Raw genomic sequence first — 47,163 nt, forward strand, 5'->3', positions numbered from 1 at the left:
ACCAGGTGAATATCTGGGTATGGTATTGCCGGAAGACTTGCTGAAATTCGGTCTGATTCCGGAATTTGTAGGCCGTTTGCCAGTTATCTCCACTTTGGAGCCTCTGGACGAAGATACATTGGTACGGATTCTGTCCGAGCCAAAAAATGCGCTTACGAAACAATACCAAAAATTGCTTGAACTGGATAATGTAAATCTGGTGTTTGAACCAGGAGCATTACTGGCGATTGCGAAGGAAGCCATTAAACGTAACACGGGTGCACGTGGTCTGCGCGCAATCATCGAGGGCATTATGCTTGAGATTATGTACGAAGTACCTTCCCGTGATGATGTTACGAACTGTGTCATTACCGAAGAAGTCGTTGAGAAGAGAGTCGTTCCTGAACTAAGCCAATCCAAGGACGACAAGCAGGAAGAAAGTGCCTAACTAAAGGTTAATATTCCGTTTCAACACTGAAATATAGACTTGTCAGTTCTCCACTCCTGGCAGAAGGCGAATTCATGTCTCTGTCAGGGTGGAGCTTTGACGTTGTGGGGAGAGAAATCACTCATGTTTTTAAGACAAGATACACGACCCGTAAAAGTGGGTAACTTAACGATTGGTGGCAGCAACGAAGTCATCATCCAGAGCATGTGTACAACGAAAACGGCAGACGTTGAGGCGACCGTGGCAGAGATTTTGCGTTTGGAAGAAGCAGGATGTCAAGTGGTGCGTGTAACAGTGAACAATGAGGAAGCTGCAGCAGCCATCAAGGAAATCAAAAAACGGATTAATATTCCGCTCGTAGCGGACATCCATTTTAATTATAAACTGGCGCTCCTTGCGATTGAGAACGGCATCGATAAAGTACGGATTAATCCCGGCAATATCGGTAAACGTGCAAAAGTAGAGGAAGTCGTCAAAGCTTGTAAAGAGAAGGGTATTCCGATTCGAATCGGGGTAAACGCAGGATCTCTGGAAAACCATTTGCTTGAGAAATATGGTTACCCAACAGCTGATGCTATGGTAGAAAGTGCACTTTATCACATTGGTATTTTGGAAGAATTGGATTTCCATGATATCATCGTGTCTCTCAAAGCATCGGATGTGCCGATGGCGATTGAGGCGTATACCAAAGCAGCTCAAATCATTCCGTATCCGTTGCATCTGGGGATTACCGAGGCGGGTACATTGTTCTCGGGTACAATTAAAAGTTCTGCCGGTATGGGTGCTTTGTTATCGATGGGTATTGGTTCGACGATGCGGATATCGCTTAGTGCAGACCCGGTTGAGGAAATCAAGGTCGCTCGTGACCTGCTCAAAACCTTTGGTCTAATTTCCAATGCAGCTACGCTGATTTCCTGTCCTACCTGTGGGCGTTTGGATATCGATCTGTTCTCCATTGCGAATGAAGTGGAAGAGTATATCTCCAAACTCAAGGTGCCGATCAAAGTATCGGTGTTGGGTTGTGCCGTTAACGGTCCGGGTGAAGCCAAGGAAGCGGATATCGGTATTGCCGGTGCACGTGGAGAAGGCTTGTTGTTCCGTCATGGTAAAATGATCCGTAAAGTTCCGGAAGAAATCATGGTTGAGGAATTGAAAAAAGAGATCGACAAAATCGTGGAGTCCTATGAAACGACAGGCGTTATTCCTGGTCGCTCGCACTGATTGATTTATATATCGTTATGTAACAGTCCGTCATCATTTGACGGGCTGTTTTTTGTTCTCAAACATACAATTTCCTGATCACCCGTTTACGTCTCGGTGAAAAGGCTATACTACCAAGTATTAGCATGATCTCATATGAGAATAGGGATAGAACAGGAGGATGTTGAGACATGGAATTTGGTATGGTCATAATGATGATTCAGTTATTTTTTGGTGTGGTGATCGGTTTGTATTTCTGGAATTTGCTTCGTGGGCAGAAAACGAATCGCGGTGCGGTTGAGCGTGAATCCCGCAAGGAACTGGAGAAGCTGCGGAAGTTACGCTCCATTTCACTCACCAAGCCCCTGTCAGAGAAGACACGTCCGGCAACCATTAATGACATTGTAGGGCAAAAAGACGGACTTCGCGCCCTTAAAGCCGCACTATGCAGTGCTAATCCTCAGCATGTCATTATATATGGACCTCCAGGGGTAGGTAAAACAGCTGCGGCAAGGGTGGTTTTGGAAGAAGCCAAAAAGAATCCGTCATCTCCCTTCAAGGCCGATGCCAAATTCACGGAACTCGACGCCACGACGGCGCGTTTTGATGAACGGGGTATTGCTGACCCATTGATTGGTTCAGTGCATGATCCGATCTATCAGGGAGCAGGAGCGATGGGCGTAGCTGGTATTCCTCAGCCGAAACCCGGTGCCGTTACCAAAGCGCACGGAGGGATGCTTTTTATTGATGAGATTGGTGAATTGCATTCCATCCAGATGAATAAACTGCTGAAAGTGTTGGAGGACCGCAAGGTCTTTTTGGAAAGTGCGTACTATAACTCGGAAGACACGCATACTCCTGCTTATATCCACGATATTTTTCAAAATGGCCTGCCAGCCGATTTTCGTCTGGTCGGAGCGACGACTCGTTCGCCCCATGAACTGCCTCCAGCCTTGCGCTCCCGGTGCATGGAGGTCTATTTCCGTCCATTGCTGCCCGAAGAGATTGGGCAAATCGCGGAAGATGCTGTTCAGAAAATCGGATTCAGTCCGTGTCCAGAAGCAGTGGATGTGGTTAAGCGCTATGCAACCAATGGTCGTGAAGCGGTGAATATCATTCAGCTCGCTGCGGGGCTGGCTTTGACTGAAAAACGTGAAACGTTGCAGGCTTCGGATGTGGAATGGGTCGCTGGCAGCAGCCAGATTCAGCCCCGACCAGATCGCAAGGTGCCTTTGCGGCCGCAGATCGGTTTTGTGAATGGCTTGGCCGTATATGGACCGAATATGGGCACCATTCTGGAGATCGAAGTATCCGCTGTTCCGGCTCTTCGAGATCAGGGACGAATTAACATCACGGGAGTTGTGGATGAAGAAGAGATTGGAGGCGGTTCGCGCACACTCCGGCGAAAAAGCATGGCTAAAGGCTCGGTTGAAAATGTGTTAACCGTATTAAAGGCCATGGGTATTCGTCCTAACGATTATGATTTACACGTCAACTTTCCAGGTGGAACGCCAATTGATGGCCCTTCTGCCGGGATTGCTATGGCGACAGCCATTACATCAGCCATCCAGGGGCGTCCGATTGACCATGAGACAGCGATGACTGGCGAGATCAGTATTCATGGCCGGGTAAAACCGATCGGCGGTGTACTCGCCAAAGTGGAGGCTGCATTCCAGGCGGGTGCGAAGACGGTCATTATTCCGGCAGAGAACTGGCAGTCCATCTTTGAAAATCTGGATGGCTTACGTGTTATCCCGGTCGATACTGTTGAAGACGTATTCCGAGAAGTATTTGACTGGGTGCCCAATGAGGAGCAAGTCAAACAAATCAACCTTGCGGAGGAGACAGCGACACCTGCACCGGAGATCTTCCCACCGGCATCCGCATCCTATTTACGTGCTGACTTACCCCGTCCAGGACAGGTTACAGATTCGGGAAGCTGCTAAGCGCTTCCCTTCATTGGTTTTTTATGTGAACATTTGATAGAATAATGAATGACTACAACCTGAGAGCCATTGGAGGTGCGAAAGCGATGGGACCGAGCAAAGCGAAAGGTCGTCGTTTTCCTTTACTGCCTTTAAGAGGACTTCTCGTCTACCCGAGTATGGTACTGCATCTCGATGTGGGCCGGGAGAAATCGGTCAAGGCTTTAGAAAAAGCGATGGTAGAAGAACATTTGATTCTCCTATGTTCCCAAGCCGAGGTAAATATTGAAGAACCAACACAAGAGGACATTTTCAGAATCGGAACCGTTGCCAAGGTCAGACAGATGCTGAAACTTCCAAACGGGACGATTCGTGTACTTGTGGAAGGCTTGGAACGGGCTGAAATCATTGAATATACGGACAACGAGGAATACTATGAGGTTCTGGCTCAAGAGCTTCCTGAAGAGGAGAACAGTCATCCAGAAACGGATGCGCTGATGCGTACAGTTCTGAACCAGTTCGAAAATTATATTAATCTGTCCAAAAAAGTTACACCTGAGACACTTGCGGCTGTGTCCGATATTGAAGAACCAGGTCGCTTGGCCGATGTTATCACCAGTCACCTGTCTTTGAAGATCAAGGACAAACAGGAGATTTTGGAGACCATCGACGTTCGTGAACGGCTGGAGAAGCTGCTGGACATCCTGAACAATGAGCGGGAAGTGCTGGAGCTTGAACGTAAGATCAGTCAGCGCGTGAAGAAACAGATGGAGAAAACCCAGAAAGAATATTATCTGCGTGAGCAGATGAAGGCGATTCAAAAAGAGCTGGGTGAGAAAGAAGGCCGTGCCGGGGAAGTTGAGGAACTCCGAAATCAAATGGAGGCTCTTGACTTGCCGGACAAGGTGAAGGAAAAGGTTGAGAAAGAAATTGATCGTCTGGAGAAAATGCCATCAAGTTCTGCCGAAGGCGGCGTTATACGCAACTATGTGGATTGGCTGCTCGGACTGCCTTGGACGCAGATGACAGCCGACGATCTGGATATTCAAAAGGCTGAAGATGTGCTAAATGCAGATCACTACGGTTTGGAAAAACCGAAAGAACGTGTACTTGAATATCTGGCTGTTCAGAAGCTGGTGAAAAAGCTAAAAGGACCGATCCTCTGTCTGGTTGGACCTCCAGGGGTCGGAAAAACGTCACTTGCCCGCTCTATCGCCAGATCCCTTGGACGCGAATTCGTCAGAATATCGCTGGGGGGCGTGCGAGATGAAGCAGAAATTCGCGGTCATCGTCGCACCTATGTGGGTGCAATGCCAGGACGTATCATTCAGGGCATGAAGACGGCGGGTTCACTCAATCCGGTGTTCCTGCTGGATGAGATCGATAAAATGGCTTCGGACTTCCGCGGAGACCCTTCCGCAGCGTTGCTCGAAGTTCTTGATCCCGAACAGAACAACACGTTCAGTGATCACTTTGTAGAGTTGCCGTTTGACTTATCTAACGTTATGTTTATTACAACTGCCAACACAGTGCATAACATTCCGCGTCCGCTTCTGGACCGGATGGAGATGCTCAATATTCCGGGATATACCGAACTGGAGAAACTGCAAATCGCCAAAAACTATTTGCTGCCGAAACAGAAACAGGACCATGGCCTGGAAGAAGATCAGCTGAATATCGGGGATGACAGCTTGCTGCGTGTCATTCGTGAATATACACGAGAGTCCGGCGTACGGAATCTGGAACAGCAGATGGCTTCGTTGTGTCGAAAAGCGGCCAAAAACATCGTGTCTGGTGTAGAAGGTCAGATTAACATTACACCAGATGAAGTGAAGAATTACCTTGGTCCGGGTAAATTCCGCTATGGTATGGCCGAACTGGAAGATCAGATTGGTACGGTGACGGGACTAGCGTGGACTGAAGTGGGTGGAGATACCCTCGTGATCGAGGTTACCGTTGTACCTGGTACAGGCAAGCTGACGTTGACGGGTAAACTGGGCGATGTCATGAAGGAATCGGCTCAGGCGGCATTCAGCTACACCCGATCCAAAGCTGCACAGCTTGGCATTCCGTCCGACTTCCACGAGAAGAACGATATCCATATCCACGTTCCGGAAGGAGCCATTCCGAAGGATGGACCATCTGCCGGAATTACGATGGCGACTGCGTTGATCTCTGCTCTAACAAACAAACATGTCTCCAAGGACATTGCCATGACTGGCGAAATAACGCTTCGTGGTCGTGTGTTGCCGATTGGCGGACTTAAGGAAAAATCACTGGCGGCTCACCGTGCCGGTTACAAAAAAATATTATTGCCCAAGGATAACGAACGGGACCTGCGGGATATTCCAGACAGCATCAAAGAAGATGTGGAATTTGTTCCTGTAGCTCATATGGATCAGGTGCTGCAACATGCGCTTGTGGAACAGGCAGGAATTCACCTGTAGTCCGTTAAACGAGGGATCGTATGAAGAGTAAACCGTTCTGCGGAAGCTTTGGCGTCCGCTGGAACGGTTTTTTTGGTATGATAGAACAATCCATGGCATAATACCAACAGCAGCTCTAAGTAAGAGCACAGGAGTTAAAGAGAGGACAGATACATTATGAAAGTAAATCAATCCGAATTTATTATCAGTGCCGTTCGGCCTGAACAATACCCCGAGGACGGCTTGCCCGAGATTGCCTTGGCGGGGCGGTCCAATGTAGGGAAATCATCTTTGATCAACCGTTTGATTAATCGCAAAAACTTGGCACGGACAAGTTCTACTCCTGGTAAGACACAGCAACTGAACTATTATAAGATCAATCAGGATCTCTACTTCGTCGATTTCCCGGGATATGGCTACGCTAAAGTTTCCAAAGAGCAACGCTTTGCCTGGGGCAAAATGATGGAGAAGTACTTGTTGGGACGCGAGGAATTGAAACTGGTCATGCAGATGGTGGATATGAGACATGAGCCGTCCAAGGATGACAAGATGATGAATGAGTGGCTCCGCCATCATGGCTTGCCTCTGGTAGTGGTTGCGACGAAGATGGACAAGATTCCAAAAACGCGTAGAGCCAAACATATTAAAGTCATCAAAGAAGCTTTGGATCTTCGTCCTGGCGATCTGTTTGTACCGTTTTCATCGGAAGAAGGTTTAGGTAAAGAAGAGTTATGGGAGATCATCACTCGCTTTGCCGGAATCGGTCAAGAAACAGTGGAAGAAGAGTCACAGGCTGAGAAAAATCACGAAGACAACGAAATTAACGGATAACCGGGGATTACGCCATTTTGATGCAGGAAAGCGAGCAACTGGGGTGGATCTTTGATGCGATCAAGGATTAATCCATATTTTATGGATTTTAGTGAACATTCATTGTTTTATTTTGGGGCGAAATAGCTATACGGTAGTGTATAATGAGTATAGGTGCATTTGTGCCAACAGTACCAAAGTAGCGGCCTTGCCGACCTGAAGAATTTTGAGATCACTGCCACAAGTGCAGGAAGACAAAACAATCGGGAAAGAATTGAGGAGATTTTATGGCTCAGCGATTAGCCACAGAGTATGTTAAAGCCACTTTGAAATTGTCAGAACCCCAGATGCATCAGTTTTTACGCATGACAGAAGATGGCCGGATTCATCAACGAGTGAAGGTGATGGAGAATGGCTGCCAGGAAATTGTGCTCGTGGATGTGAGTGGAGAAGAAGTTCATTTCCCTTTTGACCGTAGGGAAGGGTTTTACATCTGTGAGTTATCTTGCCGCCTGGTAAACCATTATCTGACGAACGTAGTTCGAAAGCTCTTTATGACCTTTAAGGGTGATGGCGTTGTTCATCGCATTTATGAGGAGTTCACCATGACGTATGTTTATACTCAGGGCGTTGTCCGTAAAATTGTGGAGCAGACCGGCGAGAATACCCGTGTCATCTACGAATACAAAAATACGTTGCTTGAATTGCAACGTGTGTTCCAGGCTCGAGATATTGAACGCGAGATAAACAGGTTATACGCCGAAGTTGATTCGTTACTCGATTCAAGATTGGATGCATCTACTTCTGATCAAGTTCAGCAGATTGATGAAAAGCTTGCGCGCCACCAGAAACGGCTGTTTGAGCTTGAAGCCTACTGACTCAAAAGAGTGAATTATACAAGTATCTAACTAACCATCCCCTAATGCTCTGATCTGGCATATTCCAGGCAGAAGCGAAAGGGGATTTCTTGATTTTGGGAGCTTGATGGACACGAATCTTTTATTTTTTGATCTTCCTAAAAGGGGTTGCATTCCCTTTGGATAGATGTTATTTTTAATCTCGAATTGCAAATGGAATTACCAGAAATGAAACCAAATGAAATGTTATACATGATTTAATTCGACAGCATGAATAATGTTCACATATCGGGATGGAACGAAGATCATCCCAAACCTGAATAGTCATGGAGCCATCCATGGCTATTTGTTTTATATGGGATTTTCCTGAATTTTTATCATTAAAACAAGTATTTAACGCATAACGGTGAAGATTGGTGAGACACTACAATAAATGACAATGCATAAGATGATTTACATGGGGATTTCATAAACATTTCATAAAAATGGCCCAGTCATACTATGGATGTGTGATATAATTAACCATGTCAATCATAAATGGATGAACATATGTAGAAAACACTTTGATTGGAAATTTATTAGGCAGGTGAACTTGCAATGCACATCGTTGTCGTTGGTTTGAATTATCGCACGGCGCCTGTAGAGGTTAGGGAACGATTCACATTTGCAGAAAAGGACTTGTCTGAAGCGCTGCAGCAGCTCAAGCTGACCAAGAGTGTATTGGAAGGTGTAATCGTAGCCACATGTAACCGTACCGAGTTGTATGTTGTGGTAGACCGTCTTCACATGTGTGGTTATTTTATTCGGACGTTCATGGAACAATGGTTTAATGTTCCGCGGGAAGAATTTACGCAACACTTATATATATATGAAGATGATCAAGCCATGCGCCATTTGTTCCGTGTCATTTGTGGGCTGGACTCAATGGTTATTGGCGAGACTCAGATTCTTGGACAGGTGAAACAGGCTTTTTTCAAAGCACAGGAAGAGAAAGCTACGGGGACCTGGTTTAACATGCTGTTCAAACAGGCTGTTACATTGGGCAAACGGGCACATTCGGAGACTTCGATCGGAGAGAGTGCGGTATCTGTAAGTTATGCTGCTGTAGAACTAGGCAAGCGTATCTTTGGTATGTTCACGGATAAGAAGGTGCTGATTCTTGGTGCCGGCAAAATGAGTGAACTTACAGTAAAACACCTGTATACCAACGGAGCCTCCGAAGTCATTGTGGCGAATCGGACACTTGCGCGTGCTGAGGAATTGGCAGCGAAGTTTCGGGGGACCCCTTGTACGATGGAACAGGCACTAGAACGACTGAACGAGGTTGATATTGTCATCAGTTCGACGGGGGCCGAAAGATATGTACTGGATGCCACTGTTGTTCGGGAGAGCATGAAGCGTCGTCAATCGCGTCCACTGTTCCTCATTGATATTGCTGTTCCACGGGATATTGATCCGGCAATCGGCGAGTTATCCAATGTATTCCTTTATGATATTGATGATTTGGAAGGAATCGTGGAGAGCAATCTGGAGATGCGTAAGGTAGAAGCTGCTAAGATCGAGAAAATGATTGAACTTGAGATGGAAGATTATTATCAATGGCTCAAAACCTTGGGCGTTCGTCCTGTCATTCGGGCATTGCAGGAAAAAGGTGCTTCCATTCATGAAGAGACGATGGATAGTCTGTTTAATAAATTGCCTGAACTGGATGAACATCAACGTAAAGTTATCCGCCGTCTGACGAAAAGCATCGTCAATCAAATGACGACAGATCCGATTAACCGGATTAAGGAAATGGCGGGTACCAAGCACGGTGATGAAGCGCTGCGCATGTTTACTCAGATCTTTGCTCTGGAGGATGCAGTAGAGGTGGCCGCTGAGAAAGTAAGTCAGAGTGATGCGACGGCTCTGCGCAAACCGGATGCCGTTCATCTTAACGATTCCCGGCAAGACCCCGTGCCGGCTTATGCTCCGGCAGGCGTATAAGGCGGGTGGGCAGCTTGACCCTAGCTGAACAAATCTATGAAGCTTTAATCTATATGTATGCCCTGAGCCTACTGTTCTATTTCTCGGACTGCATTCGACGCAATGCGGGGGCGAAGCGGACAGGCACAGGGTTTCTTGTTGTTGTGTGGGCACTTCAGGTGTTCCATGTCATTTTACGTATGTTAACTGAAGGGCATTTTCCAATCTACACCACGTTTGATTTTTTGTTTATCTTTTCATTTAGTATTGTGTTGATGTCTCTGGTAATGACTCGTATTCAGCGTTCCGAATTTGTCATTTTATTGCTGAACGTGGTAGGTTTCTCCGTTACGGTGTTGAACCGATTGTGGTTTACAGCAGGTGAGATATCTCTGCATAACTGGCAGACTGTGCATGGATTGCTTATTATGCATATTACGTTGGCCAATCTTGGTTTTGCGGCTCTGACGGTGGGTGCTGTATTTGCAATGTTATATCTGTTCTTGCACCGTAAGCTGAAGAATAAGAAATGGAATGATACCGTACGCCGTCTGCCGAGCCTCGAAGTGATCGGCAAATATATGGATGGGGCTACACTGATAGGCACACCACTTCTTGGTGTTTCTATCATGCTCGCGGTATTGTCCATTGTAGCTGAAACGCGCTGGAGCCTGCTCTTGGATCTCAAGGTTATTGCAACGGGACTGGCCATAGCGATCTATGTGGGATATTTCGTCTTTAAGAGAAGAAAACAGTTTTCCACAGTTATTATGGCGAGATGGACGCTGATCGGATACGGCTTTGTCATTATCAGTTTTTTATCCAATGCGTATTCAGCGTTTCATCGTTGGACGGGAGAGTGAAGGGGATGGAACGGTACACGCCAATATTTGTGGATATATCAGGGAAATCCTGCTGCGTGGTTGGAGGCGGACGTGTTGCTGAACGGAAAATAAAAGGTTTGCTTCATGCGGAAGCGCAAATCAAGGTGATTAGTCCGGAAGTTACGCCAACGTTACAACAATTGCATCATGATTCCCGAATTCAATGGCTGGCCCGGTCCTACCGCAATGGAGATTTGCGGGGGGCCTTTCTCGTATATGCAGCAACGGACCATATTGAAGTGAACACAGCTGTTGTCCAAGAAGCTGAAGATGCGGGTATACTGGTTAATGACGCCATATCTTCTGAGCGTAGCACCTTTATTACACCAAGTGTGGTCAGGCGTGGAAGACTGAGCATTGCGATATCAACCGCTGGGGCAGGACCCGTGGCCGCAGCAGAAATTCGTGACACCTTGGAGCAGCAATTCGGAGATGAGTACGAGACATATATTGAATTTTTGTATCAGATGAGGATGGAAGTAAAGGCACGTGTATCTTCTTCAGGTGTCAGAGCTAAATTACTTCGTCGTTTAACCGAAATGGATGTGCTGGAAGAGATCCGTACAGGTCAGTTTGAGTGGTGGACCGAAGAACAAATTGGGGACTGGATATCCCATAATCAGGAGGACGTGTAGACATGCGGACAATTAAAGTGGGAAGCAGACAAAGCGCACTTGCTTTGACCCAGACAGGCCATGTAATTCAAGATTTACGTGATATTTGTGAACGGGAAGGATTAGCTTTTGATTTTGAAGTACATAAAATTGTTACAAAAGGAGATTTGATTCTCGACGTAACCCTGTCCAAAGTCGGAGGCAAAGGACTATTTGTCAAAGAGATTGAACAGGCGATGATGGATCGCACGATTGATATGGCTGTTCATAGCATGAAGGATATGCCTTCTGAGCTGCCCGAAGGGTTGACGAACGGGGCTGTTCCGCGTCGTGCGGATCCTCGTGATGCACTGATTTCGAATGGTGGACTCACATTGGATCAATTGCCAGAAGGTGCAAGAGTGGGGACGAGCAGTCTGCGTCGATCTAGTCAACTGAAAGCATACCGTCCGGATTTGCAACTCGAATCGCTTCGTGGCAATATTGATTCCCGTCTGCGCAAGCTGGAGACAGAAGGTTTGGACGCTATTATTTTGGCTGCCGCTGGTTTGTATCGAATGGGCTGGCAGGATCGGATTACGGAGTATCTGTCAGAGGAAGCTTGTCTTCCCGCAGTTGGTCAGGGTGCGCTCGGCATTGAATGCCGTGAAGATGATGCCGAACTGCTCCATCTGTTGCAGTTGTATAACGATCCGGAAACCGCATTTCCTGTGTTGGCTGAACGTCGCTTCCTTAGTGTGTTGAATGGGGGCTGTCAGGTTCCGATTGGAGCTCATGCCGTATGGGTGCCACAGCAAGATGCAGATTCCCCGAATGGACAAAACACGTTACAATTAACAGGTATGGTCGGTACGCCAGACGGTGGACTGATTCTTAAAGAAGCGATGACGGGCAAAGATCCGGTTCGTCTTGGAGAAGAAGTGGCTTGGAGATTGATTGAACGGGGAGCAGAGCAGATACTGGCAGAAGTTAGGGGATGAAGACATGGTGGGGAAGGTCTTTTTGGTTGGTGCAGGTCCAGGTGACGCCAAGCTGATTACGGTAAAAGGCTGGGAATCGATCGGTCGAGCGGATGCTGTTGTTTACGATCGGTTGGCTAGTCCAAGATTACTCAAACAAATGAAGCCCGGCGCGGTTAAGATATATGTGGGTAAACGGCCGGATCGACATACGATGAAGCAGGAAGAAATCAACCAGCTGCTGGTTGATCTCGCACTGGAAGGCAAAGTTGTGGTCCGGCTTAAAGGGGGAGACCCGACGATATTCGGACGCGTGGGTGAAGAGGCTGATCTGCTGCGCAAAAACGACGTTCCTTTTGAAATCGTACCTGGTGTAACCTCAGCAATAAGTGTACCTGCTTACGCTGGAATACCTGTGACCCACCGCGACTATGCTTCCTCTATTTCCATCATTACGGGGCATGAGAGTCCGGACAAGCTTGACCGCAGTATTCATTGGGATAAAGTGACGAATGCAACAGGTACACTGGTATTTATGATGGGCGTATCCAAAATTGGATATATCAGCGAACAGTTGATTCGTCACGGACGCCCGGCGCAAACACCAGTGGCATTGATTCGCTGGGGCACAAGAGCAGAGCAAGATACGATCACAGGTACGCTTGAAGATATCGAAGCAAAAGTCATCGCTGCGAATTTTCAACCACCCGCTGTCATTGTAGTTGGTGAGGTGGTGAACCAGCGCGAACAGTTGAAATGGGCGGAAGCACTGCCGCTGTTTGGCAAACGCATTTTGGTAACGCGGGCACGCAGTCAGGCTAGTGAATTGGTGAACCGGATCGAGGAACTTGGCGGTGAACCTTACGAGTTTCCGGTAATTGAGACCGTGATGCCATCAGGGGAGTCGGCACAGGAAAGTGTCAAACAGGCCTTTGGTGCGTTAAATACGTTTGACTGGGTATTTTTCACGAGTGTAAACGGGGTGGAATTCTTCTTCCGTCATTTGCAGCAACAGGGGAAAGATATTCGCTCCATTCATCAAGCGAGAGTTGCGGCGGTGGGGCCTTCAACTGGGGATGCTTTGCGTAGATATGGTATCGTTGCGGAAGTCATCCAAGGACCATTTCAGGCCGAAGGTATGCTTGAAGCTTTTGAAAGTGAACTGAAGGAAGGGCAAAGGGTTCTTTTACCGCATGGAGATCTCGCACGCTCCTGGTTGCCTGAACAGTTAAGGGAACGAGGACTTCTGGTTACCGAGGCGATTATCTATGACACCATTCTGGCTGGCGAGGATGACGATGAACTGCTGAAGCTGCTTGAAGAGGGCGGCATTCATGCGATGACCTTCACAAGTTCATCTACCGTCACCAATTTTATGAGCATTCTGAAACGGATGGGATTGCAGGACCCCTTGCCTTTATTGGAAAATGTAGAGGTTGCATGTATCGGGCCTGTTACAGCGAAGACGGCAGAAGCAGCAGGCTTGAAGGTCACAATGATGGCTGAAGAAGCAACCATTGAGAGTCTGATTTCTGTGTTGTCTGAGTGGAAACGAAAGCCTGCCACAGAAGCTGCATTTCCCCGTTAAACATATAAATTGAACCGCAATCGATAGATGAAGCGTGCTGAATTCGTTACGATACCGGCGCGCTTCGCTTTTTGCTCCACATCACTATTCAGGGAGGTTTCACACGTATGAGTTTTCCAATTGTGCGGCATCGCCGTTTACGTCAATCCACAGGTATTCGCAATATGGTAAGAGAGACCCATTTGACTGTGGATGACTTTATCCAACCTATCTATGTTACTTATGGTGAAAATGTAAAATCCGAAATCAAATCCATGCCGGGCGTATTCCGCTTCTCGCTGGATCGTCTGCAGGAAGAAGTGAAGGAGATTGCCGATCTGGGTATTCCAGCTGTGCTCTTATTCGGTATTCCCGAAACCAAAGACAGTGTTGGTTCGTCTGGATTCGCAGAAGATGGCATTGTACAGGAAGCAACGAAGCTGATTAAGTCCTGGTATCCTGAGCTGCTCGTTGTGGCTGATACCTGTCTGTGCGAATTCACGGATCACGGTCATTGTGGTATGGTGCACACCGTGGAAGTGGACGGTCACATTTGCGGAGATGTTCTCAATGACGAATCACTGGAGCTGCTCGTGAAAACAGCGGTATCCCAGGCCAAAGCTGGAGCGGACATCATTGCACCATCCAACATGATGGATGGATTTGTCCAAGCGATCCGTGCCGGACTGGATGAGAATGGTTTTAGTCATATTCCGATTATGTCCTACTCCGTAAAATATGCGTCGGCATTCTATGGTCCATTCCGCGAAGCTGCGGACTCCACGCCACAATTTGGAGATCGCAAGTCGTATCAGATGGACCCGGCGAACGCTCGTGAAGCATTGCGTGAAGCCGAAACCGATGTGCTTGAAGGAGCGGACATGTTGATGGTGAAACCTTCACTGTCCTATCTGGATGTCATGCGTACGATCAAGGACCAATTCGATCTTCCACTGGTTGCTTACAACGTAAGTGGAGAGTATGCCATGGTGAAGGCAGCGGCGATTCAAGGCTGGATTGATGAGAAAAAAGTGGCCATGGAAATTCTGCTGAGTATGAAACGTGCGGGTGCAGATATGATTATTACGTACTACGGAAAAGACGCTTCACGCTGGTTGGCCGAGAAATAATAGCTTGCTCCCATAACAGCAAGGACGAACAAAGCGGATTAAGGTTTATCAAAATTATATAATAGGCTCCTCCAATAGGTTTGGAGGGGCCTCATCACTAAGGAGGATGTTCATGACTGCACAACAAGGAACTCGTCGCAATGATGAGCGCTCACGCAGCGCATTTGAAGAAGCCAAGCAGTACATACCTGGGGGTGTGAACAGTCCCGTTCGGGCGTTCAAATCGGTCGGGCTTACCCCAATCTATGCAGAGCGCGGAGAAGGCTCCAAAATTTATGATATTGATGGCAATGTTTTTATTGATTATGTGGGATCCTGGGGTCCGCTTATTATGGGACATGCGCATCCTGACGTTGTAGAAGCTTTGCGTGAGACAGCCCTTAAAGGAACAAGTTTTGGTGCGCCAACACTGCTGGAGACAGAGATGGCTAAACTCGTCTGTGAGCGTGTGCCTTCGATCGATATTGTACGAATGGTGAATTCCGGTACGGAAGCAACCATGAGTGCGATTCGGTTGGCACGTGGTGTAACCGGACGCAGTAAAATTTTGAAGTTTGAAGGATCATACCATGGGCATGCCGATAGCTTGCTGATCAAAGCAGGTTCTGGTGTAGCGACACTGGGTCTGCCTGACAGCCCTGGTGTTCCTGAAGGTGTGGCTATAAATACGATTACGGTCCCATACAATGACCTGGAGTCGGTGAAGCTTGCTTTTGAACGTTATGGTGAAGAACTGGCTGCTGTCATTGTGGAACCTGTTGCAGGTAATATGGGAGTTGTACCACCCGTTTCGGGTTTCCTTGAAGGCCTGCGCAATTTGACGTCGCAATACGGCAGTTTGCTCATTTTTGACGAAGTCATGACTGGTTTCCGTGTAGGGTTGAACTGTGCACAGGGACGATATGGCGTTACACCTGACCTGACTTGTCTGGGTAAAGTGATCGGTGGCGGGCTTCCGGTGGGCGCTTATGGCGGCAGACGTGATCTGATGGAACAGATTGCTCCGACCGGACCAATCTATCAAGCAGGTACACTGAGCGGTAATCCGCTGGCTATGGCAGCAGGTTATACCACACTCAAATTGTTGACACCGGAGGTCTATGATCGTCTGGAGACATTGTCTGCACGCTTGCAGGCTGGGTTTGAAAAGAATGCAGTGGAGACCGGCGTAGCCATAACAATTAACCGTGTTGGTTCGATGGTATGTCCATTTTTCAGTGCAGTTCCAGTTACGAATTATGATATTGCCAAAGAAAGCAATCTGGATCAATTCCGTCGTTACTTTGCGGCCATGATTGATCAGGGTGTAAGTGTTGCTCCTTCCCAATACGAAGGTATGTTTGTCTCTGGCGTGCATACGGAGCAGGATATTGACGATACGATTGAGGCGAACCGTAAGGCTCTTCAATCACTATGACCATTAAAAGTTGGAAACGCCGTGGGGAATGGCTTGAGCTGATGCCAGGCAAAGCGGTGACAGGCAGTTCAGACAGGCAAACGGCTGCAGAACAATGGCTCTTGTCTGAGCTTCAGTTACCAGAAAAAATGTTGCGTCAGCTAAAGACCAACCAGGGCATACAACTCGCAGGGGACCGGCTTCGGCTGGCCCTTTTTGCGTCTCAGCCGATCGATGTTGAACCGCGTTGGGCGGATATCGATGTTCTGTATGAAGATGACTTCTGTCTGGTTGTGCACAAACCGGCCGGAATGAAGCTTCATCCCGATGGAAGCCGAACGGATCAAGCTATTACGCTGGATCACGCGGTGGCCTCCTATTACGAAATGAATGGGGTTCAGGCGAATGTACGCCATGTTCACCGTCTGGATGAGGACACAACTGGGCCTGTTTTATATGCCAAAAATGCTTTTGCTCTCACCAAACTGGATGAAGCCATGCGGCGTAAAGACATTGGACGGCATTATGTCGCCATTGCAGGCGGTAAGATATCCACGGAGCTGAATAGGATTGATGCTCCGATTGGGAAGGACAGGCATCACAAGCAGCGCAGACGTGTCTCTGAAGGTGGGCAGGACGCTGTAACTCACGTAGAGATCGTAGAGGTATGGGATAGGGCGACCCTTATCAGGCTGACACTGGATACAGGGCGCACACACCAGATTCGGGTGCATTTAAGTTATGTGGGACATCCCCTCGTTGGAGATGAGTTATACGGAGGCAGAAGGGATTCTATTGGTCGGCAGGCGCTCCACGGTGAGACACTGATTTTTAGTCATCCACTGACAGGGGCACGAATTGAAGTGGCAGACCCTTGGCCACAGGATTTCGAACAACTGGCACAACGTAAAGGCAAGGACCAATAAACTGGGAAGGTTTGCATAAAAGGTGGCATGCTCATCTCATTCAAGGCATATAGATGGGGTAACGAAGGATTTGGACCATGGATCAGTCCCATGAGAAGGATCATGGTGAACATATGCCGAAAGGAGGACGCCACCTTTGTTGAATCAACCTTATGGTTTGCGGTTCGATATTTATGAGCGCGTTCATTTGTCAGAGGGAGTCCCTGCAATTGAGGAACTGGAGGAAATTGAGTTATATCCCCGCATTCAGGTGATAGGTCAGGATGATCATGCAACATTGCGAGGCCATCTTTTGCTAACAGGTGCGTATCGGGGAGAGAACGAGATCTCGGAGGAACTCAAACATTTTATTCCGGTGGAGATCACGGTACCCCTGAACCGGGTAAGATCGCTTGAGGATATTTCCATTGAGATCGAAAATTTTGATGTCGATTTGTTATCCAACCGAAGTCTAAACATTACAGGGGTATTGTCACTTCGCGGTATTGAGGGCTTTCCCGTGGAGGAACCGCAGGTCTGGTCAGCAGATGAGTTTACCGTTGTACATTCGCCCGACCCTCAGCAGGGCGACCGTTCCGCTGAAACAGAGCAGACAGGCAGCTATCCCAATGCTTTTGCTCAGGAGTATCTGCTTCAACGGAGCGAAGAGGAGCTGCAGCAGGAACATCTATTTCAAGCTTCTTCCGAACAGTTTCAGTCCTGGCAGCAAGGGGATGGGAACGCGGAGCAAAGCAAAATAGTAGCTGAAAACGAAGAGTCCTCGTCCTTGAGGGACAAGGTGGATGAAGCGCAAGCGAATGTGTTGTCCGATACGCCTTCTCCAGTTTCGTCTTTTTTGGCGGAGACAGCCGACAGGTTGGCTTCTTACCCTGAATCTGAGCCTTTGCTTCCTCTGGCTGAAGAGCAGTCTGTTTGGTCCGAGCCTTCCGTCGAGACCTTACATACGAACTTAAGGAATTCGGAGCAGGCCGATTCCAAACTGGAACTGCAGCATTCGGATGAACTGGCAGCACCGGACGTATGGCATTTTGAATCTGCTCGATCTGAACCAAAGCAGGAGGAGCACGCAGTTGCAGATGTTCCGGCAAGTTCGCAGTCAGAGAACTGGCAGGATGTCTTTGCAGCGTCTGAATCGGAAATTTCGGAGGAAGACAGACCTCCTCTTGAAGCGGTAGAGACGAATGAGCCCGCTGAAAAAGAATCGTTTATCCCTGAACCTGTGGCTGAGACGGAAGACAAGCCGGAGCTTAAGGTTGCTTTTGGCAGCAAGAGAGAATCTGCACCCAAACAGGAAGAGGGCGTAGGCATCTCCTCCTTGTTATCCTCTGGCAGAGTAACACGGGAGGCGGAGGCAGAACGAGAGCAAGAGGCACTTGCTGGAGTCCTGCAGGAAGAAGCATATCAGCCTGAAGATGTCGAGTGGAAGAACCTGTTTCTCGGCACCATTGTCGACCAGACCCCGTTCCGTAAAGTAAAGTTATGCATTGTACAGCGTGAAGAGACGCTCGATACCATTGCAGACCGATATCAGTTAAGTACCCGAGAGCTCCAGTTGTATAATCGTCTTTCCGAACAGGTTGTGGAGGAAGGACAGATTCTATATATCCCTTAACCTGTAGGCAGGTTTAATGACCATTTCGACCCGTGATCCCTTGAGGATGGCGGGTTTTTGCTTTGTCTGCCCTCAACCTGCATTGCAGCGCGCTTTTTCCGCTGTTGTCAGGTTGACTATCGGGCACGGGCAGGGTATGATGTGTTTAGGTTTTTTGAAGAACAACGTGGATCGGGAGTAGTAGACAGTATGACCTTTCAGAGAGCGGAATTGTAGCGCTGGGAAATTCCGTAGGAACCAACTGATCGAAGTCGCCCGGGAGTTGCCTGTTTGAATACAAGGGATGAGTAACTTTAGTATCATTCATTCCTAAGGTAGGATGGGCCGGTCGCAGCCGTTATCTGCTTGAAGTGTCACGTAAGTATAGAAGGGGTAGTCTATCTTTTTATCTGCGTGAAACAAAGGTGGTACCGCGAAAGCTAACCTTTCGTCCTTTGATGGATGAAAGGTTTTTTTGTTTTTTGGCGATGATGAATAAGTAACGGAGGAATGACACATGTCTGAACAAAAAAATTCAGCTGCAACAGAAATGCCAACCACATATGATCCGAAAGCTGCGGAACAAAAATGGTATTCCACTTGGATGGAAAATGGATATTTTAAGGCGGGTCAGCGTAAAGATGCTGAACCTTATACGATTGTAATTCCACCCCCGAACGTAACCGGAATGCTCCATATCGGGCATGCGCTCGATTTTACACTGCAGGATATTCTGATTCGTACCAAGCGGATGCAGGGCTATGATGCACTGTGGCTGCCGGGTTCTGACCATGCAGGTATTGCTACACAAACTAAAGTAGAGCAGAAATTGCGTGAAGAAGGTCAGACTCGTTATGATCTGGGACGCGAAAAGTTCTTGGAGAAGGTATGGGACTGGAAGGATCAATACGCAACAACTATTCGTCAGCAATGGGGCAAAATGGGCTTGTCGCTCGATTACTCGCGTGAACGTTTTACACTGGACGAAGGTCTATCCCAGGCTGTACGTAAAGTGTTTGTTCAACTGTATGAAAAAGGCCTCATTTATCGAGGCAAACGAATTATTAACTGGGACCCGGTGAACCGGACTGCACTGTCCGACATTGAGGTTGAATATAAAGAAGTTCAGGGTCACTTGTACCATCTGCGTTATCCGCTCAAAGACGGAAGTGGGTATGTTACAGTAGCGACAACTCGCCCGGAAACGATGCTGGGAGATACGGCAGTTGCTGTTCATCCGAAGGATGAGCGTTACGCAGATATGATTGGCAAGGTGCTTGTTCTGCCTATTATCGGACGCGAAATTCCGGTTATTGCAGATGAGTATGTTGATAAAGATTTCGGAAGCGGCGCCGTGAAAATTACGCCTGCTCATGATCCGAATGACTTCGAAGTGGGCCTTCGTCATGATCTGCCACAGATTACGGTGATGGATGAGACGGGTACGATGAATGCCGAAGCAGGCAAATATCAGGGACTGGATCGCAGCGACTGCCGTAAGCAGATTGTTGCCGACCTGCAAGAACAGGGCGTATTGATCAACATCGAGGATCATACGCATCAGGTTGGACACAGCGAACGTACAGGAGCTGTCGTTGAGCCGTATTTGTCGACACAGTGGTTTGTTGAGATGAAGCCACTCGCGGAAAAAGCGATTGAGAAGCAACAAAGCGGTGAAGGGGTTCATTTTGTTCCGGATCGTTTTGAGAAAACGTATCTGAACTGGATCGAGAATGTTCGTGACTGGTGTATCTCTCGTCAATTGTGGTGGGGTCATCGTATTCCTGCCTGGTACGACGAGGAGACTGGAGAAGTTATTGTATCTGCTGAAGATCCGACAACATTGCCAGAATACGCTGGACGCAAGCTGAGACAGGATGAAGACGTTCTGGATACATGGTTCAGCTCCGCATTATGGCCATTCTCTACATTAGGCTGGCCGGAAGATACGGAAGATCTGAAACGTTACTACCCGACAAGTGTACTCGTAACAGGGTATGACATTATTTATTTCTGGGTGGCGCGTATGATCTTTACCGCTCTGGAGTTCACGGAAGAGGTTCCGTTCAAGGATGTGCTGATGCACGGTCTTGTTCGTGATGCAGACGGACGGAAGATGTCCAAATCGCTAGGCAATGGTGTTGATCCGCTGGATGTGATTGAGAAATATGGTGCGGATGCAATGCGTTACATGATCTCTACAAGCAGCACTCCGGGTCAGGATCTCCGTTTCCGCTGGGAGCGGGTTGAACAGGCTCGTAACTTTGCCAATAAAATCTGGAATGCATCGCGCTTCGCTTTGATGAATCTGGAAGGGTTCACCTATGAAGATCGTGATATTAGTGGAGACCTCGGAACAGCGGATTACTGGATTTTGCACCGCCTGAACGAAACTTCTCGTGATATTACGCGTCTAATCGAAGCATATGAATTTGGAGAAACAGGCCGTTTGCTGTATAACTTTATTTGGGATGACCTGTGTGACTGGTATATTGAATTTGCGAAGTTGTCCTTCTATGGGGAAGATCCGGTTGCCAAGAAGAAAACACAATCGGTGCTTGCTTATGTGCTGGATCAGACTATGCGCCTGATTCATCCTTTCATGCCGTACATTTCGGAAGAGATCTGGCAGCATCTACCGCATGAAGGCGAGACGATTACGTTGGCTTCCTGGCCGGTGTATGACCCTGCGTTGGAGAACCCAGAAGCGGTTGCCGAGATGAACCTGCTTATGGATACCATTCGTGCAGTGCGAAACATCCGTGCAGAAGTAAACGTACCAATGAGCAAGAAAATTGAATTAATGGTGAAAGCGAACAACGCAGAGACATCCAGCATCATTGAACGCAACAGCCATTACATCAAACGTTTCTGTAATACGTCCGAGTTCGACAGCGGCCTGGATCTGAGCTCACCGGATAAAGCAATGACTGCTATCATTACTGGGGCTGAGCTGTACTTGCCGCTGGCGGGTCTTATTGATATTGATCAGGAAGTGGCTCGTCTGGAGAAAGAGTTGCAGAACCTTGAGGGCGAAGTACTCCGTGTGGAGAAAAAGTTGGCGAACGAAGGCTTTGTTGCCAAGGCTCCTGCCAAAGTTATTGAAGAAGAGCGCGCCAAGCAAGCGGACTATTCCGATAAACGGGATAAGGTGATTGCACGAATCAAGGAACTGAAAGGTTAATATATTCGGGTCGGATGGAGTGCTTCTGCGCCATCCGGCCGCTTTTTTCAACCAAACTCAAACTAAAGGTGAATCATATGACGGAACTTAACGGGACAGAAATAGCATCTCCTTTACTTACCTATGACGAGGCTGTGAACTGGATCAATGGCCTTATTCCTTTTGGCATCCGACCTGGATTGGAACGAATCGAGGGATTGATGTCATTGCTGGGCAATCCTCACCAGCGTCTCAAATTTATTCATGTCGCGGGAACGAACGGCAAAGGTTCGACTTGCGCTTTTTTGACGTCAGTGCTTCTTCAGGCGGGATATGATGTTGGAACGTTTACATCCCCTTATATCACCAAATTCACAAACCGTTTTCAGTACAACGGTGAGGATATCCCGGAAGAAACGTTGCTCAAACTTTCAAACCGGCTTTATCCATTGGTTCAAGAGATGGCTTCAACTCCCCTTGGATCACCTACGATGTTTGAGGTTTCTACAGCAATCGCCCTTCTGTATTATGCGGAAGAGTGCTACCCGGACATTGTGGTATGGGAGACAGGGCTCGGGGGAAGGATGGACGTAACGAATATTGTTACACCCGTGGTATCGGTCATTACTAATATCGGTATGGACCATACGGATGTACTGGGAGATACGATTGAGGCGATTGCTGGAGAGAAGGCAGGTATTATTAAGGCGGGGGTACCCGTTGTTACCTGTGCCACGCAGCCAGAGGCTGTGAAGGTGATCCAGGAGACGGCAGAGCGGCTGCGTTCAACCGTGTATCTGGCGGGAGATCGTTTCTCCTATCATAGACTGGACAGTGATGAGAACGGACAATCTTTTCATTTTACAGGACCGTTCCGTGATCTGGACGCCCGTATTCGCATGCAGGGTGTACATCAATGCGACAATGCAGCGGGCGCACTTATGGTACTGGAGTTGCTTCGCCAATACATGGCATTTATGCTGGATGATGAAGATATTGCGCTTGGACTGGAACATGCCTTCTGGGCAGGACGGTTCGAGAAAGTGGTTGATCAGCCCCGCATTATTCTGGATGGTGCACATAATCCGGAGGGGGCCGAATCGCTGGCCAAGAGCATTATCGACGTATATCCTCACAACAAGTTAATTTTGATGATGGGCATGCTGGCGAATAAGCATCACGAAGCGTATTTGCAGCATATACTGCCACTAGTGGATACGCTGATCCTGACCGAGCCAGATTTCCGACGCAAAATGGATGCAGCCAAATTGCTGCAGCTCGTCGAACGGGTACGTCCCGCCATTGCGAAACCGGAGCTGGAAATCATCGTCGAGCCCGAATGGGCAAAGGCACTTGATCTATTGAAGTCACGGACGGAAGCGGAAGATCTGGGGGTGGTGTCCGGCACATTGTACCTGATTGCAGATGTGCGGGCAGCCCTTTTGCATCAAACCGATTCTGAAAAAGGTTGGTGAAAGTTTTGTTAAATACATCGGAACACGTTCATTTTATAGGGATTGGCGGATATGGCATGAGTGCCATCGCGAGAGTTATGCTTGAGATGGGATACACCGTTACCGGATCGGATGTCGCTTCACAGGAGTTGACCGAGAAGTTGGCAGCCAAGGGAGCGAAAATATATATCGGACATACGGCAGAGCACGTAAATGGGGCAGACCTGGTTGTCTACTCTACGGCAGCTCCAGCTGATAATGTGGAACGGGTGGCAGCTGAAAAGCTGAACATCCCGATTCTGCATCGCGCCCAGATGCTCGCACGTTTGCTGAACGAGCGCAAAGGTGTGGCTGTAGCCGGTGCTCATGGCAAAACAACCACGTCATCCATGATTGCACTTGTTATGGATAAATGTGATACAGACCCGACATACATCATTGGCGGGGAAATCATGAACGTGGGGACCAACGCGAAGGCAGGCCAAGGCGACTGGGTCGTTGCCGAGGCAGACGAGAGCGACGGTTCATTTTTGCAGTATCACCCTTGGCTCGGTATTGTAACGAATATTGAAGCAGATCATCTTGAGAACTACAACAGTGATTTTGAGGAACTCAAAAAGGCTTATGTGCAGTTCCTGAGTCAGATTCGTCCAGAAGGCACGGCCATTGTGTGTGCTGACGACGAGAATGTTCAAGCCATTTTGCCTGAGCTGAAATCACGGGTAACCACATACGGCATTGATTATGCTGCTGATTATACAGCAACAGATATCGTGCTTGGTGACCGCCGAATTTCCTTCACGATGAGCCATCAGGGCAATGTGCTGGGTACGGTGGAGTTGTCAGTCCCAGGTAAACATAACGTTTATAATGCCATGGCTACGGTTATTACCTGTCTCGAAGCAGGTATTCCATTTGAGAAAATTACAGCCGCCATTATCCAGTTCCATGGAGCGAAACGCAGATTCCAGGTGCTGGGTGAAGCACGTGATATGTTGATTATTGATGACTATGCTCATCACCCGACTGAAATTGAGGCTACAATCAGTGCGGCCAAAGCAACGGGAAAACGTATTATTGCGGTATTCCAGCCTCAGCGTTACACACGTACGTTCTTCCTGCTTGATGCGTTCAGTCGTGCCTTTGCAGAAGCGGATGAGGTTCTCATTACCGATATCTATTCCCCTGCGGGTGAAAAACAGATTGAAGGTGTTCACTCGGCTAGACTGGTTGAACTCATTGTTCAAAACAGCAATGCTTCTGCACGTTATCTGCCGACAAAGGAAGAAGTTGTTGCAGATTTGCAGAACCGTCTTCAGCCAGGCGATCTTGTGCTCACGATGGGTGCAGGTGATATCTGGAAAGTTGGCGATACACTTGCCAAAGGGTTGAATTAATTACAATTGTAAAACCGTCTGACTTCATTGCGAAGCAGGCGGTTTTTTGCATGAAATGGAATGTTTCAGATTCTCTCCGCATATAGCTGTTATAAATGGGACAAAGGAGAGGGTACGGGGTGAGCAATGCTAGAATGACGTTTCGCTTTGGGGATAACGAGTCGGACAAGCCTGAAAACAAGGGGATATCCACATCCAGCACATTTGCAGCTTTGAGTGAAGAAATTCCGCACAGTCCAACGCCAACATCGACGCAGTTGAATACAGCGCCTTCATGGACACCAGAGGATATTCCCGGTGACTGGGGAGAGACGATGCTGACAGGCTCCACTGTACCTGAACCTTACCAAAGAACGGACAAAGATTCGAAACTCGATGAGCCTGGATACAGTTATAATCATCTAACTGCGTATCCCGAAGATGAGGACGAGAACAGGTCGGACGAGAATTATGGAGGCCATGATTGGCTTGCAAATAGTGAAAACTACTCTTATAAGCGAAATCGTCCCCCGAGGGGCTGGAAAATGATTGGTTCAGTAACGGGTGCACTTGTAACCGGGGCCCTCTTCGGCATGGTTATTCTTTCTTTTTTTAATCGGGAAGGGGCCGTAGATCCTGGGAGCAAGATCCCCGCCAATCAGGCGGTATCGGCTGTAACAGGTCAGCAGGGAGTGGCAGGTTCGGAACAGCAGATTCAGGCAACAACTACAGGCGGCAGCTACTATGCACTGCAATATGGTGTATTCAGTTCTCCTGAACGCGCAGAACAGGCGAAGGTGGAGCTGTCCCAGGCAGGCATAGCGGCAGGCTCCGATCCGGAGGATGGTAATCGGGTATATGCAGGCATTTCGGCTGACCGTGAGGAGGCCAAGCTGCTCAGCTCAAGGCTTAAGGCCGAAGGTGTGGAGCTGTACGTCAAGGAAATCGTCAATCCTGAAGTGAACCCGGCAGTATTCGGCGGAAAAGCAGAGGATGTACAGCATTTCTTCGCAAGCGGGGCGGCTTTGGTTGAACAACTGTCTACCCTTTCGATCCAGCAACTTGGTCAGTCCGTTCCTGAAGCCGTTTCAACCGAAACGATGACCTCATTACAAAATCAGCATCAGCTCTGGCTGACCGGTTTGAATAGTATTGCACCAGGTCTGAGTGCAGACGTACAACCCTATGTATCCGCGATGGGAAAATCGATGGCGAGTGCGGTAACGGCAATTGCCGAATACAACAAAAATCCGGCTAATGTGCATATGTGGTCTGTACAGTCCGATCTGATGGAATATGTATTACAGCAAAAAAAATGGCTTGAAGCGATAAAACAGTAATTACCACTTTCCCATAACACGGCCTTGAAATACCTATCCGGCAAGGAACTGGAAATAGTTCCCCTTGCCGGATTTGTGTTTGTATTGACGTACAAAACCCCGTATAATAATGTGGGTGTCAAAAAATGGCGAGGGAAGATCACCGATGAAAAAAAACTTCGGCATGTTATTGCTGTTTCTACTGCTCGGCTGGCTGGCCGGTGCGTGGATCGCCAAGGCACTGCAGCCTGTAAAGGCCGTTGCCTTTCTAACGAAAGCCACGACCATTCGTTGGTCGCCGCAGGCTGATCTGGATATTATCAGTTATGATATTTCACTTCAATTTCAAATGAGCCTCCTGAGTCTGATCGGTATTATTGCTGCTGTATGGCTGTATCGCAGGTTATAGGAGAATGACGAATTTTGACGAAGAAACTAAAAAAAATGATATCTACTAGCGTGATCCGACAGGATGTCGCCGTAGCATAAGGGGCCGGTTATTTTGGATAAAACACAACAGCGTCGCATTATTCTGGCTTCCACCTCGCCGCGGCGTAAAGAACTGTTCGCATCACTCCATCTAGCTTTTGAAGTAATACCAAGTCACGCTGATGAAGATACACCCCCGGAATGGACTCCCGAACAGACGGTACAGGAGCTTGCGATGCGTAAGGCGCTTGCCGTTTATCGCGGGCTGGAAGGCCGTGAACAGGATGCTGTTATTGTTGGTAGTGACACTGTTGTCGTTCTGGACGGTGATATTCTTGGTAAACCCGTAGACGAAGCGGACGCTGAACGAATGTTATCTCGTCTACAGGGGCGTGTACACCGTGTTTTCACGGGAGTAGCTTGTATCGATGCAAGTAATGGACAATCCATGGTTCAGTACCGGCAGACCGATGTAACGATGAAGGAACTGTCTGAAGCTACGATTCGTGCGTATGTTCAGACTGGAGAGCCTTCGGACAAGGCAGGATCATATGCCATTCAGGGCATTGGTGCTTCGTTGGTAGAACGTGTTGAAGGATGTTATTTCAATGTGGTAGGCCTACCATTGTCCTTGCTTAGCGATATGCTGGATGGATTCGGCGTACATGTACTGCCACGTACATGAAATTCCGCAATTGACGATCTGAAAAGAGGGAACATATGGAGTCGCCTCAATATATGATGCGCGACATCCCCCAGGAAGAACGCCCGAGAGAACGCATGATGGAATACGGGGCGGGCGCCTTAAGCCATGCTGAATTGCTGGCGATCTTACTTCGAACTGGTACAAGACAGGAATCCGCAGTGCATATGGCACAGCGGATTCTGACCGAAGCGGGTGGAATTCGCTCGTTGATGGATTTGAGCCTGGAAGAATTGACTGCGATGAAGGGAATCGGCATGGCCAAGGCTGTACAGCTGAAAGCCAGCATTGAGCTTGGTCATCGAATTGCGAAGAGCAGACTTACACAGTCAACTTCAATTCGTACCCCTCGTGATGCGGCCGACATCCTTACTGAACAACTGCGTTACTTGCAGAAAGAACACTTTGTGTGTCTTTTCCTAAATAGCAAAAACCACATTATTGCCCAGGAAACACTCTCCATGGGTAGCCTTAACGCTTCGATTGTTCATCCGCGTGAAGTGTTCCGGGCTGCCATCAAATGCAGCAGCGCCTCTATTGTGTGCGCACACAACCATCCCAGTGGTGATCCTACGCCTAGTCCAGAGGACATCCAAATAACCAAAAGACTGATCGAGGCCGGTGCAATTGTTGGCATAGACGTGCTGGATCACATTATTATCGGAGATGGAACGTACGTAAGTTTGAAGGAGAAGGGCTTAGTATAATATAATGGTTGGCGTTGATGTTTTCCTATGAATGTTGACGGCGTTGTCCGTAGAAGATAGGTTCACTTTACTAATGCAAAACAATGCAACACAAAACAAATGCGAATATTAGCTCCACCACTATGGTGGGAATGAAAATGAAACGCTCTTGATTCACTGGGGCGGCTATATGAGGCAGAAAAGGAGATTACGTCATGTTTGGTGGTTTTACGAAAGATTTGGGTATTGATTTGGGGACAGCGAATACGCTGGTTTATGTACGTGGAAAAGGAATTGTGGTGCGCGAACCTTCGGTTGTCGCTATACGGACAGATACAAAAAGCATTGAGGCAGTAGGTGAATCTGCAAAAAAAATGATTGGACGTACTCCAGGTAACATTCGTGCCATTCGTCCAATGAAAGACGGCGTTATTGCCGATTTCGATACAACGGCAACGATGATCAAATATTTCATCCGTGAGGCGCAGAAACAACGCTCCATGTTCCAACGTCATCCTAATGTGATGGTATGTGTACCATCGGGGATTACTGCAGTAGAACAACGCGCGGTTGAAGATGCAACCAAACAGGCTGGAGCACGTGAAGCCTATACGATTGAAGAGCCTTTTGCAGCTGCCATTGGTGCAGATCTGCCTGTATGGGAACCAACGGGTAGTATGGTTGTCGATATTGGTGGTGGTACAACGGAAGTGGCTGTCATCTCTCTTGGCGGTATTGTTACAAGCCGTTCGGTTCGTGTAGCGGGTGACGAGATGGATGAATCCGTGATTCAATACATTAAACGCCAGTATAATCTGATGATCGGTGAACGTACATCGGAGCAGTTGAAAATGGATATCGGATCAGCTATGCCGCTTGAGCAAGTGGAAACAATGGAAATTCGTGGACGCGACCTCGTTACAGGCTTGCCGAAGACGATTACGATTACTTCGGATGAAATCAGCGAAGCTCTGGCGGATACGGTGAATGCCATTGTTGAAGCTGTAAAAGTAACCTTGGAGAAATGTCCTCCTGAGCTGGCAGCAGATATTATGGACCGTGGTATTGTTCTCACAGGTGGCGGCGCATTGCTTCGCAATCTGGACAAACTGCTTGCTGGTGAGACAGGAATGCCTGTTATCGTAGCAGAGAACCCGCTCGATTGCGTTGCAATTGGAACAGGTAAAGCGCTTGAGAATATTCATTTGTTCAAGAGCAGAAGCAGTTCGGCAGTTCGTTCCAAACGTTAATTGATATAGGCTTTGCTTGGTTCGCTTCACGACCAAGGGGCATGATATCAACGAAGAGGACCCGGTTAACCCCGGGAGAGCTATTACCCGCATACCCGGGGAGAATCGGCTGATATTCTCGATGGGACTATAAGTCTGACAGTCTCCCCGCCGGGCAGGGCTCGGAAGAGAATAATGGATGTTAGAGGGTGGTCGAACTGTTTAAACTGCTGGGTAACAAAAGACTTTTTGTTTTGCTGGTGGGCCTTGTTACATTTATCGCGTTAATGGGCTTTACGCTCGGTCCGCGAACCGCTCTATCCTGGCCGGAGAAATTCCTGAAGGATTCAGTCGGATTTGTACAATACGTATTTTACAAGCCCGCTTCTTCTGTAGCGGGCTTTTTCAAAGATTTGGCGAACATGCGTACGGTATATCAAGAAAATGAAGAGCTTCGTATTGCGATGGGTCACTATACCCGGGATCGGCTGAAATACAATGATATGGAGCAGGTGAATGAACAGCTCCAGAAAGCGCTCAATTTTACCGAAGAACAAAAGAATCGGTATAACTACGGTTCACGAATTGCTCAGGTCATCAGTGCTAACTCTGACCCGAACAGCAGAACGATTAATATCGACATTGGTGAAAATGCGGGAATCAAGGCTGGAATGGCTGTCACTTCGCAAGAGGGGCTGGTTGGGGTTGTCAGTCATGTCAGTTCATACACGTCAACCGTTAATCTGTTAACATCCATGGATGCTAATGATCCTACTTCCAATGCCATTGCAGCTACAGCGGTTGGTAAAGAAAAAGTGTTTGGTATGATTGAGAGTTATGATCCAAAGACCGGCATGCTCAAAATGACCAAAATTTCGGAAGATTCAGATATCAAAAAGGGTGATGAAATCATCTCCTCCGGGATTATCAACAATTTTCCAAAGTACATGCGTATCGGAGAAGTGCAGAAGGTTGAAGTTGGGGAATATGGCTTGACACGGACTGCGATTATTAAGCCATATGCAAGCTTTCTGGACTGGAAAGAGCTGATTGTGATTATCCCACCTGAGGTAAAAGAATAATGATAACGCGCAAGCAAGTCTTATTCCTGTTACTGTTCATTTTGTTCATTGTTGAAGGAACGATCCTTCCGCTGCTCATTCCTTCGGCCTGGCAAATGCGTATTTCTGCCAACCTGGTCTATATCGTGATTTTGTTTATTGCTGTATATCATCATCGGCACACGGCGTTGGTGCTTGGCATATTATTCGGACTCTTGCACGATGTCGTATTTTACGGCGAAATGATTGGACCATACGGATTCTCGATGGGATTATCGGCATATATGATGGGACTTATTTTTCAAGCGCCGCGCGCACCACTGCCGGTTATGGTTTCCGTCGTCCTTTTGGGAAGTCTGCTGAATGACACCATGTTATTCTTTCTGTACAAGCTCTTCCAACTCAATCATGTGACATTTGACTGGGCACTGCTTGAATACATGATTCCCAACTTGTTCATTCATTTTGTGTTCGCGCTGATCATTTATGTTCCTCTTCGGAAACAACTGGAGCGAATTGGTAAGAGAAAGAGCAAAGCACAAGAAGCTTCTTGATACATTTATGGAGTGAGAAGCAGGAACTTGGGGACCCGGGCACGAAATGTAATGAGATGGGAGGGACAGGCTTATGACGGTAAAATCGAATCACGTAACGATTAAAGGCATCCGAGACGGCCTGGTTTTCCTGTTGGACGATCAATGTGAATTCGAGGAATTGCTCTACGAGCTCCGCTATAAGCTGGAACACAGCCATCAAAATATTTTGACCGGACCGATAGTTCATGTGGATATCAAACTGGGCAACCGGGAAGTGACGGAGGACCAGAAAGAAGCAATTCTTGATATATTGAAACAAAAAGGGAATTTGCTCATTCGTTCCATAGACTCACCGGCCCTTAAACCAGAGGTTAAAGGGCCGCCGCCGATTGTAACTATGTGTGGTATGGTACGTTCGGGTCAGGTGCTTCATCATGAAGGGAATCTACTGTTTCTTGGTGATATCAATCCGGGGGGCACAGTAACGTGTACCGGAGATATATATGTTTTGGGTTCACTCAGAGGCATGGCTCACGCTGGAATTGGTGGGGACGAAGACTCAATCATTGCTGCTTCGGTGTTTGCACCAACGCAGCTGCGGATCGCTGACATCATCAGCCGTCCTCCCGATGAGTGGGAGAGCCGAGAGACCGGTATGGAATTTGCTTATTTACAGGACAATCAGATGCAGATCGACAAGATGAGCAATATCGTTCGGTTGCGCCGAGATTTTAATGTGTTTAAAGGAGTGTAGCTCATGGGAGAGGCGATCGTGATCACTTCGGGTAAAGGCGGCGTTGGTAAAACAACCACCTCGGCAAACATCGGGACAGCGCTGGCGCTGCTCGGTAAAAAGGTTTGTCTGGTAGATACCGATATCGGCCTTCGCAATCTGGATGTCGTGATGGGACTCGAAAACCGGATCATTTATGATCTGTGCGACGTTGCAGACGGCCGCTGCCGACTGAATCAGGCTTTGGTCAAAGATAAACGTTTTGAAGAATTATATATGCTGCCTGCAGCACAAACGAGAGATAAGAACTCTGTGTCACCAGAACAGGTGAAGGACATTATTCTCGAATTGAAAAAAGATTTTGAATACGTCATTATTGATTGTCCAGCCGGAATTGAGCAGGGGTTCAAAAATGCGGTTGCAGGAGCTGACCAGGCGATTGTGGTCACTACACCAGAAAATGCGGCTGTGCGTGATGCGGACCGTGTCATTGGTTTGCTGGAGAGTTCGCACATTCAATCACCAAAATTGGTTGTGAACCGTATCCGCAACAATATGGTCAAATCAGGCGACATGCTCGACATTGACGGTATTTTACAAGTACTTAATATTGATCTGATCGGGATCGTTCCTGATGATGAACTTGTCATTAAGGCAGCCAACTCGGGAGAGCCCACCGTAATGAATCCGGATTCACTTGCGGCCATTGCCTATCGTAATATTGCCCGTCGTATTCTGGGAGATACCGTTCCTCTGATGCAATTGGAGCAAAAAAAGGGTGCTTTCACACGTTTTAAGAAGTTTTTTGGAATGGGTTAACTCGCTCTTTCTCATCACATTCATGTATGATAGCCGTGGCCCTCAAGCCCGGCTTTTTGAATATTATGGAGCATTTTATTAAAGGCGTCTTGTTTAGAACAGGATATGTACTTCACAGGAGGACTCCACGTTGTGGGGTTATTTTTGCTTCCAACCGAAGCTTGTTCATATTATGAACGAGCTCCTCATAGGATGTAGTAAACAAGCCTCGGCGGGAGGACATTCCATGAATACGAAACTCAGAATCAAGCAGAGAAGAGAAGAACGCATTCGGCGGTTAATGGATGGGGCTACGGAAGAAATGATGCAGCAGCGAGAATCGGGCTCGGTATTCGACAAGCGTACATCTTCGCAACGTAATCCCTTCTCGTCTATGGATATACAAGAAAATCTCCGAACGGCAAGATCTTCGTTGGCAGAACCGGAAAGAGATCCGGAATGGCTGTGGAAAAAAGAGAACGGACATTATGGTCCTGGCGGTCATCCGCGTTTTAATCTGATGAAGTCATTCGTGGGACGAACGGTGGTTAGCATTTTATTATTTGGCGGTGTCTGGGGATTGTTTCAGTTGAACACTTCGTGGACGACACCTGCCAAAACCGTAATCGCCGATATGCTGCATCGGGACATGGATTTTGCCTATGCCGCGGCCTGGTACGAACGGCATTTTGGCGGAACACCGTCGTTCCTGCCTGTTCTTGGACATACCACCGATCCTGTGAACAGCTCAGGTATTCGACACCTGCTCGGCAAACCGATCTCGGGAACCGTCGTTCAACCTTTTGCACTGAGCATGAAAGGCATTGAGATTGTTCCCGAAGCTGGCGGTACGGGACTTGTTCAAGTAGTCAGTTCAGATGCGGGACGAGTACTTCAAGTATTGGATGATCCGGAAAATGGGACAACGGTTGTAATTCAGCACTCTGGTCAAGTCACAGCCATATACGGACGTTTGAACGAAAGTGAAGTCCAGGTGAATGATTGGGTGGAAGCGGGTGATGCGGTCGGCAGCCTAAAGAAGACTGGAAATGATCAACCTGCCACATTGTATTTCGCTGTAAAAGAGGGCGAGCAGTACGTGGACCCTGCGGAAGTGGTTGCCCTTGATTAGGTTGTGGGGTGTACGTATCTCGTTTCATCCTTTTTTTGTGATTATCATGATGGCTTCCCTGCTGACCGGGAACTTTATTGAACTCATTACGTTGTTTGCCATCGTTTTTATTCATGAATGTGGACATGCTGCAGCGGCAGCCCTTCTGGGCTGCCGTGTCCTTTCGATACAGATGCTTCCTTTTGGTGGCGTCGCCGTTATTGAAGATGCCGGGAATATTACAGCCCGCCGGGAGATTATTATCGCTTTGGCAGGTCCCTTTCAAAATATGCTCATGGTTGGAGTTGTATTGTTGCTGAAGTACGGAAACCTGGGAGACCCGCTTTTTTTGGATTATATTATACAGGGGAATCTGCTGATTGCCCTATTTAACCTGCTACCGGTGTTGCCGCTGGATGGCGGTAAAATTGTACAGGCACTCGTTAGTCTTGCTGCTCCCTACTATACGACATTGATGTGGACTTACAGAATCAGCATTCTGTGTAGTGCAGGGGTTATCTTGGTTGCCATCGGTCGGTGGTTTACCGGTGATTATGGGCTGCCTTTAAATATTCTGTTGGTCGGAATTTTTCTGTTCTATTCCAATGTGACGGATTACCGAAATATTCCATACCGTTTTATCCGATTTCTAATGAATCGTGAAAGTGCATTCACCCGACATGCAGCTACAGGTAGTTTGGCGCAGCCGATTATCTCATTTCCGGCGAAACCTTTGGAGACTATTTTGCGTCTATTAAAGAGAGAAAGATACCATATGATATATGTGATGAATAGACAGGGAAGAATCATGGCTGTTTTGCCTGAGCAGCGAATCATCGGTTCTTATTTCAAACAAGACACGGATAAGTTGTAGCATCTTGGTGGATATGTCCTGAATTGGGTTAATACATGTACAATGAGTATGCAAAGTTACAGAATGGATGTGGATGAATTGAATTGTCTTCTAGAGGTGAAGCCATGAAACAAATGATTGTACATAATGAACATAACCTCATGCAAATGGCGCTTCTGGAAGAAGGCAAAGCTGTAGAATTCATGGCAGAGCGTACACGCGAGCGTGGACTGCTGGGTTCGTATTTCAAAGGACGGGTAGTGAACGTGTTACCAGGTATGCAAGCTGCTTTTGTGGATATCGGTCAGAAAAAGAATGCTTTTCTGTATGTGGACGATGTGTTGCATCCCAATCTGGAGAAACAACCCAAAGTGAAGCCTTCAATTTCGGAGCTGCTTCGTCCAGGTCAGGATGTAATCGTCCAGGTCCTGAAGGAGCCAGTAGGAAGCAAGGGAGCCCGGGTGACGACTCATTATTCGCTGCCGGGCCGCTGGCTTGTCTACATGCCTTTAGCGGACTATGTGGCCGTCTCCAAAAAAATTGCCCGTGAGGGTGATCGATCCCGCCTCAAAACGCTGGGTGAACAGCTGAGACGGAACGAAGAGGGGCTTATCATACGAACCGTATCCGCAGAGGAACAGTGGGAAGCCATTCAGGCCGACCTGGAAACATTACGTGAGCAATGGCGTCTGATTCGTGAAAAAGCGGATAGTTTGCCTTCACCAAGCCTGTTGCATCGAGACCACAGTATGGTTCAGCGGATCATTCGTGATGTGTATACGCCTGGCAGTGATGAAGTCATAACGGATAATGAAGCACAAGCCCGTGAATTGAGTGCTTTGCTGGAGGAAATCTGTCCAGGCCATCAACCTAAAGTACAGGTGTATAGGGGAGAAGAATCAATTTTTGCTGCTTATAGAGTGCAGGAGCAGTTAAACAGGGATTTCGCCCGTAAGGTATGGCTGCCTGGTGGCGGCTATATTGTCATTGATCATACCGAGGCGCTCACTGTAGTCGATGTCAATACAGGCAAGTACACGGGAGCAGGCGGTGACAGTCTGGAAGAGACCGTAACGGAAACGAACATGCAGGCAGCGGTTGAGATCGCCCGTTTAATGCGTCTTCGGGATATCGGCGGCATGATTATTGTGGACTTCATTGATATGGAGGAAGCGATGAACCGGCATGAAGTTGCGGCAACGCTGGAAAATGAACTCAAGAAGGATCGAACCAAGGCTTTTGTGATGGGTTGGACCAAGCTGGGGTTGCTCGAACTTACCCGTAAGAAGGTACGAGAAGAGAGCACGCTCCCTTACGTGGAGCCGTGTTCTTCCTGTCATGGGACAGGCAAAAGATATATTTCGCCGTTGCATTGATTTTTAGTATGGTTGGTGGTATAATCATCAGGTATGTGTTTAGCCTATTGGTCTTGCACATGCTGTAACCGCACTGGCCGGGTACAAGAACAGTTCCGCAAGGACACTGTCACCTGAGACCGGGCGAGTCTGAGACATGAGGAGGTGCAAGGCAAATGTACGCAATTATTGAAACAGGTGGCAAACAGTACAAAGTCCAAGAGGGCGATGTTCTGTTCATCGAGAAATTGACTGCGAACGATGGCGAAAGCGTAACGTTCGACCGTGTCCTGGCTGTATCTAACGATCAAGGTTTGACAGCAGGTACACCATTGGTTTCCGGAGCAACTGTAACGGCTAAAGTGGAGAAACATGGCAAAGGACAAAAGGTTGTTGTATACAAATACAAACCTAAAAAGAACTACCATGTGAAGCAAGGTCACCGTCAACCGTATACAAAAGTAACTATCGAAGCAATCAAAGCGTAAGAAGGTGCGATAAGTGATTATCGTTCAAATCTTTCGTAATGATGACGGGAGCATCGATCGTTTCTCCATCAAAGGGCATGCTAATTTTGCCAAGCGGGGAGAAGACATCGTATGTGCCGGGGTATCCGCTGTTACAGTGGGTACGGTGAACTCGATTGAAACACTGACTGGTGTCGAAATGGACGCCAAGATGAAGAATGGCTTTTTAAGCGCTTCTTTACCGGTGCTGGAGAAAGACGGAACTTGGTCCCAGGTACAATTGCTACTCGAATCCATGGTGCTTATGCTCACTGATATTGCAGAGTCATACGGAAAGTATATTCAGATAGAGCAAGTCAAATAATTAAAGAAGGAGGACAACCAATCATGTTGAAATTAAATCTTCAGTTATTCGCATCGAAAAAAGGTGTAGGTTCCACGAAGAATGGTCGTGACAGTAACGCACAACGCCTTGGCGTTAAACGTGCTGACGGACAAACAGTAACTGGTGGTAGCATTCTCGTTCGCCAACGCGGAACGAAAATTCACCCAGGTACTAACGTGGGTATCGGTAAAGATGACACTTTGTTTGCGAAAGTTGACGGCGTTGTGAAATTCGAACGTTGGGGACGCGATCGTAAAAAAGTAAGCATCTACCCTGTGAATGTTGCTCCAGTAGCAGCTGCAGTAGAAGCATAATATCGGCATTCCGCCTAAGGAGCCTTCGGCATTTTTGCCGGAGGCTTTTTGTATTTATAGGTTATTCGATAATGAACTGGCAGAAAAGACATGTTATACTTGGTTACGGTGGGGTTTAAACCAACCGAGTTTTGTAGAACGGGGAGAAGCCATGAAATCTTGGAAAAGAGTGCCCTGGATTGCGGCATGTTCACTTCTGATTCCTTTGGTTTTCGTTATGCTGTATCCAGTGATTATTTCAATTGCTGTATACGCATTGTGGTCCGTCGCGGTGCTTTTTGTTTCTGTGAATGTGATGAAGAGACAGGCAGAGGCGGAACGCAGAACCATCATACAATCTATGGAAAAGACAGCAATTGCATCATTAAATCATCATAGGCATGATTGGATGAACGATCTTCAGGTATTGTATGGATATCTTAGACTGGGCAAACTTGATAAATCAGTGCAATGTGTGGAAAGAATAGTAGAGCGGGTTAACGAAGAAAGCCGAATCTCCAGATTGGGTATTCCTTCACTCGTATTTTATCTTCAATCTTTCCGGACCAGTGGAGTCGCTCTGGAATTGCATGTGGTCGTAGAGGAAGAGTTGCAGCTTAGTGCTCTGGTCTCTCCCGAGGATGGCGAGTCGCTTACGGGGGCGATTGCCGATGCGATTCGAGCCTATCAATATGGCGGCGGCCGGTCGTCTTGGGGAGAGGTTCGCAAACTGACCTTGAACTTCGGACAGGATCACGGAGATGTGGTTGTCCGGCTGGATGGGGATCAAACACCCGATCCGGAAACATTGCGGCAGCTCAATGCCGTACTCAAAGGAAAAAAAGTCAGAACGGAGCAGCTTCCGTCTGAGGATACGTTTATACAATTCAGAATGCCTTGCGGAATATAGGAAGAAGGGGTTAACCAATGTTTGTAGATAAAGCGAAGATTTATGTGAAAGCCGGAGACGGAGGGGACGGAATTATTTCGTTTCGTCGTGAGAAGTATGTACCGAACGGCGGACCTGCAGGGGGTGATGGAGGCAGAGGAGCTGACATCATTTTCCGTGTGGATGAAGGTCTGCGTACGTTGATGGATTTCCGTTACCAGCGTCACTTCAAGGCCCCTCGTGGTGAGAAGGGACGTAATAAAAGTCAGCATGGCGCGAACGCTGAGAACATGATTGTACGTATTCCACCTGGAACCGTCATTTTGGATGAAGACAGTGGAGAAGTACTGGCTGATTTGACGCGTCATGGTCAACAGGTTGTTGTTGCTCGTGGCGGACGGGGCGGACGGGGAAACATTCGTTTTGCCACGCCTAACAATCCAGCGCCAGAACTGGCCGAAAATGGCGAAGAAGGTCAAGAACGTTACATCGTACTTGAGCTTAAGGTCATGGCAGATGTCGGTTTGGTTGGTTTCCCAAGTGTCGGGAAATCCACACTGTTGTCTGTTGTTTCGGCAGCCAAGCCAAAGATTGGAGCATATCATTTTACAACCATTACTCCTAACCTGGGTGTTGTTGGTGTGGGTGAAGGTCGCAGCTTTGTTATGGCCGACTTGCCGGGCCTGATTGAAGGTGCCCACGAAGGTATTGGGCTTGGACATGAGTTCTTGCGTCACGTAGAACGTACACGCATTATCGTTCATGTCGTTGATATGTCTGGTTCAGAAGGACGTGATCCGTTCGAAGACTGGCAGAAAATCAACGAGGAACTCAAATTGTACAATCCTGTCCTCGCTGAGAGACCACAAGTTGTAGCAGCGAATAAAATGGACATGCCGGATTCCGAGGCTAATCTGGAAGAGTTTTTGCAGAAGGCTCGTGAAGTTCAACCGGATATTGAAGTTATGCCTATTTCGTCCCTGACACGGAAAGGGATTCAAGAGCTCCTGTATCGTGCGGCTGATCTGCTGGATCAAATTCCGGACGAGCCAATGGTTGAAGAAGTTGCTGACTTATCTGAACGCAAAGTATACAGCTTGGACAAAAAAGAGGACGATGGCTTCCGTATTGTACGGGAGAATGAAATCTTCGTTGTCGAAAGTGCCAAGATTGAACGTATGATGAAACGGATGCAGCTGAATTCGCATGAAGCGATTCTCAAACTGGCGCGTACATTGCGTCATATGGGTGTGGATGCGGAACTGCGTAAACGCGGAGCTGAAGAAGGCACCATTGTGCGCATTGGCGACTTTGAGTTCGAATTTGTGGAAGGTAGCAGCTACTATTAAGATAGAAGTGCAACCTTTACGAATATAAAGGCTTAAAACATATACGCAGAGTAGTGGGAGATAACCCGCTGCTCTGCGTTTTTTTTATATTTCCTTACCTGCACGTGGGATAAACTTGTATACTGTTAGGAATAGTTTTTCAAAAATAGACATGTGAGGTATTGCCCTTTTGAGATAGATCCTATATAATGTCCACTATATGAATACATGAGTCTTTGAGGAGAGGACGTTCTGTGAATGAACGCTATTACTTAGTACGGGAAGACATTTTGCCAGAGGCTGTGGTGAAGACCATGCAGGTAAAAGAACTGCTAGCTTCCGGGGATGTCAAAACAGTCCATGAGGCGGTTGAACAGGTTGGATTAAGCCGGAGCGCTTTTTATAAGTACAAGGATGGCATCCATTTGATCAATCAGCTTGAACGGGAGCGAATTGTAACGATCTCCATTGATTTGGAGCATCAGTCAGGGATATTGTCTCGTGTGCTCGGACATGTAGCTGGTTATGGAGCCAACGTGCTAACCATTAATCAGAGTATCCCGCTCCAGGGAAGAGCCAATGTCGTCATTTCAGTGGAGACATCACATCTTCATGGGGAAATCGGAGAAATGCTCGATCGGATGCAGGATATGCCCGGAGTTCGACGCACGCGCATTGTTGGCCAAGGCTAATTAGACGTTAACGTAAAACGTTTAGGAATAAGATCTATGTATGGTTAAATCGTTCAGGGGTGAAGGAGAAAAAGACATTGGGGGTAGATCGTTAGTGAAACCAGTAAAAGTGGGACTGTTGGGTCTGGGCACGGTGGGTACTGGGGTCGTTCGCATCGTGGAAGGAAATCAGGAGGATCTGAGCAGTCAGGTTGGATCACCGATCGTTATTGAGAAGATTGCAGTGAAGAATACGGAGAAGGATCGTGTCATTGCTGTAGACCGTGCCAAGCTCACTGAAGATCCTTGGGAAGTCATTCGTCACCCGGATATAGATGTTATCGTGGAAGTTATGGGCGGCATTGATCAGACCAAAGAGTACATCCTTGAAGCACTGGAGCGGGGCAAGCATATCGTAACCGCGAACAAGGATTTAATGGCTTTGCACGGTTCCGAGATCTTGGCCAAGGCACAGGAAAAGCAATGTGATGTATTCTACGAAGCGAGTGTGGCTGGTGGCATTCCGATCATCCGCACGTTGATTGAAGGTTTCTCATCCGACCGGATTACCCGCATTATGGGGATAGTGAACGGAACAACGAACTTTATTTTGACCAAAATGAGCCAGGAAGGTGCCTCATATGAAGAGGTTCTGGCAGAGGCTCAAGCACTCGGATATGCAGAAACCGATCCAACTTCGGATGTCGAAGGACTCGATGCAGCTCGCAAAATGGCGATTCTGGGTACTTTGGGCTTCCGAACCAATGTGGAACTGAAAGATGTGACCGTTAGGGGGATTACTTCCGTAACCCGTGAAGATATTACGTATGCCAAAAGACTTGGTTATGAAATGAAACTGCTGGGTATCGCAGATCGTCGAGATGATGAGATCACCATAAGTGTTCAGCCGACGATGGTAAGACAGAATCATCCAATTGCTTCCGTCAATGGCGTGTTCAACGCAGTGTATGTACATGGCGAAGCTGTAGGTGAGACGATGTTCTACGGTGCGGGTGCAGGCGAGCTTCCGACGGCAACTTCTGTAGTAGCGGATATCGTGGCTGTGATCAAAAACCTGAAGCTGGGTGTGAATGGTCTCAAAGCGATTGTGCCTTATAAACAGAAGCGTCTGCAAAGTGACGAACACATTATGTCGAAAAACTTTATTTTGCTGCATGTGGATGACAAGGCAGGGGTACTGGCGCAAATTACCCAAATCTTTGCTGAATACGAAGTCAGCCTGGCTTCAGTTGTGCAACAGCCGAACGAACACAACCCAGATGCTGAGATCATCATTGTTACGCATAACGCTAGCAAGGCAAGCATGGATAAAGTATTGAAACACTTTGAATCACTTGCTGTCATTCGTCGCATTAAGAGTGTGTACCGGGTAGAAGGATAACTCGCCCCCAAATTCCGGTTTGAATTTCAGGTCTAAGCTAAGTTTAAGATACACGCCTAACCATATTGAGGTATGCAATCATATTAATCATATTCGGATTATTAACGACAAAGGAGTTTACCCACAATGAGATATCAAGGATTACTGCAAACGTATAGAGAACACCTTCCGGTTAATGAAAACACGCCCCTGCTTACGCTTCATGAAGGAAACACACCCCTGGTTCATGCGGAGAATCTGTCTGAGGAGCTTGGATTGAATTTATATTTCAAATATGAAGGTCTGAATCCGACTGGTTCATTTAAAGATCGCGGAATGGTTATGGCTGTTGCTAAAGCGATGGAAGAAGGCAGCCGCACGATCATGTGTGCATCGACAGGTAACACTTCAGCGGCTGCAGCAGCCTATGCGGCTCGTGCTGGTCTGAATTGTATTGTTTTGATCCCGAATAACAACATTGCGCTGGGTAAACTAGCTCAGGCTATAATCTATGGAGCTAAAGTTATTGCGATTAATGGCAACTTTGACCGTGCATTGGAAATTGTGCGTGAAATTACAGCCAAGCATCCAATTACGCTCGTGAACTCCGTGAATCCGTTCCGGATTGAAGGACAGAAAACGGCTGCGTTTGAAGTCATTGAACAGCTTGGTCAAGCACCTGATGTACTTGCCATTCCAGTGGGCAACGCAGGGAACATCTCGGCTTACTGGAAAGGATTCAAAGAGTATAAAGAAGCAGGCAAATCGAACTCCCTGCCACGTATGGTTGGTTTTGAAGCGGAAGGCGCAATGGCAATTGTCAAAGGTGAACCGATCCTTGAGCCTGAAACCGTAGCAACGGCTATTCGAATTGGTAATCCTGCAAGTTGGAAAACAGCTGTAGCTGCAGCTGAAGAGTCTGGCGGACAGATTAATTATGTAACTGATGAAGAAATTCTGACAGCATATCGTACGATCGCCGCTCGTGAAGGGATTTTTGCTGAACCTGCATCCGCTGCTTCCGTTGCTGGTGTATACAAACTGAAGAGTGAAGGATACTTTAAAGGTGGAGAGACTGTGGTTTGTGTTCTGACAGGACATGGTCTAAAAGACCCTAATATTGCAATCAAAACGGTAGCGACTGAACCACTTGTTGTGGAAGATTCTGAAGAAGCGGTTATGGCGGCAATTGCACAATTGGAGCAACAATCCGTATGAGTTTGAAGCAAAGGGTAACTGTTAAGGTACCTGCAAGTACAGCCAATCTGGGTCCAGGGTTTGATACCCTGGGCATGGCATTGTCTCTGTATGCATGGCTTGAGATGAAACCGGCTGAGCAGACAACATTCCATTTACATGGAGATCATCTGACGGGTTTGCCAACAGATAAATCCAATTTGTTATATGAAGTCGCGCAGATGGTCTTCAACGAAGCCGGAATCTCCGTGCCGGAGTTGGAGATTTCCATGTATTCCGATATTCCGCTTACTCGGGGACTGGGAAGCAGTGCATCCGCCATCGTGGGCGCGTTGGCTGCTGCTAATGCTTTAATAGGCACTCCTTTATCTGATGCCAAACTTCTGGACATGGCTACGTCGCTGGAGAAACATCCGGATAATGTAGGAGCTTCACTATATGGAGGTATCATTACAGCAGCGTGGGATGGCAGTCGGGTAGACCATATTATCATTGAGCCGCATCAGGACTTGCAGACGTTGGTCATCGTACCGGACTTCGAGTTGTCCACTTCGAAAGCAAGAAATGTAATTCCACAGCAGTTTGACAAGTCTGATGTCATTCACAACATAAGCAGATCATCCTTACTCGTTGCAGCTTTGGCAAGTGGGAGATTGGACATGATTCAAAAGGCGATGTCTGACCGAATTCATCAACCTTACAGAGCATCCTTGGTACCCGGTATGGCTGAGATCCTGGAAAATGCGGTCAGTCATGGAGCCCTGGGGGCTGCATTGAGTGGAGCCGGACCTACCGTTTTGACGTTGGTAGATCGTCATGATACTCGTAAGCTCGAACTGGAGCAATATTTGATAGACACAATGAGCCGTGAAGGCATCACTGCTTCTGCATTGTGGTTGGATCCGGATCTGGACGGTGTTACCGTACTGCCTGATCAAGATGAAAGTCCGTTTATGGACAGAGTTAAAGGGGAAGTTAACGCATGAAACGAATTGCAGTATTACCTGAAGGTTCAGTTTCCCATGAAGCAGTAGATTTTCTGTTTAATGGGGAGCCTTTGGAATTGCTTCATTCCAAGCTGATTTCTGATGTTTTCCGGGCTACGGATAGTGGGAAGTCCCAGTACAGTGTCATACCCATTGAGAATACGATTGAAGGCTCTGTTAGTTTGCATATGGACTGGCTGGTTAACGAAGTTGATATTCCGATGCAAGCAGAATGGGTTTATCCATCCATCCAGAATGTCATTGGACATGGCTCCGAGTTCAGGGCAGAGAGTGGTGAATATGATTTCGGGAAAATTACGAAGATCATGTCCCATCCTGTAGCGATTCCGCAGTGCCAGAATTTTATTCGCTTACATTCACCTGGAGCAGACCTTGAGGGTGTAAACAGTACAGCGGAAGCTGTAGAAATTGTGAAAAAAAACCCTGGCAAAGGCTGGGTCGCGATTGGCACCAGGCTGGCTGCACAGAAGCACGGTTTGGACATTATGGCTGAACGGGTTACCGACCATGACAACAACTATACTCGTTTTGTGCTAATAGGTCATGAACCTGTTCAGATACCACGAGAGCCTGATCATGTAAAAACCAGTTTGCTTGTTACATTGCCTGAAGATGCACCGGGTGCATTACATCAGGTGTTGTCGGCTTTTGCCTGGCGGAAGCTGAACCTGACCCGACTGGAATCTCGTCCAACGAAGAAAAGGTTGGGGAGTTATTATTTTTACATTGATGTTGAGGAAAGTGCAGATTCGGTATTGCTTACCGCAGCCATGGCTGAGATTGAGGCTTTGAATTGTCAGGTACGTATTCTTGGCAGCTATCCGTGTTATACATATCCTTCGTTGAAAACGACCTGAATCAGGACGTACATTGTTGAAGGTTGTCATAAGACTGGGTAAAATGAGCAAGAAATAGCTTGTCATTTGTTGTACAATGAACGAGATAAATGTAGTTTCGGAATCTAGGAATGGAAATTTTATGGAGGTGCAGTCATCGGTGTCAGAACAATGGATTTATTTGGATGGTCAATATGTGACCAAAGAGAACGCAACCGTTTCGGTATATGATCATGGATTTTTGTATGGAGACGGTATTTTCGAAGGTATTCGGATTTATAACGGTAACATTTTCAGATGCAAAGCGCATTTGGATCGTTTGTACGATTCAGCTAAATCCATCAGTCTGAACATTCCGCTGTCTTATGATGAGATGCTGGAAGTGATGGCTGAAACGGTACGTCGCAATGATATGCGTAACGGTTATATTCGTCTGATCGTTTCACGTGGACCTGGTAACTTGGGTCTTGATCCGCTGCGCTGCCCGAAAGCGTCCGTAATCATCATTGTAGAGCAACTGGCAATCTATCCGGAGGAAGCGTATCTTACTGGGCTAAAAGCCGTGTCTGTATCCCAGCGCCGCAACATACCGGACGCATTGAATCCAAAGATTAAATCATTGAACTATCTGAACAACATTCTTGTTAAAATTCAGTCTAACTACTCAGGTGCTGGTGAAGCGATTATGCTGAATTCCCAAGGTTACGTTACTGAGGGTTCAAGTGATAACATCTTCATCATCAAAAATGGTGTAGTTTATACGCCACCTTGTTATCTTGGTGCATTAGAGGGAATTACACGTCAGGCCATTATCGATCTGTGCGGTGAGCTGGATCTTGAATTAAAAGAAGTTCCATTTACGCTACATGATGTGTACATTGCCGACGAAGTCTTTTTCACTGGAACAGCTGCAGAAGTTATTGCTGCTTATGAGGTGGACGGCAGAACGATTGGAACGGGTGTTGCAGGTCCTGTAACCTTGAGGCTGCTGGAAGCATTCCGTCAAATTGTCGACAAAGATGGTTACAAAGTTTGGGAAGATTAATTGGAACGAACTGAATAGGGAAGCAGGAAATCCTTCTTGTCTCAGAAACTCAGCATACCTGAAGTATGCGGTTTTTAGGGCGAGGAGGATTTTTTTTGCTTAGTTGATGTCATTGGCCCAATTTCTGCATAGGATGTAGTAACGGTATGGGCGAATGCACTGCCCAAGTATCACGTCTAGGAGGTTAGTTCCAAGTGAAAATACACATGGTGAAAAAAGGCGACACATTATATCTGCTGTCCCAAAAATATAATGTAGCGTTGGACAAAATTATCGCAGCTAATCCGCAAATTTCTAATCCTGACAAGTTGGAGATCGGCATGAAGGTCAAAATTCCTGCGGAGCCTGTAACACCAAAGCCAGAAGGCGTGTTGCACAGTCATAAAGTCCAGCAAGGCGATTCATTATGGAAGTTGTCACAGGCTTGGGGAGTTCCGTTGAAAGATATGATCAATGCGAACCCACAATTGAAAAATCCTAATGCTCTTCTTGTAGGGGAGACCGTGTACATTCCATCAGCGAATGCACCAGGGAACACGGCTTCAGAAAATGGTACATCACCCAATGTTGCTCATGAGAAGCTGTCTCCTGAAGGGAAGGAATACACGGGAGTTAAAGAAGAAACGGCTCCAGTCGTACCAGTAGTCCCAGTGCCTCTACCAGCACCTGTACCGGAAGTCTCCAATACGGTTCCGGCTCCTGTACCTGCAAATCCGGTCGTACCTAATATCAAGCCAGAAGTGGAAGTGTTACCACAGTTACCTGAAATTCCTGAAGAGAAGCCGCAGAAGGAAGCTCAGAAGAAAGAAAATACCAAATCCGAAGTGCAATTAAAACCGATAACTGAAGCGCCGACGTATACGATGCCTAATATCTCACCTGAAGTCCTGCCTTTACCTGTAATACCTAACAACACGGAATGGCCTACAGAAGTAGCTCCTGCGACCAAAGCTCCATGTGGTTGCGGTAGTAAAATGCTGCATGCTCCTGCCGAGCATCCATATGCCCAAGTTCCTGTACCTGCACAAGAGGTATACACTACTCCACAAAACATGTATACGGCTGGGGCGAACGACAATGCTACATTCCCAGGTATACCTGAAGTGAGTCCGTACTCCATAGGTCATACATCCAACATGCCTTGGACCGGCACGGAGTATAATCATAACAACGTTATGCCGAACGTATCTGCTGAGATGCAGAACAACTCATATCCGATCGCTCCATCAGGTCAAGTGAACAGCCCATACCCTCCATTTGCAGCCAATGAGCATATGAACCACCAACCGCCTCATATTTCTCCCTACTCTATGCTTCCGTACCCGCCATGTGGATGTGGCAACCATCACATGCCCAACCATCAATACGCACATCCCTCACATAACTACCAGAACCCAGCGTGGGGCACATACAATCCTTATGGGATGCAACCTGAAATGACCACATCCATGATGCCTAATCAGCCATTGGAGTATGCCTACCAAAATCCATACCCTACTCAGAACATGGTGCCGCCGTCTCCATTAGGTGCATTTGGTGAACTGTATCCTCCACAAGGTAAGGGGGAAGGCAAAAAGGGTGGACGTGACGAGGCTAACTTAAGCCAGTCTTCTACAGAGAGTGAGACTGAGTTCAATCTGGATGCTAAGCCCAAACAAGCAGCCAAAACAGGAACTGCGAAACGCAGAACAGCCAAACCTGCTGCCAAAGCTAAATCTAAAGTATCTGTATCCGGGAAACAATCAAGAGAACGCACAGGGATAACCACTAAACGTAGTTCTGACAACAAAAAGCGTAGAAATCCCTGGATACAGCAATAACACTGTAAAGTAACGGAAAACCGTAAATCTTCAAAAGGTCGACTCTGAGAAGAGCCGGCCTTTTGAGTTTTTGTATGGAGAGTAGGGTAATCCTAATGCAGTATGGAAGTGCCACGCTTGTAAGGTTCTTTAGTAGATATCAAGAAAGAAAACTCTTAATGTGGATTGAATTGTTGGGGAATAGAGCTCCAAATTCGCTAAAGTTTTTAGTGGGGCACTGGGGGCTTAGAATCTATTAAAAGTTTTTTCGAAAAAACTATTGCATTGGTTTCATCAGTATGATATATTATTTAAGTCGCCGCTGAAACATAGCGTTGACAACGAAAAGAGTAACACAAACAAGTTTGATCTTTGAAAACTG

Annotated in this window: 42 protein-coding genes and 2 other annotated features (1 of these 44 cut by a window edge); all 42 genes read left to right on the forward strand. The window is 47.4% G+C overall.

Going from position 1 to position 47,163, the window contains the following annotated elements:
- Positions 1–427: the end of an ATP-dependent protease ATP-binding subunit ClpX gene (gene clpX / locus CS562_RS21020; protein ID WP_063566713.1), read on the forward strand. Its footprint begins 827 nt before the window's first position; only the last 427 of its 1,254 coding nucleotides appear in the window; its start codon lies beyond the left edge, outside the window; its stop codon occupies positions 425–427.
- Between the two features lie 123 nt (positions 428–550).
- Positions 551–1,648 (forward strand): flavodoxin-dependent (E)-4-hydroxy-3-methylbut-2-enyl-diphosphate synthase, encoded by a 1,098-nt coding sequence (ispG, locus tag CS562_RS21025; RefSeq protein WP_076290795.1) that lies wholly within the window; start codon positions 551–553, stop codon positions 1,646–1,648.
- A gap of 170 nt (positions 1,649–1,818) precedes the next feature.
- Positions 1,819–3,573 carry an ATP-dependent protease LonB gene (gene lonB / locus CS562_RS21030; protein ID WP_099858119.1) on the forward strand — a complete coding sequence of 585 codons (1,755 nt, stop codon included), beginning with the start codon at positions 1,819–1,821 and terminating at the stop codon, positions 3,571–3,573.
- 86 nt (positions 3,574–3,659) lie between these two features.
- Positions 3,660–5,999: an endopeptidase La gene (lon, locus tag CS562_RS21035; protein ID WP_099858120.1), complete on the forward strand. Its 2,340-nt coding sequence runs from the start codon at positions 3,660–3,662 to the stop codon at positions 5,997–5,999.
- Positions 6,000–6,155: 156 nt separating this feature from the next.
- Positions 6,156–6,809 (forward strand): ribosome biogenesis GTP-binding protein YihA/YsxC, encoded by a 654-nt coding sequence (yihA, locus tag CS562_RS21040; protein ID WP_076290792.1) that lies wholly within the window; start codon positions 6,156–6,158, stop codon positions 6,807–6,809.
- A 266-nt stretch (positions 6,810–7,075) separates the two neighbouring features.
- Positions 7,076–7,666, forward strand: a complete 591-nt coding sequence (locus tag CS562_RS21045) for a non-ribosomal peptide synthetase module (protein ID WP_076290791.1) — start codon at positions 7,076–7,078, stop codon at positions 7,664–7,666.
- A gap of 576 nt (positions 7,667–8,242) precedes the next feature.
- Positions 8,243–9,631 (forward strand): glutamyl-tRNA reductase, encoded by a 1,389-nt coding sequence (gene hemA, locus CS562_RS21050; RefSeq protein WP_076290790.1) that lies wholly within the window; start codon positions 8,243–8,245, stop codon positions 9,629–9,631.
- Between the two features lie 14 nt (positions 9,632–9,645).
- Complete coding sequence (gene ccsA, locus CS562_RS21055) at positions 9,646–10,473, forward strand: cytochrome c biogenesis protein CcsA (RefSeq protein ID WP_371121670.1); 828 nt, start codon at positions 9,646–9,648, stop codon at positions 10,471–10,473.
- Between the two features lie 5 nt (positions 10,474–10,478).
- Positions 10,479–11,129 carry a precorrin-2 dehydrogenase/sirohydrochlorin ferrochelatase family protein gene (locus tag CS562_RS21060; RefSeq protein WP_099858121.1) on the forward strand — a complete coding sequence of 217 codons (651 nt, stop codon included), beginning with the start codon at positions 10,479–10,481 and terminating at the stop codon, positions 11,127–11,129.
- Positions 11,130–11,131: 2 nt separating this feature from the next.
- Positions 11,132–12,088: a hydroxymethylbilane synthase gene (gene hemC / locus CS562_RS21065; protein ID WP_099858122.1), complete on the forward strand. Its 957-nt coding sequence runs from the start codon at positions 11,132–11,134 to the stop codon at positions 12,086–12,088.
- Between the two features lie 4 nt (positions 12,089–12,092).
- The gene (gene cobA / locus CS562_RS21070; RefSeq protein ID WP_076290787.1) at positions 12,093–13,655 is read left to right on the forward strand and encodes a uroporphyrinogen-III C-methyltransferase; all 1,563 of its coding nucleotides are present in this window, start codon (positions 12,093–12,095) and stop codon (positions 13,653–13,655) included.
- Positions 13,656–13,762: 107 nt separating this feature from the next.
- Positions 13,763–14,764, forward strand: coding sequence for a porphobilinogen synthase (gene hemB / locus CS562_RS21075; protein WP_079696601.1), 1,002 nt, complete (start codon positions 13,763–13,765; stop codon positions 14,762–14,764).
- Between the two features lie 112 nt (positions 14,765–14,876).
- Positions 14,877–16,181 (forward strand): glutamate-1-semialdehyde 2,1-aminomutase, encoded by a 1,305-nt coding sequence (gene hemL / locus CS562_RS21080; protein ID WP_099858123.1) that lies wholly within the window; start codon positions 14,877–14,879, stop codon positions 16,179–16,181.
- Positions 16,178–17,086, forward strand: coding sequence for an RluA family pseudouridine synthase (locus CS562_RS21085; protein WP_076290784.1), 909 nt, complete (start codon positions 16,178–16,180; stop codon positions 17,084–17,086). The genes hemL and CS562_RS21085 overlap by 4 nt, the downstream gene beginning before the upstream one ends.
- A 136-nt stretch (positions 17,087–17,222) precedes the next feature.
- Positions 17,223–18,698: a LysM peptidoglycan-binding domain-containing protein gene (locus CS562_RS21090; RefSeq protein ID WP_099858124.1), complete on the forward strand. Its 1,476-nt coding sequence runs from the start codon at positions 17,223–17,225 to the stop codon at positions 18,696–18,698.
- A gap of 158 nt (positions 18,699–18,856) precedes the next feature.
- Positions 18,857–19,136, forward strand: a binding site (T-box leader).
- Between the two features lie 58 nt (positions 19,137–19,194).
- Complete coding sequence (locus CS562_RS21095; RefSeq protein ID WP_076290782.1) at positions 19,195–21,861, forward strand: valine--tRNA ligase; 2,667 nt, start codon at positions 19,195–19,197, stop codon at positions 21,859–21,861.
- Positions 21,862–21,938: 77 nt separating this feature from the next.
- The gene (locus CS562_RS21100) at positions 21,939–23,315 is read left to right on the forward strand and encodes a bifunctional folylpolyglutamate synthase/dihydrofolate synthase (protein WP_076290781.1); all 1,377 of its coding nucleotides are present in this window, start codon (positions 21,939–21,941) and stop codon (positions 23,313–23,315) included.
- 56 nt (positions 23,316–23,371) lie between these two features.
- Positions 23,372–24,691, forward strand: a complete 1,320-nt coding sequence (murC, locus tag CS562_RS21105) for a UDP-N-acetylmuramate--L-alanine ligase (RefSeq protein ID WP_256716891.1) — start codon at positions 23,372–23,374, stop codon at positions 24,689–24,691.
- A 119-nt stretch (positions 24,692–24,810) separates the two neighbouring features.
- Complete coding sequence (locus CS562_RS21110) at positions 24,811–26,010, forward strand: SPOR domain-containing protein (protein WP_180287195.1); 1,200 nt, start codon at positions 24,811–24,813, stop codon at positions 26,008–26,010.
- 145 nt (positions 26,011–26,155) lie between these two features.
- Positions 26,156–26,398: a DUF4321 domain-containing protein gene (locus tag CS562_RS21115; RefSeq protein WP_024633972.1), complete on the forward strand. Its 243-nt coding sequence runs from the start codon at positions 26,156–26,158 to the stop codon at positions 26,396–26,398.
- A gap of 93 nt (positions 26,399–26,491) precedes the next feature.
- On the forward strand, positions 26,492–27,103 hold the full coding sequence (locus tag CS562_RS21120) for a Maf family protein (protein ID WP_099858126.1): 612 nt from the start codon (positions 26,492–26,494) through the stop codon (positions 27,101–27,103).
- 35 nt (positions 27,104–27,138) lie between these two features.
- Complete coding sequence (gene radC / locus CS562_RS21125; RefSeq protein ID WP_024633970.1) at positions 27,139–27,828, forward strand: RadC family protein; 690 nt, start codon at positions 27,139–27,141, stop codon at positions 27,826–27,828.
- A gap of 194 nt (positions 27,829–28,022) precedes the next feature.
- Positions 28,023–29,057, forward strand: a complete 1,035-nt coding sequence (locus CS562_RS21130; RefSeq protein ID WP_076290777.1) for a rod shape-determining protein — start codon at positions 28,023–28,025, stop codon at positions 29,055–29,057.
- Between the two features lie 188 nt (positions 29,058–29,245).
- A complete protein-coding gene (gene mreC / locus CS562_RS21135; protein WP_076290776.1) occupies positions 29,246–30,118 on the forward strand; it encodes a rod shape-determining protein MreC in 873 nt (290 codons plus the stop codon).
- Complete coding sequence (locus CS562_RS21140) at positions 30,118–30,651, forward strand: rod shape-determining protein MreD (RefSeq protein WP_076290775.1); 534 nt, start codon at positions 30,118–30,120, stop codon at positions 30,649–30,651. Before mreC ends, CS562_RS21140 begins: the two co-directional genes overlap by 1 nt.
- Before the next feature lie 73 nt (positions 30,652–30,724).
- Positions 30,725–31,387 carry a septum site-determining protein MinC gene (minC, locus tag CS562_RS21145; protein WP_099858127.1) on the forward strand — a complete coding sequence of 221 codons (663 nt, stop codon included), beginning with the start codon at positions 30,725–30,727 and terminating at the stop codon, positions 31,385–31,387.
- 3 nt (positions 31,388–31,390) lie between these two features.
- Positions 31,391–32,185, forward strand: a complete 795-nt coding sequence (gene minD / locus CS562_RS21150) for a septum site-determining protein MinD (RefSeq protein ID WP_053783092.1) — start codon at positions 31,391–31,393, stop codon at positions 32,183–32,185.
- Positions 32,186–32,411: 226 nt separating this feature from the next.
- The gene (locus CS562_RS21155) at positions 32,412–33,296 is read left to right on the forward strand and encodes a M23 family metallopeptidase (protein WP_076290773.1); all 885 of its coding nucleotides are present in this window, start codon (positions 32,412–32,414) and stop codon (positions 33,294–33,296) included.
- Entirely contained in the window at positions 33,289–34,149 is an 861-nt protein-coding gene (locus CS562_RS21160; protein ID WP_076290772.1) for a M50 family metallopeptidase, read from the forward strand. Before CS562_RS21155 ends, CS562_RS21160 begins: the two co-directional genes overlap by 8 nt.
- Before the next feature lie 104 nt (positions 34,150–34,253).
- Positions 34,254–35,504 (forward strand): Rne/Rng family ribonuclease, encoded by a 1,251-nt coding sequence (locus CS562_RS21165; RefSeq protein ID WP_099858129.1) that lies wholly within the window; start codon positions 34,254–34,256, stop codon positions 35,502–35,504.
- 56 nt (positions 35,505–35,560) lie between these two features.
- Positions 35,561–35,645 (forward strand) — a sequence feature (ribosomal protein L21 leader region).
- A 14-nt stretch (positions 35,646–35,659) separates the two neighbouring features.
- Positions 35,660–35,971 (forward strand): 50S ribosomal protein L21, encoded by a 312-nt coding sequence (rplU, locus tag CS562_RS21170; RefSeq protein WP_062328098.1) that lies wholly within the window; start codon positions 35,660–35,662, stop codon positions 35,969–35,971.
- 13 nt (positions 35,972–35,984) lie between these two features.
- Positions 35,985–36,314: a ribosomal-processing cysteine protease Prp gene (locus CS562_RS21175; protein ID WP_063568124.1), complete on the forward strand. Its 330-nt coding sequence runs from the start codon at positions 35,985–35,987 to the stop codon at positions 36,312–36,314.
- Positions 36,315–36,337: 23 nt separating this feature from the next.
- Positions 36,338–36,649: a 50S ribosomal protein L27 gene (gene rpmA, locus CS562_RS21180; protein ID WP_024633959.1), complete on the forward strand. Its 312-nt coding sequence runs from the start codon at positions 36,338–36,340 to the stop codon at positions 36,647–36,649.
- Between the two features lie 151 nt (positions 36,650–36,800).
- A complete protein-coding gene (locus tag CS562_RS21185; RefSeq protein WP_063568125.1) occupies positions 36,801–37,538 on the forward strand; it encodes a Spo0B domain-containing protein in 738 nt (245 codons plus the stop codon).
- Between the two features lie 17 nt (positions 37,539–37,555).
- Positions 37,556–38,866 carry a GTPase ObgE gene (gene obgE / locus CS562_RS21190; RefSeq protein WP_076290769.1) on the forward strand — a complete coding sequence of 437 codons (1,311 nt, stop codon included), beginning with the start codon at positions 37,556–37,558 and terminating at the stop codon, positions 38,864–38,866.
- Positions 38,867–39,099: 233 nt separating this feature from the next.
- Entirely contained in the window at positions 39,100–39,537 is a 438-nt protein-coding gene (locus CS562_RS21195; protein ID WP_024633956.1) for an ACT domain-containing protein, read from the forward strand.
- A 94-nt stretch (positions 39,538–39,631) separates the two neighbouring features.
- A complete protein-coding gene (locus CS562_RS21200; protein WP_076290955.1) occupies positions 39,632–40,918 on the forward strand; it encodes a homoserine dehydrogenase in 1,287 nt (428 codons plus the stop codon).
- A gap of 126 nt (positions 40,919–41,044) precedes the next feature.
- Entirely contained in the window at positions 41,045–42,115 is a 1,071-nt protein-coding gene (gene thrC / locus CS562_RS21205) for a threonine synthase (protein WP_099858130.1), read from the forward strand.
- Positions 42,112–43,080 (forward strand): homoserine kinase, encoded by a 969-nt coding sequence (thrB, locus tag CS562_RS21210; RefSeq protein WP_099858131.1) that lies wholly within the window; start codon positions 42,112–42,114, stop codon positions 43,078–43,080. The genes thrC and thrB overlap by 4 nt, the downstream gene beginning before the upstream one ends.
- Positions 43,077–43,958: a prephenate dehydratase gene (pheA, locus tag CS562_RS21215; protein ID WP_076290767.1), complete on the forward strand. Its 882-nt coding sequence runs from the start codon at positions 43,077–43,079 to the stop codon at positions 43,956–43,958. Before thrB ends, pheA begins: the two co-directional genes overlap by 4 nt.
- A 139-nt stretch (positions 43,959–44,097) precedes the next feature.
- The gene (gene ilvE / locus CS562_RS21220) at positions 44,098–44,982 is read left to right on the forward strand and encodes a branched-chain-amino-acid transaminase (protein ID WP_076290954.1); all 885 of its coding nucleotides are present in this window, start codon (positions 44,098–44,100) and stop codon (positions 44,980–44,982) included.
- Between the two features lie 194 nt (positions 44,983–45,176).
- Positions 45,177–46,802, forward strand: coding sequence for a LysM peptidoglycan-binding domain-containing protein (locus tag CS562_RS21225; protein WP_099858132.1), 1,626 nt, complete (start codon positions 45,177–45,179; stop codon positions 46,800–46,802).
- The last annotated feature ends 361 nt before the right edge of the window (positions 46,803–47,163 follow it).

The organism is Paenibacillus sp. LK1 (genome assembly GCF_002750415.1).
In the GTDB taxonomy this organism is placed as follows: domain Bacteria; phylum Bacillota; class Bacilli; order Paenibacillales; family Paenibacillaceae; genus Paenibacillus; species Paenibacillus taichungensis.

Excerpts from the sequence above, each read along its gene's own strand:
- ispG (WP_076290795.1), top strand. The coding sequence starts at position 551 with ATGTTTTTAAGACAAGATACACGACCCGTAAAAGTGGGTAACTTAACG.
- lonB (WP_099858119.1), top strand. The coding sequence starts at position 1,819 with ATGGAATTTGGTATGGTCATAATGATGATTCAGTTATTTTTTGGTGTG.
- lon (WP_099858120.1), top strand. The coding sequence starts at position 3,660 with ATGGGACCGAGCAAAGCGAAAGGTCGTCGTTTTCCTTTACTGCCTTTA.
- yihA (WP_076290792.1), top strand. The coding sequence starts at position 6,156 with ATGAAAGTAAATCAATCCGAATTTATTATCAGTGCCGTTCGGCCTGAA.
- CS562_RS21045 (WP_076290791.1), top strand. The coding sequence starts at position 7,076 with ATGGCTCAGCGATTAGCCACAGAGTATGTTAAAGCCACTTTGAAATTG.
- hemA (WP_076290790.1), top strand. The coding sequence starts at position 8,243 with ATGCACATCGTTGTCGTTGGTTTGAATTATCGCACGGCGCCTGTAGAG.
- CS562_RS21060 (WP_099858121.1), top strand. The coding sequence starts at position 10,479 with ATGGAACGGTACACGCCAATATTTGTGGATATATCAGGGAAATCCTGC.
- hemC (WP_099858122.1), top strand. The coding sequence starts at position 11,132 with ATGCGGACAATTAAAGTGGGAAGCAGACAAAGCGCACTTGCTTTGACC.
- cobA (WP_076290787.1), top strand. The coding sequence starts at position 12,093 with ATGGTGGGGAAGGTCTTTTTGGTTGGTGCAGGTCCAGGTGACGCCAAG.
- hemB (WP_079696601.1), top strand. The coding sequence starts at position 13,763 with ATGAGTTTTCCAATTGTGCGGCATCGCCGTTTACGTCAATCCACAGGT.
- hemL (WP_099858123.1), top strand. The coding sequence starts at position 14,877 with ATGACTGCACAACAAGGAACTCGTCGCAATGATGAGCGCTCACGCAGC.
- CS562_RS21085 (WP_076290784.1), top strand. The coding sequence starts at position 16,178 with ATGACCATTAAAAGTTGGAAACGCCGTGGGGAATGGCTTGAGCTGATG.
- CS562_RS21095 (WP_076290782.1), top strand. The coding sequence starts at position 19,195 with ATGTCTGAACAAAAAAATTCAGCTGCAACAGAAATGCCAACCACATAT.
- CS562_RS21100 (WP_076290781.1), top strand. The coding sequence starts at position 21,939 with ATGACGGAACTTAACGGGACAGAAATAGCATCTCCTTTACTTACCTAT.
- murC (WP_256716891.1), top strand. The coding sequence starts at position 23,372 with ATGAGTGCCATCGCGAGAGTTATGCTTGAGATGGGATACACCGTTACC.
- CS562_RS21115 (WP_024633972.1), top strand. The coding sequence starts at position 26,156 with ATGAAAAAAAACTTCGGCATGTTATTGCTGTTTCTACTGCTCGGCTGG.
- radC (WP_024633970.1), top strand. The coding sequence starts at position 27,139 with ATGGAGTCGCCTCAATATATGATGCGCGACATCCCCCAGGAAGAACGC.
- CS562_RS21130 (WP_076290777.1), top strand. The coding sequence starts at position 28,023 with ATGTTTGGTGGTTTTACGAAAGATTTGGGTATTGATTTGGGGACAGCG.
- CS562_RS21140 (WP_076290775.1), top strand. The coding sequence starts at position 30,118 with ATGATAACGCGCAAGCAAGTCTTATTCCTGTTACTGTTCATTTTGTTC.
- minC (WP_099858127.1), top strand. The coding sequence starts at position 30,725 with ATGACGGTAAAATCGAATCACGTAACGATTAAAGGCATCCGAGACGGC.
- minD (WP_053783092.1), top strand. The coding sequence starts at position 31,391 with ATGGGAGAGGCGATCGTGATCACTTCGGGTAAAGGCGGCGTTGGTAAA.
- CS562_RS21155 (WP_076290773.1), top strand. The coding sequence starts at position 32,412 with ATGAATACGAAACTCAGAATCAAGCAGAGAAGAGAAGAACGCATTCGG.
- CS562_RS21165 (WP_099858129.1), top strand. The coding sequence starts at position 34,254 with ATGAAACAAATGATTGTACATAATGAACATAACCTCATGCAAATGGCG.
- rplU (WP_062328098.1), top strand. The coding sequence starts at position 35,660 with ATGTACGCAATTATTGAAACAGGTGGCAAACAGTACAAAGTCCAAGAG.
- rpmA (WP_024633959.1), top strand. The coding sequence starts at position 36,338 with ATGTTGAAATTAAATCTTCAGTTATTCGCATCGAAAAAAGGTGTAGGT.
- CS562_RS21185 (WP_063568125.1), top strand. The coding sequence starts at position 36,801 with ATGAAATCTTGGAAAAGAGTGCCCTGGATTGCGGCATGTTCACTTCTG.
- obgE (WP_076290769.1), top strand. The coding sequence starts at position 37,556 with ATGTTTGTAGATAAAGCGAAGATTTATGTGAAAGCCGGAGACGGAGGG.
- thrC (WP_099858130.1), top strand. The coding sequence starts at position 41,045 with ATGAGATATCAAGGATTACTGCAAACGTATAGAGAACACCTTCCGGTT.
- thrB (WP_099858131.1), top strand. The coding sequence starts at position 42,112 with ATGAGTTTGAAGCAAAGGGTAACTGTTAAGGTACCTGCAAGTACAGCC.
- pheA (WP_076290767.1), top strand. The coding sequence starts at position 43,077 with ATGAAACGAATTGCAGTATTACCTGAAGGTTCAGTTTCCCATGAAGCA.